This window comes from Microcoleus sp. LAD1_D3 (assembly GCF_036702135.1).
GTDB lineage: Bacteria > Cyanobacteriota > Cyanobacteriia > Cyanobacteriales > Microcoleaceae > Microcoleus.
In genome coordinates this window covers 31,016-88,686 of record NZ_JAUBSB010000024.1, presented here as the reverse complement: position 1 = coordinate 88,686, position 57,671 = coordinate 31,016, and the positions used below count along the sequence as shown (strand labels likewise).

The 57,671-nt window shown below is 45.1% G+C and carries 46 protein-coding genes (1 of these 46 cut by a window edge); 24 read left to right on the top strand and 22 right to left on the bottom strand.

Annotation, left to right across the window (positions count from 1 at the left end):
* The 3 genes from QUA74_RS15790 to QUA74_RS15780 all read right to left on the bottom strand — a co-directional run.
* Nucleotides 1-1,103, bottom strand: the 5' end (the start) of a protein-coding gene (locus tag QUA74_RS15790; RefSeq protein ID WP_333330583.1) for a PAS domain S-box protein. Its footprint begins 2,359 nt before the window's first position; 1,103 of the gene's 3,462 nt are visible here — the first part of the coding sequence; the start codon lies at nt 1,101-1,103; the stop codon falls past the left edge of the window.
* Nucleotides 1,104-1,382: 279 nt separating this feature from the next.
* Nucleotides 1,383-3,305, bottom strand: a complete 1,923-nt coding sequence (locus QUA74_RS15785) for a response regulator (protein WP_333330580.1) — start codon at nt 3,303-3,305, stop codon at nt 1,383-1,385.
* 202 nt (nt 3,306-3,507) lie between these two features.
* Nucleotides 3,508-4,794, bottom strand: a complete 1,287-nt coding sequence (locus tag QUA74_RS15780) for a chemotaxis protein (protein ID WP_333330577.1) — start codon at nt 4,792-4,794, stop codon at nt 3,508-3,510.
* A gap of 631 nt (nt 4,795-5,425) precedes the next feature.
* Here QUA74_RS15780 and QUA74_RS15775 point away from each other — a divergent pair.
* Together QUA74_RS15775 and QUA74_RS15770 are read left to right on the top strand one after the other, a co-directional pair.
* On the top strand, nt 5,426-7,975 hold the full coding sequence (locus QUA74_RS15775) for an ATP-binding protein (RefSeq protein ID WP_333330574.1): 2,550 nt from the start codon (nt 5,426-5,428) through the stop codon (nt 7,973-7,975).
* 86 nt (nt 7,976-8,061) lie between these two features.
* On the top strand, nt 8,062-8,739 hold the full coding sequence (locus tag QUA74_RS15770) for an N-acetylmannosamine-6-phosphate 2-epimerase (protein WP_333330571.1): 678 nt from the start codon (nt 8,062-8,064) through the stop codon (nt 8,737-8,739).
* A 317-nt stretch (nt 8,740-9,056) separates the two neighbouring features.
* Here the strand turns inward: QUA74_RS15770 and QUA74_RS15765 are convergent, their stop codons facing one another.
* Nucleotides 9,057-9,416 (bottom strand): phage holin family protein, encoded by a 360-nt coding sequence (locus tag QUA74_RS15765; protein ID WP_333330568.1) that lies wholly within the window; start codon nt 9,414-9,416, stop codon nt 9,057-9,059.
* Nucleotides 9,417-9,640: 224 nt separating this feature from the next.
* Between QUA74_RS15765 and mrdA the strand changes: the two genes are divergently transcribed.
* A complete protein-coding gene (mrdA, locus tag QUA74_RS15760) occupies nt 9,641-11,455 on the top strand; it encodes a penicillin-binding protein 2 (RefSeq protein WP_333330565.1) in 1,815 nt (604 codons plus the stop codon).
* A gap of 89 nt (nt 11,456-11,544) precedes the next feature.
* On the opposite strand, the gene QUA74_RS15755 is transcribed toward mrdA, so the two are convergent.
* The gene (locus tag QUA74_RS15755) at nt 11,545-12,285 is read right to left on the bottom strand and encodes a Uma2 family endonuclease (protein WP_333330562.1); all 741 of its coding nucleotides are present in this window, start codon (nt 12,283-12,285) and stop codon (nt 11,545-11,547) included.
* A gap of 182 nt (nt 12,286-12,467) precedes the next feature.
* Entirely contained in the window at nt 12,468-13,502 is a 1,035-nt protein-coding gene (locus QUA74_RS15750) for a hypothetical protein (RefSeq protein ID WP_333330559.1), read from the bottom strand.
* A 102-nt stretch (nt 13,503-13,604) separates the two neighbouring features.
* Here QUA74_RS15750 and QUA74_RS15745 point away from each other — a divergent pair, with 102 nt between their 5' ends.
* Genes QUA74_RS15745 through QUA74_RS15735 form a run of 3 tightly spaced genes read left to right on the top strand, consistent with a single transcriptional unit; the run spans nt 13,605 to nt 15,049 of the window.
* Nucleotides 13,605-14,540: a metallophosphoesterase gene (locus QUA74_RS15745; protein WP_333330556.1), complete on the top strand. Its 936-nt coding sequence runs from the start codon at nt 13,605-13,607 to the stop codon at nt 14,538-14,540.
* Nucleotides 14,541-14,567: 27 nt separating this feature from the next.
* A complete protein-coding gene (locus tag QUA74_RS15740; RefSeq protein WP_333330554.1) occupies nt 14,568-14,942 on the top strand; it encodes a PD-(D/E)XK nuclease superfamily protein in 375 nt (124 codons plus the stop codon).
* Complete coding sequence (locus QUA74_RS15735) at nt 14,939-15,049, top strand: PD-(D/E)XK nuclease superfamily protein (RefSeq protein ID WP_333330551.1); 111 nt, start codon at nt 14,939-14,941, stop codon at nt 15,047-15,049. Before QUA74_RS15740 ends, QUA74_RS15735 begins: the two co-directional genes overlap by 4 nt.
* 92 nt (nt 15,050-15,141) lie before the next feature.
* Here QUA74_RS15735 and QUA74_RS15730 read toward each other — a convergent pair whose 3' ends face one another.
* On the bottom strand, nt 15,142-16,017 hold the full coding sequence (locus QUA74_RS15730; protein WP_333330548.1) for a DNA adenine methylase: 876 nt from the start codon (nt 16,015-16,017) through the stop codon (nt 15,142-15,144).
* 274 nt (nt 16,018-16,291) lie between these two features.
* Here QUA74_RS15730 and QUA74_RS15725 point away from each other — a divergent pair, with 274 nt between their 5' ends.
* The 4 genes from QUA74_RS15725 (at nt 16,292) to QUA74_RS15710 (ending at nt 18,146) form a co-directional block, all read left to right on the top strand.
* Entirely contained in the window at nt 16,292-16,495 is a 204-nt protein-coding gene (locus QUA74_RS15725) for a DUF751 family protein (protein WP_333330546.1), read from the top strand.
* A gap of 137 nt (nt 16,496-16,632) precedes the next feature.
* Entirely contained in the window at nt 16,633-16,821 is a 189-nt protein-coding gene (locus QUA74_RS15720; protein ID WP_333330544.1) for a hypothetical protein, read from the top strand.
* Between the two features lie 83 nt (nt 16,822-16,904).
* Nucleotides 16,905-17,297: a PadR family transcriptional regulator gene (locus QUA74_RS15715; protein WP_333249507.1), complete on the top strand. Its 393-nt coding sequence runs from the start codon at nt 16,905-16,907 to the stop codon at nt 17,295-17,297.
* Nucleotides 17,298-17,612: 315 nt separating this feature from the next.
* Nucleotides 17,613-18,146 (top strand): cofactor assembly of complex C subunit B, encoded by a 534-nt coding sequence (locus tag QUA74_RS15710; RefSeq protein ID WP_333330541.1) that lies wholly within the window; start codon nt 17,613-17,615, stop codon nt 18,144-18,146.
* 352 nt (nt 18,147-18,498) lie between these two features.
* Here QUA74_RS15710 and QUA74_RS15705 read toward each other — a convergent pair whose 3' ends face one another.
* Both QUA74_RS15705 and QUA74_RS15700 read right to left on the bottom strand, forming a co-directional pair.
* Entirely contained in the window at nt 18,499-18,822 is a 324-nt protein-coding gene (locus QUA74_RS15705) for a DUF3155 domain-containing protein (RefSeq protein ID WP_333066452.1), read from the bottom strand.
* A gap of 106 nt (nt 18,823-18,928) precedes the next feature.
* Nucleotides 18,929-19,096: a hypothetical protein gene (locus QUA74_RS15700; RefSeq protein WP_333330538.1), complete on the bottom strand. Its 168-nt coding sequence runs from the start codon at nt 19,094-19,096 to the stop codon at nt 18,929-18,931.
* A gap of 121 nt (nt 19,097-19,217) precedes the next feature.
* Between QUA74_RS15700 and QUA74_RS15695 the strand changes: the two genes are divergently transcribed.
* Together QUA74_RS15695 and QUA74_RS15690 are read left to right on the top strand one after the other, a co-directional pair.
* On the top strand, nt 19,218-20,606 hold the full coding sequence (locus tag QUA74_RS15695) for an ATP-binding protein (RefSeq protein WP_333330535.1): 1,389 nt from the start codon (nt 19,218-19,220) through the stop codon (nt 20,604-20,606).
* A 28-nt stretch (nt 20,607-20,634) separates the two neighbouring features.
* Entirely contained in the window at nt 20,635-21,327 is a 693-nt protein-coding gene (locus tag QUA74_RS15690; protein ID WP_333330532.1) for a hypothetical protein, read from the top strand.
* Nucleotides 21,328-22,159: 832 nt separating this feature from the next.
* Here the strand turns inward: QUA74_RS15690 and QUA74_RS15685 are convergent.
* From QUA74_RS15685 to QUA74_RS15675, 3 genes are all read right to left on the bottom strand, one after another.
* Nucleotides 22,160-23,692 carry an ATP-binding protein gene (locus QUA74_RS15685; RefSeq protein ID WP_333330529.1) on the bottom strand — a complete coding sequence of 511 codons (1,533 nt, stop codon included), beginning with the start codon at nt 23,690-23,692 and terminating at the stop codon, nt 22,160-22,162.
* Between the two features lie 170 nt (nt 23,693-23,862).
* Nucleotides 23,863-29,172, bottom strand: coding sequence for an ATP-binding sensor histidine kinase (locus QUA74_RS15680; protein ID WP_333330526.1), 5,310 nt, complete (start codon nt 29,170-29,172; stop codon nt 23,863-23,865).
* A 528-nt stretch (nt 29,173-29,700) separates the two neighbouring features.
* Nucleotides 29,701-34,554 (bottom strand): CHAT domain-containing protein, encoded by a 4,854-nt coding sequence (locus tag QUA74_RS15675; protein ID WP_333330523.1) that lies wholly within the window; start codon nt 34,552-34,554, stop codon nt 29,701-29,703.
* Nucleotides 34,555-34,953: 399 nt separating this feature from the next.
* Between QUA74_RS15675 and QUA74_RS15670 the strand changes: the two genes are divergently transcribed.
* The gene (locus QUA74_RS15670; protein WP_333171260.1) at nt 34,954-35,148 is read left to right on the top strand and encodes a hypothetical protein; all 195 of its coding nucleotides are present in this window, start codon (nt 34,954-34,956) and stop codon (nt 35,146-35,148) included.
* A gap of 97 nt (nt 35,149-35,245) precedes the next feature.
* Here the strand turns inward: QUA74_RS15670 and QUA74_RS15665 are convergent, their stop codons facing one another.
* Nucleotides 35,246-35,524 (bottom strand): hypothetical protein, encoded by a 279-nt coding sequence (locus QUA74_RS15665; protein WP_333330520.1) that lies wholly within the window; start codon nt 35,522-35,524, stop codon nt 35,246-35,248.
* Nucleotides 35,525-35,744: 220 nt separating this feature from the next.
* On the opposite strand from QUA74_RS15665, the gene QUA74_RS15660 reads away from it, so the two are divergent.
* The 4 genes from QUA74_RS15660 (at nt 35,745) to QUA74_RS15645 (ending at nt 38,901) form a co-directional block, all read left to right on the top strand.
* Complete coding sequence (locus tag QUA74_RS15660; RefSeq protein ID WP_333330517.1) at nt 35,745-37,319, top strand: nucleoside transporter C-terminal domain-containing protein; 1,575 nt, start codon at nt 35,745-35,747, stop codon at nt 37,317-37,319.
* A 201-nt stretch (nt 37,320-37,520) separates the two neighbouring features.
* Nucleotides 37,521-38,126 (top strand): DUF3318 domain-containing protein, encoded by a 606-nt coding sequence (locus QUA74_RS15655; protein WP_333330514.1) that lies wholly within the window; start codon nt 37,521-37,523, stop codon nt 38,124-38,126.
* A gap of 47 nt (nt 38,127-38,173) precedes the next feature.
* The gene (locus QUA74_RS15650; protein WP_333330511.1) at nt 38,174-38,446 is read left to right on the top strand and encodes a hypothetical protein; all 273 of its coding nucleotides are present in this window, start codon (nt 38,174-38,176) and stop codon (nt 38,444-38,446) included.
* 2 nt (nt 38,447-38,448) lie between these two features.
* The gene (locus tag QUA74_RS15645; RefSeq protein WP_333330508.1) at nt 38,449-38,901 is read left to right on the top strand and encodes an HNH endonuclease; all 453 of its coding nucleotides are present in this window, start codon (nt 38,449-38,451) and stop codon (nt 38,899-38,901) included.
* A gap of 145 nt (nt 38,902-39,046) precedes the next feature.
* Here QUA74_RS15645 and QUA74_RS15640 read toward each other — a convergent pair whose 3' ends face one another.
* Entirely contained in the window at nt 39,047-39,304 is a 258-nt protein-coding gene (locus QUA74_RS15640; RefSeq protein ID WP_333292128.1) for a helix-turn-helix transcriptional regulator, read from the bottom strand.
* Nucleotides 39,305-39,455: 151 nt separating this feature from the next.
* Between QUA74_RS15640 and QUA74_RS15635 the strand changes: the two genes are divergently transcribed.
* Entirely contained in the window at nt 39,456-39,866 is a 411-nt protein-coding gene (locus tag QUA74_RS15635; RefSeq protein ID WP_333330505.1) for a hypothetical protein, read from the top strand.
* A 180-nt stretch (nt 39,867-40,046) separates the two neighbouring features.
* Here QUA74_RS15635 and QUA74_RS15630 read toward each other — a convergent pair whose 3' ends face one another.
* A complete protein-coding gene (locus QUA74_RS15630) occupies nt 40,047-41,831 on the bottom strand; it encodes a glycosyltransferase family 39 protein (protein WP_333330502.1) in 1,785 nt (594 codons plus the stop codon).
* 84 nt (nt 41,832-41,915) lie between these two features.
* Nucleotides 41,916-43,130, bottom strand: coding sequence for a glycosyltransferase (locus QUA74_RS15625; RefSeq protein ID WP_333330499.1), 1,215 nt, complete (start codon nt 43,128-43,130; stop codon nt 41,916-41,918).
* 140 nt (nt 43,131-43,270) lie between these two features.
* Here QUA74_RS15625 and cofH point away from each other — a divergent pair, with 140 nt between their 5' ends.
* Together cofH and QUA74_RS15615 are read left to right on the top strand one after the other, a co-directional pair.
* Nucleotides 43,271-44,428, top strand: coding sequence for a 7,8-didemethyl-8-hydroxy-5-deazariboflavin synthase subunit CofH (gene cofH, locus QUA74_RS15620; RefSeq protein ID WP_333330497.1), 1,158 nt, complete (start codon nt 43,271-43,273; stop codon nt 44,426-44,428).
* Between the two features lie 3 nt (nt 44,429-44,431).
* Nucleotides 44,432-45,037 (top strand): hypothetical protein, encoded by a 606-nt coding sequence (locus tag QUA74_RS15615; RefSeq protein ID WP_333156224.1) that lies wholly within the window; start codon nt 44,432-44,434, stop codon nt 45,035-45,037.
* Nucleotides 45,038-45,104: 67 nt separating this feature from the next.
* Here the strand turns inward: QUA74_RS15615 and QUA74_RS15610 are convergent, their stop codons facing one another.
* Together QUA74_RS15610 and QUA74_RS15605 are read right to left on the bottom strand one after the other, a co-directional pair.
* The gene (locus QUA74_RS15610; RefSeq protein ID WP_333330494.1) at nt 45,105-45,746 is read right to left on the bottom strand and encodes a Uma2 family endonuclease; all 642 of its coding nucleotides are present in this window, start codon (nt 45,744-45,746) and stop codon (nt 45,105-45,107) included.
* Nucleotides 45,747-45,911: 165 nt separating this feature from the next.
* Nucleotides 45,912-46,175: a hypothetical protein gene (locus QUA74_RS15605; RefSeq protein ID WP_190731698.1), complete on the bottom strand. Its 264-nt coding sequence runs from the start codon at nt 46,173-46,175 to the stop codon at nt 45,912-45,914.
* 215 nt (nt 46,176-46,390) lie between these two features.
* On the opposite strand from QUA74_RS15605, the gene QUA74_RS15600 reads away from it, so the two are divergent.
* Nucleotides 46,391-46,633, top strand: coding sequence for a helix-turn-helix domain-containing protein (locus QUA74_RS15600; protein ID WP_190745066.1), 243 nt, complete (start codon nt 46,391-46,393; stop codon nt 46,631-46,633).
* A gap of 11 nt (nt 46,634-46,644) precedes the next feature.
* Here the strand turns inward: QUA74_RS15600 and QUA74_RS15595 are convergent, their stop codons facing one another.
* The 4 genes from QUA74_RS15595 to QUA74_RS15580 form a co-directional block, all read right to left on the bottom strand.
* On the bottom strand, nt 46,645-47,490 hold the full coding sequence (locus QUA74_RS15595; protein WP_333330491.1) for a hypothetical protein: 846 nt from the start codon (nt 47,488-47,490) through the stop codon (nt 46,645-46,647).
* A 130-nt stretch (nt 47,491-47,620) separates the two neighbouring features.
* Nucleotides 47,621-49,138 carry an AAA family ATPase gene (locus QUA74_RS15590; RefSeq protein WP_333330488.1) on the bottom strand — a complete coding sequence of 506 codons (1,518 nt, stop codon included), beginning with the start codon at nt 49,136-49,138 and terminating at the stop codon, nt 47,621-47,623.
* 246 nt (nt 49,139-49,384) lie between these two features.
* On the bottom strand, nt 49,385-50,623 hold the full coding sequence (locus QUA74_RS15585; RefSeq protein WP_333330486.1) for an LL-diaminopimelate aminotransferase: 1,239 nt from the start codon (nt 50,621-50,623) through the stop codon (nt 49,385-49,387).
* 31 nt (nt 50,624-50,654) lie between these two features.
* Nucleotides 50,655-50,828: a hypothetical protein gene (locus QUA74_RS15580; RefSeq protein ID WP_333330483.1), complete on the bottom strand. Its 174-nt coding sequence runs from the start codon at nt 50,826-50,828 to the stop codon at nt 50,655-50,657.
* Nucleotides 50,829-50,886: 58 nt separating this feature from the next.
* On the opposite strand from QUA74_RS15580, the gene QUA74_RS15575 reads away from it, so the two are divergent.
* The 3 genes from QUA74_RS15575 to QUA74_RS15565 form a co-directional block, all read left to right on the top strand.
* Nucleotides 50,887-51,978 (top strand): hypothetical protein, encoded by a 1,092-nt coding sequence (locus tag QUA74_RS15575; protein WP_333330480.1) that lies wholly within the window; start codon nt 50,887-50,889, stop codon nt 51,976-51,978.
* A gap of 328 nt (nt 51,979-52,306) precedes the next feature.
* Nucleotides 52,307-54,076 (top strand): DUF3352 domain-containing protein, encoded by a 1,770-nt coding sequence (locus tag QUA74_RS15570; RefSeq protein ID WP_333330477.1) that lies wholly within the window; start codon nt 52,307-52,309, stop codon nt 54,074-54,076.
* Between the two features lie 1,016 nt (nt 54,077-55,092).
* A partial coding sequence (locus QUA74_RS15565) for a two-partner secretion domain-containing protein (protein WP_333330474.1) occupies nt 55,093-57,671 on the top strand: 2,579 nt, incomplete at its 3' end.

The window sequence follows — 57,671 nt, the reverse complement described above, 5'->3', positions numbered from 1 at the left end:
TTGGCACACACAACTCCACCGGTAGCGCCCACTAAGGTCAGCAATTCATCTCCGGATTTAAGTATACCTTCTACAAACCAGGGTGATTGAGAAATTTTGGTGACAAATTTATGGCAATTTTCTTTTAAATAAATTGCATATTCCCAATTTTCGCTATCTTGTTTGTAGCTAAGTTCTAGATTCACAAACTTGGCTAGCAGTTCGCAAGCCTTTCTTGTTTCGTAGCTGACATACTTTCGTGTTGGGTGGTGACAGGCGATCAATCCCCAGAGTTTTTGATCTTTGATTAATGTCAGGGTCATGCTAGCACCAATGTTCATGTTCTTGAGATATTGAACATGGCAAGGGGAAACTGCTCTCAACAAAGAGAAGCCCAGATTCAAGGGGCGACCGGTCAGCGGATTGCAGTGAGGAATTAGTTCTACAGGCTGACAGTTAATATCGGGAATAAACCGAATTGAATTCATGTTGAACAGGTTTCTTGCCTGGGGGGGAATATCGCCCGCCGGATAGTGCAGTCCCAATAAAGGAGCCAAACTTTCTACTTTGTCTTCGGCGACAACTTCCCCCGCACCTGTGGCATCAAATTGATAGACGATCGCTCGATCGAAACCGATCATCCTCCGCACTTCTTCAACTGCTGTCTGATACAGCACTTGCAGGTTTGGTGTTCTGTGGATTTTGTCGATCGGCTCTTGGACTAAATGATAAAAATTGAAAGAATCGCTAGGTTTTGGGGAAAAAGCCGACTCGAGTTCAAGAATTAATGCTGAACTAGATTGATGCAGCGTCCCCTGAAAAAAAGACTGGCGGTTTTGACTCTTGAATGATAATCTGATACCGTTAGATTGATGGCAGTTTTCAAATAAAGCTTTTTCTATAGCCTCAATTTCCTCAGTTTCGACAAATTCCTGTAAAAATTTGCCCAAAAGTTCTTCGGGATAAATGCCGAGATCCTCAAAAATATTGTTACTAACTTGCAAAATTTTCAAATCAGGAGATTTCAGCACTAAAAGGATGCCATGAGGTTGGATCGCAGCCGGGGCGTAAATTAGTTCGCCGTTGCTGCCATTGAGATTGTCTGTGTCTGAGGGCAATACCATTGCTTTCATCTGATTAATACTTCTCTAAATTAGTCTGTGTTCTTGATCGGCGGGCAAGCATCAATCAACAGCACCGCGTCGAAATCACACAATCTAACAATCCCAAGTCTTGGCTAAGGCTTCCTGATTTGTTTCGGACACGCACTGCATATTTGCTCCTAGTTATCTCATTAAAAAAAAAGAATACAACTGTAGGTACGTGATCGAAACCCATATCTCATCATTCATTCCCAGTTCTTCAATTATTTAATTCTTTAATTTTTTAAATCTAAAATGGGATTAGCGCTGTGCCTGAGCCAGTCTGTTTCTGAGTTGAGTCCGCTCCAAACGATTGAGGAGGCGAGCAATTAATTCCGGTTTCACGATCGGCTTGTTCACGTAGTCGTCAGCACCTGCGACAAACATTTGGCGCACTATTTCCGATTCGGAATGAGCTGTCAAAAATAGCACGGGGAGCTTGCTCCAGCGCAAATCGTTGCGAACTGCCAAACACAGCTCGATACCGCTGTAACCGGGCATCTCGACATCTAAAATTAGCAAATCCGGACAAGTTGTTTCGAGTACCTCCCAGAACTTTTCGGGATCGTCCAATGTTGTTACTTGAAATCCCCAAGGTTTGAGAATCACTTCCAGTGCAGCCAATAGATGCACGTCATCGTCTACCACCATAACTTTAGCTTCAGCCGGACCAGTCTGGTCGAGTAGTTGGGCGACTGCTTTGAGTATATCTGCTGGGGGCATAGATTTGTGTAAAAAGCCCGAAGCTCCCAAACGAGCAACTTCTATTCGATCGCTCAATTGATTGTGTCCGCTAAAAACCATCACCGGAATTTCGGGCTTTTCACTGCGGAGTTCGGCTAAGAGAGAAAGTCCGTTTTCCTGAGATCTGGAAAATGTTAAATCCAGCAAAATCGCGTCGGGAGGCTGTTGAGAAATCGCATTTCTTGCCGCTTGCGGAGAGTTGGCAACTTCTATCTGGAAGCCGGAACCGGATGCTACTGTTTTCAGTTGATCGCTCCCAAAAGTATCTTCATCAACAATCAGCATTCGGCGCTTTTGGGAAACCGCAGGAACCAAATCGCCTTCTGGTTCGGGCGACGGGCGATCGAATATCTGTTTGAGCTTATGCAGAAATCCCTCAATCTGCTGAGCAGTCCCCGGTTTTAAGATGTTTTCAGCCTTGAACAAATGTTCTATCTGGCGCGCAACTTCCGAACCTTTCGGCAGCCCTAACGTTCCCAAAGAACCGACTAATTTGTGAGCTTGAGCCTGGGCTTCTTGGCGCAGTTCGCCCTCCAAGGCTCCGTTTTTGAGTTGAGCGATCGCGCGATCGAATATCGCCACCTTTTCTATAAAATTAGCTTTGAAATTTTCCCGAATTTCAGCAACCACAGTCAGGACTTTGAGGCGGCGGTCGTCTTTGTTTAATTCCTGGCTCAACCCGCTGGATTCAGTAGATAAAGTCTCTTGAGTTTTAGCAATTTCTGCCCTTTCCTGCCCAACCTGTTGGCTCTCAATCTCCTCCGGCAGACTTTTGAGCCGATAGCCCAATCCGTACACGGTTTCCACTAAATCTACAGTCATCCCGGTTGCTTTCAGCTTCTGCCGCAGCCCCTTGATGTGAGCGGTAACGGCTTCTTCTTGAGGAAATTCGCCGGCCGACCAAATGCGATCGAGGATAGCGCTGCGACTGAAAATCCGCCGGGGATGTCTCAGGAAAAGTTCTAGCAAATTGTACTCTTTAGGAGTTAAGTGCAGCACTTTTTCGGCATAAGTTACTTCCGTAGTGTCCGGGTTGACTTGCAGTTTTTCCCAGGTCAAATTTGTACTCGACAAAGTTGCCTTACCCCGGCGCAGCAAAGCCCGAATTCGAGCGATTAATTCTTCGAGATTAAAGGGTTTGACCACATAATCGTCTGCACCCGCCTCTAAACCTTGGACTCGATCGTTGCTGCTATCTAGCGCTGTCAGCAGTAAAATCGGCATTTGGCAGCCGGACGATCGCAATTTTCGACACAAACTAATGCCGTCTAGTTTAGGAATCAGCACATCCAAGACAATCAGGTCGTAATCGTATGCCTGCACCAACTGCAACGCTGTTTCACCGTCGGCTGCCGCATTCACATTGTAATTGTGAGAGTTCAGCGCTTGAGTTAGTAAACTGACTGTAACTGTGTCATCTTCTACCAGCAGGATTTTCATAAACATCACCTGTCCTTCCAACTCTTCTTGGAACTTTTTATCGGTTTTTGGGGCTAATTAAATAGCCTTTTTACAACTGAATTTAAAAATTCCCCACCTTCAGTATAACAAATATTATTCTTGAAATAGTATAAAGGTCAATTATTATTGTGATTTTATTTGTTGTCCTCTCGTAATATTTCATTAGATCCTGGCTGGAATTTTATGGCTTTTTGGACTTCAGCGCCTGCTGAATTTTTTGAATCAAATATTGCGAGGAATCTTGCTGTTTAACTAAGTTTTCCAACTCGAAAACCGCGACTTCGGCGTGTTCTATCTCTTTAACTAAAGAATCAGCGGTAACACTTTTTATGACTCCCAAAGGTTCTTGGATAGCGGTCAATGAATTAAAATTTTTTTCCGCTATTAATTCTTCCAACTCTAACAAAGCCATTTCTGCGCGATCGATCTTGATAGTCACGGATTTAGCCACATTAGCACCCGCTCTTGCTGCCTCCGTGAGTTCGTGAACTCGAAGTTTAAACCGACTGGCAATTTGCTCCATTTGAGTCCCCAATTCAAACGTTTTACTTGCCAGTCTGCCAATTTCTAGACTCACTTTGCTCAGACCGCTGGGCTGACTTCCCATTTGATTGGTAACTACAGCCACCTGTACTGCTAAATGCCTGACTTGTTCGATCGCCTCCCGGATGGTTCGGGAAGTGCGGTTAACCGTTTCTAAATCATTAGCTATTGCTTTGCCAACGCCCAAAATTTTATCTGTATTGTTGCAAATAGAGTTAGCTCCTTGAAAAGTAGCTTGAAATGCTTGGCGACCTTCCGAGGAAATCAGTTTCGCAATCCTCACAAATCGCTGATTCATTTGAGCAATCTCTTCAGCTTGTTTGACCAGTGCCACTTGCTGGGAACTGGGATTGGTATGCAACTTTTCTGTTTGACGTTGTTGGATTTTCAAAAGCTCATTACATTCGTGAACCTTAGCCTGTTCTTGTTGAAGTAGTGCCAAATAGTTATGTCTTTCTATTCGATATTTTTGGATAAGTTTGTTAGCTTGAGATAAAAGTTTAGACTGGGCAATCACCAAAGTATGAACATCCAAAAGGCGGTGGCTCTGGTTTTCCATCACCACAATAATCGGTTCATAAATCAAGTCTTTGTGCCTGTTGAAAGACGCTTGCACGGCATCGTCAACTTTCCAGTTTTCCGAAAGCAGCAAAGGCGGAATTCTAATAAAATCTAACAAGGCTCGAATCGGGTGTGACCCGTAAAGCTCTACGCGATCGGGAAAACTCATTTGCTCTCGAAATTTGACGCGAGAAATCATGCCCAATACCTGTGATTCATGAGTAATAATGACTCCCGGCAGGTGGGGTTCTTGCTCAAATCTTTCAGCCACTACCTGTCCTAGAGTTGCAGCGCTCACTTGGAAGTCGTGACACGGCAGATGTCCGATCGTGAAATCGGGGGTGAGTTGAGTTGGATTGCTCATTTACCCGGATAGTGTTAAGTACAAGTTAACAAATTATATATTAATATTATACTGGAATAAGATTGTTGAAAGTAGTCAACGACCCAGCACGGAAGTGACTGGGCTTGGGGCCTAAAACTTCATTTTCAGTTGACCAGCCGGAGACCTTTGATGTCTAGGTTTTGTGAGTAATGACACCAAGCGGATGCGTAGCTAGTCCCCTGTTCTGTCGTTAAGGGTTAAACATTTTTATTTGGGTTAAGGACGTGCCATTAGCCGAATCAGCTCAGAAAACAAAGGCGCGTGCTAACTTCACCCCAGCAATGGGAGTGGAATTGCTGAGTTTCGATCAACAACCCGGTTCACAAACACGACCAGAAGCGATCGATTATATAGCCGTATCCCTTCCCCCCGTTTCCTCCTACTGCTTTCGCGCTCGTAAAGCGCTGGAGCGCGGGTCACTCGCGGGGAAGAAAGAGGACAACTATAGGGAGAAATTAGCTCTCTGGCTCCGGGGCCTTCTATTACCTACTTTCTGACTACTGTCATCTCATGTCTGTTGGATCGGCCGCGCCTGCTATGCCCCAGGTTCTCTCCTCAAAACAGAGGCATTCATATTTTGTTCTTTAAAACAACCGGGAAAATATCTAGATTGAAACCAAAAACCTTAAATCGGACTTTGCCGCTAGCAACCTTTGAGGCTGCTTACCAGTTGTTACAGCAAATGGCTGAAATCCCAGGGGCGATTTGGCTGACCGACGAGGTGATCGCTGATTGTCAAAATCTGGAACATTCGTCGGAAAGGTTTGCAGCAGTGGTATCAGAGCATTTTAGTGCGCTGCTGCGGGGCAATCTATTAGATGAGTTCGCAGCAAACGGACACAAGCACAGCGAAAAAAATCTCCATTCGCAATTGAATGTACAGTTGACTTTCGATCCCGGGGCGATCGCCAATTTCCTGTCTCCCCTCGCAGACAAACTCGCAAAAATAACGCCCGCACCCTCGTGGAAAATTGACATTCGCGCCCTCAAACAAGCAATTAAAAATATACAGCCAAACTCGGCAGTTGTTCAAAGCGAATTCACCCTAAATTTGCTGGATATTCTCGCTTCAGATGCCACAAAAAACTGTCACCCGCCCCTACACAACCAAACAGAAATAGAACCCAATTCCGCGCCCAAAGTGATAGCTCCAGAAACGCTACAGATCCAGATTGCTGAAGCCGTCAATCAATTACAAATTGCCAGTCCTTGCATTTCATTTTGTCAGCCAGTGGAAGATGCTTTGCAGCAGCAGCTCGAACAAGAGCGACTTTTGAATCAAGTGACAACTCAAATCCGCCAGAGTTTGGAATTGCCTGTAATTTTGTCAAAAGCAGTCGAGCGAGTGCGAGAGTTTTTGGAGGTCGATCGCCTGTTAATTTATCAATTTGAAAAAGTGCCAGTATCGCATAATGGCGAGTTAGCTAAAGAAATACCTGCGGCGGTTTCGGGGTCGGGCAAAATCAAAGACAATTCCGGTTCTTACTTGTATTTAGGTCGTGTCACCTACGAAGCTTTAGCTAACGATACTATCTCGTCTGTACTGAATTTTAGTGAAGGCGCGCAGTGTTTTACCAATGGAGTAATTGACAGAGAGAAATATCGCAAAGGTTTGGCTTTGGGCGTGGCGGATGTGGAAATAACTTACTCTTCGCAGCCCTGTTTTTTAGACTTGATGCGACGGGCGAAGGTGCGGGCGAAGTTGCTAGTGCCGATCGTAGTTCAAGACGAGTTGTGGGGACTGCTAATTGCCCACCAGTGTACTTTTCGGGAGTGGGAAGAAAGCAAAAAAACATTTTTGCGACAAATAGCAGAACATTTGGCGATCGCCATTTACCAAGCCGAACTTTATGCACAAGTCCAGCAGCAAAAGCGCACCTCAGAACAGCGCGTAATAGAGCGCACGCGAGAACTGCGCGATGCACTGGTTGCCGCCCAGTCTGCCAGCCTCGCCAAGAGCGAATTTTTGGCAGCTATGAGCCACGAATTGCGGACTCCTCTCACCTGCGTCATCGGCATTTCCGATACGCTGCTGCGGTGGTCTTACGGCAAAGTTGGCAGCAAAGAAGTGCCAGTGCAAAAGCAGCGGCAGTACCTGCAAACGATCCGAGACAGCGGCGACCACTTATTAGAATTAATTAACGATATTTTAGATTTATCGCAAGTAGAAGCGGGAAAAGCAGTATTGAAAATTAGTGAATTTTCACTTTCTAAATTAGCTTCTCAGAGCCTGCACGCGCTCAAAGAAAAAGCTGTGGCTAAAGGCGTGGAACTGGTGCAAGAACAGCGGATCAAACAAGAGTGCGATCGCTTCATCGCTGACCCGCGCCGCTTGAGACAAATTCTCTTCAATCTTTTAGGAAATGCTATTAAGTTTACTCCCAAAGGCGGGCGAGTCATCCTGCGAGTTTGGGTGACAGAAGATAAAAATCGAACGCCGGCAGTGCGGCAGCCCGGTACTGCACCTGCTGGCAGTACCGCTGTTTTTCAAATCAAAGATACCGGCATTGGAATTCCCGAAAATCAGCGATCGCTTTTGTTTCAAAAATTCCAGCAGTTGGATTCCCCCTACCGCCGCGAATACGGTGGCACCGGTCTGGGATTGGCTTTAACTAAACAGTTAGTAGAGCTTCACGGCGGCGCGATCGAAGTCAACTCTACAGTTGATGTCGGCTCTACTTTTACCGTTTTTATACCAATCCAAACTCAAAGCAAAGATGAATCCACAAAATTCACATATGAAAAATCAAATTCATCTTTACCGCTGCATTCTTCCTCCTTGCGGGGCAGCCTCGTGCTCGTCGAAGAAGATGAAGAAACTGCCATGCTGATTTGCGATATCCTGACAGTCGCAGGACTGCAAGTGGTGTGGATGATTGAAGGTTCGGCGGCGGTGGAACAAATTGAACTTTTGCAGCCGAATGCTGTGATTGTCGATATGCGTTTGCCCGGTATGAATGGCTGCGAAATAATTCACCAACTGCGTCAAAAACCCGCGACTGAAAATATCAAAATTCTGGCTTTAAGCGCTAAGGAGATTCCCGCAGATGAGATATCTTCTGTGACGGCTGGAGCTAACGATTGTTTGGCTAAACCGATTCACCCTGAGCAATTGCTGGACAAAATTATTTCTTTAATGGCCGGGATTGGTAATGGGTAATAACAAAGCAAAAAAATCGCCAATTGCCAATTCCCAATTGCCAATTCCCAATCCCCCAATTACCAATTATTAATTACCAATTCCCCATGATTAATTGTCAAATTCCTACAGGATTAATTGTTTCTTGTCAAGCACCTGCTGATTCGCCGCTGCACGATCCGATCGTAATTGCGGCAATGGCTCGAACCGCCATCAATCGAGGTGCATCGGGCGTGCGGATTGACACTCCGCCTCACATTGCAGCGGTGCGAAAACAGATATCCGCTCCCATAATTGGGATTTGGAAGCAGCAATTGCCGGGATGCGAGATTTACATTACTCCTCGGTTTGAAGACGCGCGGGCGATCGCCGCTTCTGGAGCCGATATTATCGCCGTTGATGCTACTCTGAGAAACCGTCCTGCTGGCAGCGAAGACTTAAAGACATTAATCGCGCGAATTCACAGTGAATTGGGCAAATTAGTGATGGCGGATGTAGATACAATAGAATCTGCGATCGCGGCAGCCGAAGCTGGTGCAGATACTGTAGCAACTACTCTTTTTGGCTACACTCCCCAGACGGAGAAATTCTCGCCGCCAGGATTTGATTTGCTTGCGGAAATGGTAGAAAAGCTTAAGGTTCCCGTTATCTGTGAAGGCGGGATATCGGGGCCGGAAATGGCTAAAAAAGCCTTGGATTTAGGAGCGGCGGCTGTTGTTGTGGGGACAGATATTACTGGGATTGATATTAAGGTGACAGCCTATAAGTCGGTGATTGGGAAGTAAGAAGGAAGTTCGGTCACGGATTGTTTAACGGATTTAATGGATGTAACGGATTGAAGGAAGTTCGGCAACGGATTTTTTAACGGATGTAACGGATTGAAGGAAGTTTGGCCACGGATTGTTTAACGGATTTAACGGATGTAACGGATTGAAGGAAGTTCGGCAACGGATTTTTTAACGGATGTAACGGATGTAACGGATTGAAGGAAGAAGGGAGAAGAAATATTCGGCGATTTCAATCGCTTGTAGGCACAGGAAACGCGACAGCTAAGGGTGGGAAATATCGGGCGATTTCAATCGCCCTTTATCAGGGGAAGTTGCTAAATCAGTGCGCCGTTGATAAAGCTGCTAACTACAGCCAAGGCGATCGCCCCCAGTACCGCGCTCCAAAGACCCATCCGCAAACTAAATCCTTCAACTAACTTCGCAGCCGAGGCAAAAATAATCACGTTCATTACAAAAGCAAACAGGCCCGAAAGCAATCCCAGCGTCAGTAGGTTCGGTACGAAAAAAACTGCTTTCAGAATTGGCAAAATTAAAACATTCAACATTCCCAAAACCGCAGCGGAAATTACTGCTTTCGGTGTGCTGTCAATTTCTACGCCGATCGGGAGTTGAGAAATTAGCAGCAAGCTGCTGCCCGTCACCAGCCAAGCAATCAAAAAATCGATCGGTTCCACAGCGCCCCTACCTCCTTAACAGTTGAATTGTCAGAAAAACCTGATATTTAACATATATCTTATATACCTTAATTAAACAATCCGGCTGATTCGTCTGCCAATCGACAGAATTTATGTCTGTTACTAAAGAGTTAGAAGTTATAATCCCTGTAATCATCTGCCCAATCATCCGGATGGGGCCCGTATGAACCTGTTAGTTGAATAAAAAGAGCAGATTAATTAATATGGCTGGCGATTTTTCTTTTAACTCTAAAATCCGATTCGACAAAAATGGCTTGGACAATGCTTCACGGCAACGCAGCCGATCGCTCCAAGTTATGATTTTTATGCTGCTCGTCACTACCTTGATGGCGCTACCAATATTTCGTCTAGCCGAACTGCAACTGATACAGGGAGCCTACAACCGACAACGGGCGGAAAATAACCGCATTCGCCCTGTTTCAGTCCCAGCGAATCGGGGTCAAATTTTAGACCGCAACGGCAAAATTTTTGCTGCCAACCGCGTATCTCGATCGGTCTATGTGTGGCCAAAAGAGCGATCTGCCCAGGAGTGGCAAGAGATCGCCGCTACACTGGGCCCGATCGTCAAACTTCCGGCAGCCGAAATTATCAAAAAAATCGATGTAGCTGGCTACAGATCAGCCCTGCCAGTGCGAATTAGTAAAGATATCGATGTCGGTACTTTCGTCGCTTTGGGAGAACAAGCTAATACTTTGCGGGGAGTTGAAATTCGCGTAGAATCGAGCCGAGACAATCCCCACCAGCAACTAGCAGCTCACCTTTTGGGATACGTCGGCGAAGCTAGTTTAGAGCAATTAAAAGCTAACCCTGTATATCCGATGGGGATGCTTGTGGGTCAAATGGGAGTTGAAAAATTAGCCAATTCAACTTTAGAGGGCGTTTGGGGAAACCGTTTAATCGAGGTGAATGCTAAGGGCGAGGAAATCCAAGATTTAGGTGTAAAAGACCCGATTCCCGGCAAACCGGTGCAGCTAACTTTAGATTTAGATATGCAGAAAACTGCGGAAAAAGCTTTGGGCGATCGCCTGGGTGCAGTTGTGGCGATCGACGTAAAAACCGGAGCTCTTTTAACAATGGCTAGTTGGCCGACATTTGACCCCAATATTTTCACCCGCAAGGTGACTCAAACAGAATGGGATCGACTGCAAGGGCCAGAAAAACCGTTTTTAAATCGAGCCGTTCAAGGTTATCCAGTCGGTAGCACTTTTAAAATTGTCACTGCTATAGCGGGGATGGAGTCAGGCAAGTTTTCTCCTGACTCGACTTTGGGCACTTCTTCTTCAATTACGATCGGCGGAATTTCTTTTAACGAACACAGCGGCGGTTACGGCGTTATCGGTTTCCGCGATGCTTTAGCCTACAGCAGCAATACGTTTTTCTATCAAGTAGGTATGGCTGCCGGCCCAGAACAAATGGCTAAAGCGGCTAAAGCGATGGGCATTGGCGGTACTATTAATTTAGATCTTTTGGGGTTGGAATCCGCCAATCACGGTCAAGTTCCCGTACCAGCAGAGAAACAGAAAATGTATGGGGAAGATTGGTATGTGGGCGATACAGTAACAATGGCGATCGGTCAAGGTTTGGTACTTTGTACTCCCCTAGAATTGGCTGTGATGGTGTCAACTGTTGCTAATGGCGGTTATCGAGTTCAGCCGCATTTATTGGCTTCTCAAACCAACACTCCTATTACCAAAAAAGTTCCCACAGGTATTAAGCCTGCAACTTTGAATGTTGTTCGCCAGGGATTGATTGACGTGGTGAAAAAAGGTACTGGCAAACGCATGAATGATGGTACTATTCCTTTAAGTGCTGGTAAGACTGGGACGGTGGAAATGCCCGGTCATCCTGACAATTCTATGTTTGTGGGTTTTGCTCCTGCTGACAAACCGGAAGTTGCGATCGCAGTTATAGTTGAAGGCGGCGGATTTGGTTCTGTATCGGCGGCACCAATTGCTCAAGAGGTATTCCGAACTTATTTCCAAAAGCAGGGTTTTAAACCTACTAATAAGCCTCTCTAGTCATGACTTCATTGTTGACTGTTGACTGGTGACATTTTGTCCAATACTTCGATCGCACTATCCTGGATATCTGGGAAAAGTGCGATCAATCAAAAGTTTTCCCCTACCAATCGTCTCACTTCCACGGTCGATAAATTCATCATTTGCGCTACCTGTTCCCGACTCATCCCAGAATTTAAAAGTTGAGTTAAGAGCGATCGCAAAGCTGACTCCGCTGCCAGTCGTCCCAGGTTTTCTTCCTTGTGAGTCTTCAAAAACTCACCCGTTTGAGGAACTCTAAACCTCAATTCTCCTGAAATTATATGCAATTCCAGTCCCAGCACTTCACTGAACAACCACAGCGTATCGAAAGCGATATTGTTGGCTGCAATCGGCTCGTACTGATTGTTTATTAGACGTACTCCCTGTAAAATCGGATTTAGGTAATCTCCCGACGGATCGTACTGAAAATATTCCCTAACTCCCAAATCCAGATAAATTTCTGGTTTAGTTTCTTGGTCTTTCGTCTGAGTTGTTTCCGAAGTAATTTCTAGGACAAAATCGGGAGTAATTCCCCCTTCTTCCCAAACTTTATAATTATCCCTTTTGCGGTTGGCAACTCCAAACACCACATAAACATCCGGGGCCACAACTGCCTGGGTGTTCCCTTCTTCATAATATATGAAAGAATTGGCTGACACATAAACATCAGAACGTTCTTGAAAGTAAAGCTTGACAGCTTCTACGCTGTAAGTCATGTAATCCCGCGTGATGTCGCTTTCAGCCATCGGCTCTCCGTCGCTGCTGGGATATTCAATTTCTACTTGTTCGACTTGAGTTAAAATTGTCATTTTTCAATTTTCCTCAAAGTTATTAATTTAATGGGAGCATTCTGTCCGAGTTTGGAAAAGTTCGCTCTTCCTCAAAAAAATCAACAGCCATAAGTTACGCAGGGAACACCCTACATAATTATGTTCTGCGTCCTGGACTGTAACGCTGGTCTGACGTTTGACAGATACAGACTATTTAAATTCTAATTAATCCCTCTATCTAAAATAATCATTTCCGAACCAACAACGGGACTTCTAGCTATTAACTTCCCTTCCATATTCGCAATTTCTAACTTACTAAAATCGAGTAAATTAGCCTCCTTCCACATTTTAGTTGCTAGTTGATTTTGCTCGATTTCGCTGAGTTTGTACCAATCTTCAGCGACTTTCACAGTCAAAATGCTGCTGGAAAAATTAGCTTGAACAGACTCCACTAAACCGCCACCCAGTCGATTCTTAATGTCAGTAACTTGAGTTTGAATCGCAGCAATCAGAGACTGTTCCGGCGTCAGCGGCGGCGGTGGGATAATTTCTACTGGTTGCGGTTTTTCCGGCGCCACTAAATCGGGCAACTTGCTTTTGAATTTAGCAGAGATTGGCTCAGACGGTACGATCGCCTCTGGCGATTGTGGCGTTCCCGACGCCATAAAATCACCAAACGTTGCCGGCGACTGCTGCGCTGCTGGCAAAGGCACTTTTGCTACTTTCTCCGGCGGTTTTGCTGAGAAACTGTTGAAAGTTAAACCGACTACAACGATCAGAATTGCTGCTATGGCGGCGTTTAAAATTGGATCGGAAAGCTTCTGGTTCGTAGATGGTGGCAGTAGCGATCGCACTAGCCGCACAATACTTTGCCAAAGTACACCTACTTTCTCTAAAAAACTCCCTTCCGTGCGTTGGGATACAGGCTTTTTATCAAATTTTACAGCAACTTTTGGTGGGGGTACGCTGTTAACTTCCGCAGCAACAGCGGGAGGAGTTACTGTTGCTGAGTCAGCAGCGGTGGGCGCGATCGGCTTTTGGGCCTGCAACGGCGGTTCGGCTGGTAATTTTTTGCCTTTTTTTCCCAAATTCCCAATCGATGCAATCAAAGCTTTGATTCTCTGATTTTTGGGAACCGCGCTGCTGGCATTTTGAGTTTTGCTGCCAGTGGGGGCAGACTTTGCAGCCGAATCAACCTCCGGTGTCGGAGATTGAGAGGCTTCTGGAGTTGACTGGTTTAGTTGTTCTTCTGACATTTTCTCTGCCTTGGGGCGTTGCAAATATATGTAAACGAGATAAATTTTAATTGAGCCATCTCAACCTTAATTTATCATTTAATTAGTTGTAACCGAATCAAAATGAGCATCAAACGTCGTCACTTTCTAATTTTAGCCAGTCTCAGCAGCTTAGGTTTTGCCGGAGTCTCGAAAATGATTCAGCTTCGGACTTCCTCCGGTAGAGACACCAATGCTGCTGTGCCTTCTAACGTTGAGGCAGAAAGGGCGATCGTCCCTTTGCCGGCCTCACCGCCTATTTTACGCTTTATTTCGGTAGCCGACACCGGTACCGGCGCAGAAGGTCAGTATGCTGTGGCTGAGGCGATGGCGCAATATCACCGCGAAAACCCTTTTAATGTTGCTGTTCTCGCCGGGGACAATATCTACAATAACGGCGAAATTGAAAAAATTAATGCTGTTTTCGAGCGGCCTTATCAGCCATTATTACAGCAAGGTGTAAAATTTTATGCTTGTCTGGGAAATCACGACATCCGCACTGCTAACGGCGATCCGCAAGTTAAATATGCGGGTTTTAATATGCAAGGTCGCTACTATACTTTTCGGCGCGATCCGGTACAGTTTTTTGCTTTAGATACCAATCACAATGCGGATTGGAAAAATCAGCTTGTTTGGCTGGAAAAAGAGTTGAGTCAGAGCATTGCACCTTGGAAAGTTGTGTTCGGTCACCACCCGATTTATTCCTCTGGCGTCTACGGAGTGAGTCAATCTTTTATTAAGACTTTGACGCCTTTGTTTCAAAAGTACGGCGTGCAGCTTTATATTAACGGACACGAGCACAGTTACGAACGCACTCGCTCGATTAACGGTACGACTTATTTAATTTGCGGTGCCGGCGGGGGCACTCGTCCGGTGGGGCGTTCTGAGTGGACGGAGTATTCTGCTAGCCGCCTGAGTTTTGCGACGTTTGATGTCTATGAAGACCGGATGTTTGTCAGTTCTATCGGTACTGACAAACGGGTTTTTGACCGAGGGGTGATTCAAGTGCGATCGGCTTAATTTAGATTATATTCAGGAGCCAACAAAATGAATAGGGGTTGTAGAGCCAATAAAACTGGTTTTGTTTTAGAAACAACTGTAGAAGGTACGTTGAGAGGTCACGGATATCTCGAAATATGTCCCCAGTTGCCGAAAAAGCGCAAGCGAGATTGGCTCTTAATCTCTACTGAAAATCCCAAGCGATATGCTAAACAGGTTTATATCGGGTCTAGCATTTATGAAACTGAAATAAATGTCGATTTTTACATTGTTAATTCCGGTTTGTTTCCTTTGGGTCTAATTGTTGAGTGCAAGTGGCAAGAAGACAAAGGTTCAGTAGACGAGAAGTATCCTTACCTCAATTTAAATATTAAAAATTGTTATGGGGTTCCAACTATTGTTATAGTGGGCGGTGACGTATGAGGCAAGGTTCGATCGACTGGTTTAAAAAACAAATTCCTGACAATCAAAATCTGTTGGCAGTTCACAAGCTCGAAGGTTTCATTACCTGGGCTAACAAACATCTGTAACAACACTTACGCAACTTTACTTTGCCGCCTGCGGGGGAACCACGTATTACCCTACCAAATATTCTTAGGTATAGATTGTGCGTAAGTTGAATTTAAAATGAACATATTAATAATTCTTTGACTTTTCCGCGCTTGCCACTATTAGAATTAATTCCCCTAGCTGCTGATATTTCAATGAGTTGGGGGATACGATGTCTTTGAAAAACTTGATTATCGCTGTAGATTTTATCGATGAAATCGCAGTTAGAATTAGACAGCATAACTGTGACGCCCCGTTCGGCAAGTTCTGCAAAAATATCTCTCAATTTAACTTGTTCGGATTCTTTGAAATTATCCCGGCTGTAAGCCGTGAAGTTACTGGTGGCACTGATTGGATAATACGGGGGGTCAAAATAAACAAAGTCTTGGCTGCTTGTAGCAAAATCCAAAATTTCATCGAATTTTCTCACTTCAATTTGAGCGCGCGCGAGTAAAGATGAGACCGATCGCAATAAATCGGCTTGACAAATGTTAGGATTTTTGTATCGACCTATGGGAACGTTAAATTCACCTTTTGAGTTTTCTCTGTAGAGGCCGTTGTAACAAGTTTTATTTAGGTAAATCAGGCGTGCTGCTTTTTCTGTATCTGTTTTGTAGGAGCGCGATCGCACCCAGTAATAATAATCTTTATTGTCCTTGGTATGTTCTAACTGATGCTCTTCTAAAAGTAGAATTAGCTCCTCAACTTTATCCCTGACACAGCGATAAGCATTAATCAACTCAGGATTAATATCTGTTAAAACAGCTTGCAAAGCAGGGTGTTGTTGTGCCAAGTAAAAAAATACGGCTCCGCCACCCAAAAAAGGCTCGTAGTAAGTTGTGAACTTTTCAGGAAAATAAGGTTGATATTGTCCAATCAACCTAGTTTTGCCTCCGGCCCATTTCAGAAAGGGACGTGGCAAGACGAAAGAAGGTGCGGAAGCAGACATTTATCTAGAAATAACGGCCCTATAATATTTATCACAACTAGAACTCAATAGAAATACTTCTGAAGTTCTTACCGGAGGTCGCGTGGCATTAAACAGACAGTGCCGAAGCCATCGGCAAAAAGTTTTCGTTAGAATTATATATGTCAGCCTCGCCGGCAAAAATGCCCGATCGCCCGATTGGCAGATTTAGCTCCGGCTGTGCCAAAATTGTCTAACTCGCTCACAAGTGTTACCAGTCAAAGATCGAACTGTGACACTTTACCCCACCAAGCTCATGCAAGATTTTATTAATAACGTCTCTCGCTACCCCCGCTTTTTGATTACGATATGTCTGGGAATTTTCTTTTTCCTGTTCGAGCGACTCAAACCCCTGCTCGATCGACCGGCAACTGCGATCGCCCTGATTAGTTCGATTGTAGCGACTTTTGTCTTTCTAACTTTTACATTGCGCGCCATGTTAGGCCTGAGTTTGGTTTAAAGGCAAGCTAGGACGCAAACATCAACAGTAAATCAGACAAGCTAGAGCGCAGAGACGAGGCCGACAAAGGGCTCCGGGAGGTTGCGAATTTTTAATTTTTAGTTAAAACACCAACTCCGGAAGTAACTGCCAACTTTATGCCTGCGATCGCACACTTGACAATAGTCGCTGCGATAGATTGGAAGAGGAAGTTAGTAAGCGGCGTTACGTCAGCGCTGCTCAACCAAGGCGCAGGCAAACATTACCGAAGTGCAGGACAAGCGTTTGGGGCTATCAACATTCACTGGGGAAATACTGCACCTCTGTTTCCCCAGTGTCCCACTTAATCATTAGGAAGCGGCACACCCCGCCCCGCTTTCCTCTCCCGTTAACCTGACGGTACCACGAGAGTTTCCAGCGGACAAGACAGATGAAGTTTGAACATATCTATCAATTTTTTCAAGACCCCCCTCCTGTTTATCTAAACAAGGAATTAGCTGTGTGTTACATTCTCTCCGTGTTATTGCGGGGAGATTCCTACGGTACAGAACTGATTGGCCAACTAGAGAGGGAATTCCCCATCTACCGACTTTCTGATACCGTTCTCTACAGCGCTCTGAAATTCCTCGAAGATGAAGGCGTAATCACTGGTTACTGGAAAAAAGTAGAAGGACGAGGCCGCCCCCGCCGGATGTATCAAATCCTCGCTGAGTGGCGGCACCAAGCTCAAGACCTCGCTCGTCTCTGGCACGATTACATTGGTCAGGGAAACGGCGCTTCAGAGCGTCGCTCCCGCGCCTTAGAAACTGGTCACACAGGTTAGCCGAGTTGGAATCGGATGCCTAAACCCTGGAGATGCTGGCGCTACTTGCAAAGCGATTTGCCCGATTGCCTTCGCTTTGCTCGATCGCCGCATAGCGATTAAAGCATCTACACTACGTCAGGACTTACGCATGGTCACTTGAGAATTAGCGACGATGGGGAGATATGAGAATTTGGTGATGGGGAGAAAAACGCCTTGCTACAAAGCTTTCTGCGAATTTTGGTAAAAAAGTGTCTGCGTAAGTCCTCGATCGCTTTCGTATGTAAAGTTCTGTAAAGTAATAGTAGATAATTTCAATTACACAAACTTCTACCGATGAATACTGCTGTTCTTCCTTCAACATTTGTGCTAACGCTGCTGCTGGCTGTTGGCTTGTTTTTCTTCATCAAAGCCTCAGTCAAAGATCGAATCGAACAAGTCAAGCTTGCTTCCGAGAGCGCCCAAGAGTCACTGTTAACCCAGCTACAAGAGTATTTTGCTTCTAGGGCTTACCGAGTTGCAGCCGTCGATGCCCCCAACTATAAAGTCACCTTTGAGGGTTTTGTGCGACCGAGTTGGTTTTTGGCTATTTTTTTAACCATGCTAAGTGCAGGCGGCGCTCTGTGCTTGGGGCTGGTTTTGGGAATGCTAGTTCCTCAGCAGGGTCAAATTTTCCTAGCTTTGGTACTGCTGTCCCCGCTGGCGGGGGTATTTTACTGGAAAAAAGCTGGACGCTCTGAGCAAGTCTCGCTCAAACTCGAATCAGTTGCTGAGTCGGGAAGCCAAACCAAGAGCTTTGTTACTGTCCGAGCTCACCGCGATGAACTAGCAGCCATGCAAAAAGCTTTAGATTTGAAACCGATCGATTAAAAGTTTGACGCGGAACGTTTTTTGATATGCTAGATGCCGTAGTTAGACTTCGAGCAGACAAACCGATGACTAAAGAGCAGCTCTCTCGTTGGCTGTTTTTTTGATCCACTTGTTCGATCGACAAATTGATCGACAAAACAGTCAAAAAAAAACCATTATCGTGAAAGTGCCAATTGTGGCGATCGCCCTTGGGCTGCGATCAAGCCTGTTGCGATGGCTCCTTATACCCTAATTCCTAAGGACTTTTCGCAGAAAATTCAGTTGGCACTCTCCAGACAATGAGAACTCTCGCGCTTTTGTTAAAAGACTTAGAAAAACATTGCTGTCAATGTTTTGAGCTAAACATTTTGAGCTATGCGCGGGCCGCTGACACCACAGGAATTTTTTCTGTGGTAGCTTCCAACATCACCTTTAAGCTGGGAAACAAGAAATGGTTCTCTTCTACGTATTGGGCTCCAAATAAACCTTTTTCAGCCCAGAAGTATCTGTCAGTGGTATGCTCGTTACGCTTGACTAACAGCAATGCTGGGGGAGCAATGCCTTCTGCATGGATGAACTTGCGAGCCGCTGTTACGGGTTTATCTTCGCCGCTCTCGATGCTATATTGAGGCACACACTCTAAAATTCTGCGTCCTTCTTGTCGGCGGCGACTCTTGCGTTTGCGTCTCCTGGCCAATTTCTTTACCTCCTCTGTGAGCAGACAGTATGAGCAGACAGGTTGTAATGATAGCTACCAAATCCGAGGCCAGTATATCCGTTCTAGCTCAAAAAATCAACTGTTTTTAATATATCGACATAATCTTCACATTCGTGCCGATCGACAAAAGTGTAGCTGTTGTGGTATGGTTGGCCGCAAGTTCCGCCAAAAGCCAAGCTTGGGGATCGGTGGAAGCTGCGCGGACGGCGATGCGGGGCAATTTGGGTTCATAAAAACCCCATGCCTTCAACATAGCTGCCTTCTATCAAAGGGAAGAAACCTAAAATCTAGAAGTCTCTCATCAGTAATCGGTGGCAGATCATTTGTAATTTACTTAGAATTCCGTTAGATATCTTAATGTGGCGCTCATGTTAATGCCAGCCAGTTCAGAATTTGTCAAGCTTTGCCACTCGCAGGTGGCCATCGCCGTCAGTTTGGGAGCGAAATTCAGCGCGGTATACCTGACACAAGAGTTGGTAGAAGGCAGCGAAGCAAAGTTGGTGCCGATCGCGGTTTACCCAGAAACCTCAGCCGAATCGGAAGAAAATCAGGGGTTGAGGTTGCAATCTCCCGAAAGCTCGACAGTCAAACCGGTGCCGCGACTGCTGGCGCCGCGGGTTCTTTCTGTGGAAGAATCAACCGTAGAGGCGATCGCACCCGAACCGCTTCCGGGTAATGAGCGCAGTTCCCATCAGTGCCAAGGCCCGGAGAATGTGTGGCAGCAGCGGAGGCAAATTGTGACGCCTCTGATACACGAGGGAGCTGTAATGGGACTTCTAGTCAGCGGTCGGCAAGACAGGCCTTGGAACGAGCCAGAGGAGGCTCAGATACAACAAATTGCTCGCACCTTAGCCCTAGCCTGCATTTTAGACCAGCGATCGCAGTGGATGCACCAGGAATTGGGCGCAACTCGGCAAATCCAGGCTCAGGTTTACGACACGATGCACAATTTGCTCCACCAGTTCAAAAGTCCGCTGACAGCGTTGCGAACTTTTGGCAAGTTGTTAGCGCGGCGGCTGGTACCGGAAGACAAAAACCGCAATGTGGCTTTTAGTATTGTCCGAGAGAGCGATCGGCTGCAAGAGTTGCTCGGCCAGTTCGATCGAACTGTTGACACCGGCGAAGCACATCTAAAACTGCCATCGGGCACTTCAGAAAAAGCAATGTCCAATGTGGAATCAATCCGGCATTCTCCTCTGTCGCTGTCACCTGCGGCCCATTTGCAGGAATCCTGTTTTGTGGCAGAAGTCTTAAAACCGCTGTTAACTTCCGCCGAGGCGATCGCCTCTGAAAGGCATCTGAAATTGGTAGCTGACCTAGAGGCGGATTTGCCGCCAGTCTCAGCGAACGATCGAGCTTTGCGCGAGGTTTTGAGCAATTTAATTGACAATGCTTTGAAATATACCCCTGTCGGTCGCCAAATTTATATTAAAGTAAGGTACAAAGCAGCGGATGGCGATCGGGCAGGATACAGCCAATTGCCTGCCATAGCAGTTGCAGTCAGCGACACAGGTTCCGGCGTTCCCCCCCAGGATTTAGAGCATTTATTTGAGCGGCACTACCGGGGAGAAAAAGCGCAGACCGCAATTCCCGGCACAGGATTGGGTTTGGCGATCGCCCGCGATTTAGTTCGCCAAATGCAAGGAGAAATAGAAGTATTTTCCCCAGTCAATCCTGAATGGCTGCCCTCTGCAGAAACTAATTTATTATATCCAGCGGAGCGTGGCACTACATTTGTGGTTTGGCTACCCGTGAATAAGTAACGATCCGTATTGATTAGAGACATTTTTTATGAAGCATCTGCATTTATTCGATAAAATTCCCAAGTTTTCACATTCTTTAGAAATTTTCAAAAAACACTTTTTTCGTGTACGGTTTTTAGCTGCTTTTAACATTCTGACTGTTCTGATTTTGGGCGGGCTGAGCGTATACGCAAAACTCAACAACCAGGGAGACGGAGTTGAACGCCTGTTTAGCGATCCTTTTAATTTCTGGTTCCCTTACGAAGGCATTCTCACCGGAGTTTCCGAAGTCCTCTGGTGCATCCCAGTAGCAATTTGTGCCTTTACTTTCGGAGTGTTGCGCCAAAAAGAGCCGCGGAGTCGATCGGGGATATTCTTATTTTTTAGTGCATTACTACTGGGAGTCTTTTTCCTGGATGACAGGTTTCGGATGACTTTGATTCTTTCTCGGTTGGGCATATCTCTCAAATTTATTTATTTGTGTTATGGTACGGCGGTTTTCCTTTACGGAGTTAAGTTTTGGCTATACATCAAAACCACTCCTTACCTGCCATTAGTCGTAGCATTCCTCTTGTTTGCTATCTCACGGTTTGAGGATATTTTTGAGTCTCAAAGTCTAGGAGTACACGCGATGTTAGAAGACGGCACTAAATTATTAGCTCTTCTGAATTTATCACTGTATTTTTGGCACATATGTCATCAAGAAATCGGGCGGCATTTACGGCAAAGCGAAAAGCGTTGATTGCCTTGATGATATTACTATAAAAAAAGGCGTTGCTGAATTAGGGTATCACTAAGCAACGCCGGCGATCGCATAAAACCAAAATAATTTCTTTGATTTTGATATGGAATTGGAATATCGGCAAATTTGGGAAGGGTGAATTAATAATCGATCCAACGGAGTGTCTGAGCCTTTGTTCAGATTTAGAGTAGCCAATATTTTTTTATTCAAGTGAGGAAAATAATGTCTTCATATTGTATTTTTTCCGTCAAGTCTTTTCCTATAGTTTTTGCTAATAATTTTACCTGAATCATATCGTTTCCGGTTGCATCGGAATAATAAAATCGAGTCAACAGTTAACACTCAACCATTCAGTTTTTCGACCCGCCCGTCAACAGTCAATCGATTGCGCGATTTTAGATTTTAGATTAAAGAATTGAAGCATTGACCCCACGGATAAATTCGGGGGGCAAGTTTCATCGGATACAGGTTTTTTATTTCTGGACGGATGAATCCGGCGGCTTGTATCCTGGATGCTTTCGGTCAACAGTCAACAGTCAACAGTCAACAATAATTCCGGTGCAACCGGAATTGATATCAGCACTAAAACTTCGGTCAACTTTCCAGCAATCTGTCACATAAAATAGCACTTCCCTTGATTAAGAATAATCCAAAGTGGTTCAAAGGTTTTAGCACTAACTGAACCGTATTGCATCAAGTCCCCACCCCAGAAAAGGGGGGACTTGATGCGGGAAAAATTTCTGTCAGAATTCCGATTAATGAGGAATTAGCAATTACCCTATTCTCATGCAACTGAAACCCGGTATATGATCAATTCAGCCAGATAAGTTTTCTAGGCATTAGCTACGGCGATATTAGTGGCTCTACAGATAGTCGGCAGATCAATAATAAACTGCGTTCCCTGCTCTGGCGTAGAAATACACTCCAATTGACCGCAGTGTTTTTCTATCAGAATTTTTCGGCTGATGGACAATCCCATGCCTGTACCTTTTCCTATGGGTTTAGTAGTAAAAAAGGGAGTAAAAAGTTTAGCACGAACTGTTTCTGTCATGCCCACACCATTATCAGCAATTGTTACCAGGATGTGGGAAGCCGAGCTAATGTTGTCATGCGAATTGCCGGGTACAACTTCAGTCCGAATCAAAATCTGGGGGTGACAACCTGCACCATCTTCTCTACTTAGCCGCTCTTCTAAAGCATCTATAGCATTCGCTAAAAGGTTCATAAACACCTGATTGAGCTGACCCGCATAACAGTTCACAAGTGGCAATGCACCATAGTCTTTTATCACATTAATAGCAGGTCGATCAGACTTAGCCTTTAGTCGGTGCTGTAAGATCATCAAAGTGCTATTAATGCCTTCGTGGATATCTACTGATTTAATTTCAGTTTCATCCAACCGCGAAAAATTGCGTAGAGAGTGAACAATATTGCGAATGCGTTCGATCCCTAACTGCATGGAAGAAAGCAATTTTGGTAAATCATCTATGATAAATGGTAACTCTGCATCTTCTATTTCATGGACAATTTCTGCTTCTGGTTGCGGGTAATACCTTTGGTAAAGATTCAACATATTAATGAGTTCTTTAATATAGTCGTTGGCGTGGGAGAGATTACCGTAAATAAAGTTAACCGGATTGTTGATTTCATGAGCAACACCGGCAACTAATTGACCGAGACTAGACATTTTTTCACTTTGAACTAACTGTAGTTGTGTTTCTTGCAGTTCTTTGACAAAATGTTCTAAAGCAAGAGATTTTTGGTACTCTTTTTCTTGACTGATACGGAGTGCTTTCTCTACTTGTTCGCGCCGCTCTATTTCAGACTGTAATTTATGACTTAGAGAAAAACTTCTCAAAGCTGTTAGCATCGTAGTGTATAGCTTTGATGTCGTTAATTCAGTTTTAGTTTTATAGTCATTAATATCGTAATTGATAATAATGCTTTTTTCAGGTACTTGTCCGGGTTGACCCGTGCGTAAAATAATTCGCACTAACTGGTTGCCTAAGACTTCGCGGACATATTTAACAAAGTTTAAGCCAGCATCATCTGTTTCCATAATTACATCAAGTAAGATAATGGCAACATCAGGATTTTCTTGGATTAGCTGTTTAGCTTCACGAGCCGAGTAAGCCTTAATGAAGGTTAAAGATTTGTTTTCAAAGACAAACTTCCTTAGTGAAATTTCGGTAGCGGTGTGAACTTGAGACTCATCATCTACAACTAAAATTTTCCAGCTTTCACTCAGTTTTTCTTCTGTGGTTTCATCGGCAAACAATATCTCGTCATCCGAGTCGATTACTTCGGCAAAGAATACTGTTTCTGGAGATGGTTTAGTTAACAAATCGTCAACATCACTTTTCATTGCTGTACACCTTTATTTTTTACTAATGTTTAGGTTTGAAGTTAGAAAACCTGTTAAGAAAAAGGCAGAAGGAAGAAGAGTTACACAGCAACATTTTCACTCATGCTTATTTTACTTTTAATGAGGTGGACTTACTTAGTTATATTTGCCCAGAAATCGGAATTGGAACTCTACATTTGTGAATCAATTTGCATGGGTAATTTAATAATAAACTTTGTTCCTCTTCCCACCTCACTTAGACATTCAATTTCACCTTTGAGTTTTTGGGTGACTAAATTGTACACAATATGTAACCCTAACCCACTGCCACCTTGACCACGCTTAGTGGTAAAGAATGGCTCAAAAATTTTACTTAAGTTTTCTGGAGGAATTCCTTTACCTTCATCGGCGTATTCAAACCTTAGCCGATTACCTTCTTGCTCCCAAGCAAAGATTATTTCCCCAGAAATCCCTGGTTCGTAGGCATGAATCAGAGAATTGATCAGCAAGTTCGTCACAACTTGGGATAACGCTCCTGGATAAGAATCTATGGCGATCTTGCTATCTCCCTTAATTTTAAGCGAATGTTGGCTATTTTTCAACTTGGGTTTTAATTGTAATAAAATTTCATCAAGATAAGGTCTGATCTGGAAAGTACGTCGTTCTTCGCTAGAGCGATCGACTGCTACTTGCTTAAAGCTTTGAATCAATGCTGCCGCCCGATCTAGGTTAATTAGAAGCGCCTTACTGCTTTGACTAGCAATATCGACAAACTCTTCTAAATCTGAGCGCTTCATTTTGCCACTTTTATAAATAGATGCAAATTCTGTGGTATTTTCTGCCAAAGCTGAAGCAACAGTGACGCCCACTCCGATCGGAGTATTAATTTCATGGGCAACACCAGCAACTAATCCTCCCAGAGATGCCATTTTTTCCGATTCGACGAGCTGAGTTTGGGTGGCTTTTAAAGCCTCTAGGGTGTTGGATAATTGTTGAGTACGATCGCTCACTAATTGCTCTAAGTTTTGATTAAACTCCTGTAAATTTTTGTAAAGTTGAGCATTCTCAATAGAAATAGCAATTTGGGCAGATAACAGTTTTAACAGCTCAAGCCGATCGGTAGTAAAAGCCCCTTCAGTCAGGTTATTTTCCAAATAAAGAAGGCCTGTCAACTTACCTTGGTGCAGCAGAGGAGTGCAAAGAATAGATTTCGGTTGAGTGGCTGCAATATAAGGATCGCGGGTAAATTGTCCTTCTTGAGCAGCATTATTTAACACCACATTTTCCTGAGTGCGAATCACATAATTGGCGATCGCACTTGCCAGCAAAGGAGTGTCGCCAGAAGCTGCTGTTGGATTGAGAGGAAGCGATCGCAGCACACTAACTTCATCCTCCTTCACCGAACCTTCCGCCTCAATCGCCCAGTTTCCCGCTTTTTCTAAAATCAAAAAACCTTTTTGGGCCCCCGCATTTTCGATCGCAATTTTCATCAATCTTTCCAGCAGCCGACTCAAAACTATTTCACCCGAAATCGCTTGGGAAGCTTTCATCACAGTAGTTAAATCTAACGTATCTGCCAAATTGTTGCTAGTAGTCGCCGTCGTAGTTCGATTAACTTTAGTTTGAGTGGTTGTCTTCCCTGAAGTTCTCGCTATTAATTGGGGATATTTTTCCTCCAAACTCTCCACTTTACGTTTAGCACCCCAGTATTGGTAGCCATAGTGGGCTTTAGTCAAGTAGATTTGGGCAAATTCTTCTTTGTCTTTCGCCAACCAGAACTTAGCAGCCAGTTCCGCCGCCAGCGCTTCATTCTGAATAAAATCATGCTCTCTAGCCTCGGCTATCGCGCGATCGTACAAATCCATCGCCTCCAAATCTCGACCTGAAATTCTCGCCATTTCAGCCGCCACTAGCCAGAATTTATGTGCGAAACTTTCCGAGCAGTTGTCCGCCCAAATTTTGATTTGTTTCTGATTAGCTTCTAATTGCTGCCAATAATCTTTTTGCTCCGATTCAGAAACTTCTGAATACAGAGCCGTTAAAATCATACAACGGTAAAAATTATGGTGAGCACTAGAAATGTGACCCATCAAATAATCGATCAGTTCTGCCGCGCGATCCGATGATTCTAGCGCCTCACTATACAGTCCGTAAAGATAGAAAGTCTGCGCTTTTAAAACATAAAACTCGCACAGAGCCGCCATACTTTTACGATTGTGGAAATTTTCTAAATGCTGTCTTTCGCTAATTTCATCCTCTTCGCCCATCAAATTTAAAATTGCTAATTTATTAGCCAGAATTATATCAATTGCCCACAAATTTTTAGTTTGCTCGCAAAAATGGAGCGACTTGCCAATATCTTCCAAGAGATTATTCAAATTCATGCCTTGGAAGAAATAGGTAATAGTTTGAAACATCCGGTTATAACCTGTCCATTGCAAGTTACCAGATTGCAAGCCAACTTTATACCCTTCATTATTAATTTCAGCAGTAGTTTTGAGCGGTCTCACCCAGCAGTTTAAGTAATTGGCAAAAATCACACTATCTTGGCAGTTTTGAGACAAGTTATTTGAATTTTCGCTGAGATTCAGAGCGAGTCTGCCAAACTCATAAGCCGATTGGTAATCCCCTAAAATTGAATTCAGGATAATTCCATAACACGAATAGCAGTAAGATCCTCCCGCCACAAAACCGTACTTAAGAGAAAGGTTAATCCCTTTGATCACAGTCAACTTCCACAGTTCTTGAGATGAAAAGAACGTTAGTGGCCCCATGTTGCCCAATAATTTCATGGCAATTTGTTGAGCCGGATATTTCATCTTTTCTGCATTAATTAATGAAGCAATTTCTTGGTTTGCCAAGTTGGCTTTAGCTGCCGCCAGTTCACCATTCACCGCCTCGCTTAAATTATCTTCAGCCAAGTCTATTCCCAGCAATTGAAGGGCTTTTAATCCAGATTGAACTGCTAATTCATATTTAGTCAGCAGAGTATACTGCACGATCAAAATGTTGTAAACTTCGGCTTTTTCTATGTCAGATTTTGCCCGGGCAAAGGCCAGTTCTATTAAAGCTTCTGATGCTTCAAAATTCCCGTTTAAATATTCTGCTTCTGCCAGCTCCTTATGAAAGGTAAAAGCTAGTTCGTAGGATTCTTGCCAAATATCGCCCGGTAAAATTTCTCGACCGATTTTTAAGTAGTCTCTGGCAGCAGCATAAGCCGTTGCATCTTTGGCTTTGCGAGCGGCTGTTAAATTTAAAATAGCTAGTTCAGTTTTCTCGTTATCATCAATGATTAAATTCCGACCCGAATTTAAATGATCGGCAATTTCAAAAATTCTTTCGGCTCGTCGCTCAGGAGAAATATTCGCTAGTAATAGGCGACCAATTTGTAGGTGAATTGCGGTTTGCAGTTTTGAGTCAATCAAAGCGTAACCTGACTGCTGCACGCGGTCATGCAAAAATTTATAAGTAGTAATTACCAGGTCTGAATTAATTATTTCGGATTCGGTAGCACCTAACTCAGAAGTAGTTAGAATCAATCCCTCTTGAATGGCTGGCAATAGTTCTTGAAACGTGGCTCCCCAAGATTTCTCATTAATAATTGAGAGAGTGTGTAAGTCAAAACTATTACCCACGCAAGCAGCCAAACGCAAAACTTGCTGAGTTGATACGGGCAGTTTTTTCAATTTGCCAAGCATCAATTCAATGACGTTATCAGTAATACCTACTGATTCAATTTCTGAAATGTTCCAATCCCAGTTTCTTTTGAGGAAATTGAATTTTAGCAGGTTTTCTTGATAGAGAGTTTTGAGGAACTGATTGACAAAAAAAGGATTACCTTGAGTTTTATTGATAACTAACTCTGCTAGGGGGAGGGCTGATTCTGTGTCTTTACGCACGGTATCAGCAATTAAGTTGCCTATCTGGTGAAGGTGTAAGGGAGTTAAAGTAATTCGCTCGATTCTTGCACCTTGATTTTGCAGCTCATCCAAAGTCATTATTAAAGGATGAGATGGGTTAACTTCGTTGTCTCGATAAGCACCAATTAGAAATAGATAATTGGTTTGCTCATCTGCTATCATTACTTGTAGCAATTTCAATGTGGCGGAATCAGCCCATTGTAAATCGTCGAGAAAGATGACTAAGGGATAGTCAAATGAACAAAACACGCGGATGAATTTTTGAAATACTAAATTAAATCGGTTTTGTGCTTCTGTAGCGCTTAATTCTTGTACTGTAGGCTGTTTGCCAATGATTAATTCTACTTCAGGAATGACATCTATAATGATTTGACTATTAGCGCCAATAGCTGCTAAAAGTTTTTCTTTCCAGGTATTGAGTTGCTTTTCGCTTTCACTTAAGAGTTGCTTGACTAATGATTGAAAGGCTTTGACAACAGCCGCATAAGGGATATTTCTTTGAAATTGGTCGAATTTTCCGGCAATAAAATAACCTCTCGCTTTAGTAATTGGTTTATAAACTTCTTGTACTAAGGCGGATTTACCAATGCCAGAGTAACCGGATACTAGCATCATTTCGGTGCTGCCCCTGCTGACTCGCTCAAAGGCTGCTAATAAGGTTTCAACTTCTGTTTCTCTGCCGTAGAGTTTTTGAGGGATTTGAAACTTATCTGTAATATCTTTTTGGGCGATCGCAAAATCTGCAATTCCTCCCGTAGTTTTTAATTGTTCTAGGCATTCTTCTAAGTCAGCGATAATTCCCCAAGGGCTTTGATATCTGGCTTCAGCGGTTTTCGCTAATAGCTTCATCACAATATCAGAAACAACTTTAGGAATTTCTCGATTGATTTGATGGGGCGGTACTGCTTGTTTAGCAATGTGACAGTGGATTAATTCCATTGCATCGCTGTAATCCCATGGCAATTGCCCTGTTAGGAGTTCGTAAAAAGTGACTCCTAATGAGTAAAAATCAGTGCGATAGTCGATCGAGCGGTTCATTCTGCCTGTTTGTTCCGGCGATATATAACTAAGAGTGCCTTCTAAAACATTAGGATTTTTTAGGGTAGGATTTTCGCGCTTTAAAACAGTAGAGATGCCAAAATCTATAATTTGAACTCGCCCTGTGGTTGAGTTAATGATAATATTGCTGGGATTGATATCTTTATGAATAATTTTATGTTGATGAATTTCACCTAAAGCCCTGGTTATTTTAATAGCTGTTAAGAAAAATTCTTCTAATTTAAGTTGGTGAGAAGCCAACAAGAGCTTTAATGATTCTCCACCACAATCCTCGAAAATGATAGCCAAACTGTTCTGGTATCTTTCTAAGCTGTAGGTTTGCGGTACACTTTCTAGGTTGAGATTGCGTGTAATTTCGTATTCCTGCTTGTATCTGACTAACGAAGCTGGCATCGGATAATCTTGTTTGAGAAATTTGAGAATTATCGGTTGGTTGTCTTGCTTTCTCAGTCCTCGGTAAACTAAAGAATTGTTACTTTCATGAATTTGGTTGGTAATCTCGTAGCCAGCTAAGTTAATCATTCTTACAGCCTCTTCTCAGTATTAATACTCAATTTTTTTTTAGAAAGTGTCAATGTATTAACTAGATGTATCTTCTAATACATAACTATACCCGAAATTTTAAGAAAAGCTTAAGGTTTAAAGGAAAAGTTATTTTTTGTTAACATTTCTTAAAAATAAGACGGCTAAACATTCGCCTCAGCAGTCCGATCGCTCTAGAGTTTCCTGCAAAAGCAAGCAAAACAGAGTGAAGTGCGATCGCGGTTGAGCTTCCTAGGAGATTTGGGCGCTGCATAATTAGAGTATAAATAGGGGGAATTACCATGTAATGAAAGCGAGTGCAAATCACTCCATATAGCAATCCTTGCAGGAGTCGTAAATTTTTCCCCCACTCCAACCATCCCCTTATCAAGAGGGGAGAGAGTAAGAAATTCACCAATGGTTTAGGATTGCTATACATTAGCTAAAATTTCAGGATATTCCACTTCCTGCACTATTGATACCTTGATTCAGCAACGCCTCTTTTTCCTTCTTTATTCAACATCCCCCTTACCAAGGATTGCCAATCATTGTAAAGGCGGCCCAATAATAAGGATGCAAAAGCACTCGATCGCCCCGCGCCACAATTTCCGGAGGCAAAATTAAACTCATAGAAAGCCCCTCGACTCGCAGCATCCCGTCTTGAATCCGCACACGCCCCTGCAGCATCTCCAATTGCGCGCGCCGCAAAGCCTCCGCTTTGATCATCAAATTGCCACCGCGTCTGGGGGCCCGCAACTGCCGATAAAACTCAGTCATCAGCCCCAAAGTCCCCTCATCGCTGACTTCCCACAAACTCGCCAAAGCCGATTTAGCACCGCTAGCTACCGCCAAACCCGCAAACCCCAACTCCGCCTCTGCATCGCCCAAAGCGGTACTGCACGCGCTTAAAACTAATAGATTCACCGGCGGTTCATTCCATCGCAACTGCCGCATTTGATCGATACGCAATTTAGTATCCCACAACTGAATGTAAGAATTTTTCGGTTCTCCGGGCTGGAATTCACTGTGAGTTGCTAAGTGAATGATACCAAAAGGCCGATTTGCCCGCTGAGCTTGCAAATTGGCGAGAGTAAAATCTTGATTCAAAAATGATTTTCCGCGATCGGGCGGCGCGATCGACTCTAACTCTACCGGTACCGCCGGTAATGGCGCTTTATCTTCAAATACCGACGCCCCCATCGCCAAAACTTCATCATCCGCAATATTGTCGTAGCCGATATCCGTTAAACTCAGACTCGGCATCACGCTAATGCTATATTTTTCAACTAAAAAGCCTTTGCCGTCGTGAAGGGCCGCAAACGGCACACTCCGCAAACCGGCTGCCGGAATTACAATTAAATTGTCAATCTTTAAAGCTGCCAAGTCGGCAGCAACTGGCGCAATTAACCACCGATAAAGTTTTTGCGCCGTATCCAAATAACTAATGCTGCTTCTTTTGCGGGGATTAGTGATTTCGCTTTGCAGGGCGTCAGCCAATTGCAACACCTGCCAGCGCGTTGTCGCTGGAATTAAAACGCGCCTCGGTTCAGCATTAGCTGTTACTAACACTAATTCTAAATGCTCCCCGTTAGGAACATCGGAAACTTCTTTGCCATCCGGCGGCAACCTCTGGGCTAACTTATCTTCTAAGACGCGAGGAGGCCCGGAGGTGCGGTTTTTTCTCACAGGCGATAGATTAGATAAATCCTGACTTGCCACCAGCACTGAACCATTTTCTTTGGCGGTGGTGGCAGCCAAGCCGCTGACCCAATTCATATAAATAATGGCCGATTTTATCCCGGTAATTTTTTCGTTTTTGCGAAGAGTTTCGTAAATTACCGACATATTACTAATCGGCGTTCTTGCGGGCAAGTCTAGATATTTTTCGTACTCGCGAGTAAAGGTTTGCTCAAACTCTAAAACTCCCGATCCGGCCGAATCGAATCTGCGAGAAGGAACCAAAATCTCCTGGCGATTTGGGGAAATTTTCTCTCGGTTTGGCGATCGCAATTCTACTTGCAAAGACGCAGGAAGTGACGGGGGAGGCTCAGGATTTACGGAAACTAGAGGCGGTGCGGGAATTGGTGTGGGAATTGGTGCGGGAATTGGTGCGGGAATTGGTGCGGGAATTGGTGCAGGAGTAGAGGGCGGGCCCGGCGTAACTAGGGAAATCTGATTTGGTAAACTTCCTTGGGTGTAAGTTTGTCCAAAAGAAAAAGTGGGCAAAATGGCGTTTCCCCCGCCAGCATTAATGCTTCCCTGGGTTCCATTATCGATCGCGCCGCCAACTACAAACGGTCGATCGATACCGCCTCCGTGGCCAATTGCGACTGCCCCCGCCCCCGCACCTCCGGCAGTAGAAATACTCGAAGAATTGCCCGATATATCGTTGAAAACACTGTTCGATCGAAACAAACCGAGGGTTGTCACATCAACGCTGCCCCCAGTGCCACCAGGGCCACCTTGAGCATTGATAAAGCCCAACTGAATGTTATCAGTCGCGCTCAAGGAAACGCCTCCGCCGTTGCCGTTTGAAGTGCTGCTGGAGTTGATATCTAGAGCCGAAATGCCCGATGAAGAGGTGACAACAATATTTCCGCCGATCGCCCCCGAAGCGTTCAAAGCTCCCGCAGTTAAAGGCCCAGCATTGGTTTGGAGAGAGATCGCGCCTCCTGTTCCCGTTGCCGATGACGAGTCGATCACGCCTGCAGCAACAGTATTTCCCTCAACCCGAATCCTCCCGCCGTTCGAGGTAATATTGCCAGTCCGAACCTCGCGGCTTCCTTGCAGGTTCACGTTGCCGCCATCCGTCCTTAAATTACCCTCTAAGAGGACATTTGCTGCCTTGATATCGGCTCCCAAAGCGGCCGTGCTCTCCCCCCCGAAGGTAACAGAATCGCGGGCGTTAACGCTCAAACTGCGTGCTGTAATTGTGGAAGCAGCCGTCACGCTAGCAGCGTCAGCCGAGAGCCGGCCCAACCGCTGAGTTTGACCGACTAGGCCGTCAAAAGTAATGTTGCCGCCAGCGCGCAGCGTCAAATTATTTGCTCTGCCCAGCGTGCTGTCGAGGGTATTGGCAAAAGCGATATTGCCGGTAGTGGTGGCTAGGGCGGTACTGCGATCGACTGTGACGGCACTGTTGAAAGTCATGTCGCCAGATGTCGCAATATTGCCCGAAACCTGGGTACTGCCGGCGTTTACAGTCAAACTCGCCAGCGGTGCAGCTTGACCGACTGTAGCGCCGAACAGCACTCGCCCAGCGTCTAGTCTCAGGGCACGAGATCCGTCTAGGCTACCGGAGAACAGAATGTTGCCCCTAGCTTCTGTGCTCAAAGCCACGTCAGCATTGAGGGATGCGTTTCCTGTAAAAGTGAGATCGCCGCCGGATGTCGCAATGTTGGCCTTGAGATCAGTTTGGGGCGCGTCGAGAGTCAAGCCAGCGCTGCCGCTTGTATTCAGGGGATTGTCGATCGCGATCGACCTGCCTTGAAGTGTCAGCGGGCTGTTGAAGGTAATGGGTGCGACGATCGCGATCGAGCTGCTACCGTTTTCGCGCCCGATCGCGATCGAACTGAAACCCCCCGCCAAAGCGCCGAGATCCGTTGCCGTCAAGTCCAAAATGCCCAAAATATCGCCGGTGCCACCGATCCGAATCGCTCGGCTATCGTTGGGTTGCAAGCGAATTGTTCCCCCCGCACTGCTGACGGAATTGCTGCCGCCTCTGAAGTCAATGCCGTTAGCAGTGAGAGCGATATTACCGCCGTTAGCATTGAGTCCGCCCAGAGAGATGCTGCTGGCGAAAATGTTGATGTTGCCACCTTGAGTCTCGATTGCGTCCTTGGAGTCATTGACAACAAACACTCCGCCGGATCTAAATGTTACGGTGTCTCCCGTTCTCGCTTGCAGGGAAAGTTTGTTATCGGACAAGTCTTGGAGGGTGATGTAGCCGGGGGTTTCTAGAATCACGTTGCTGCCGGCCGCCATCTGTTCCAACTGCACTTCTGAGATCGATGTTTCATTGGGTTCTGGTGTCGATTGGAGTTCCCCGCCAGTTGATGGTGCGCTGCTGTCGCCGTTACCGCTGACGATCGTAATATTTGCCGGATCTAGCAACAAATTGCCCATCGCACCGTTAGTCGCGCGGGTATCGACCTCTCCTTGGAAAGTTAAAGCATTTTTGCCCGAAACTTCTACTCTTCCGCCGTTACCTGCGGCGATGCCCCCGCGAGCACTAATATTGCCGAAGAAGCGAGTTATATTGTCTGACCAAATTACCGCAGTGCCGCCATTGCCACGGTCGATCGCGTTTGTTGCGATCGTAGAATCAGGACTAACATAAGTTACCTGGGCATTTGGCACTGGTTCCATCCCCCGGAAACCGCCTCCGACGCGCACCGTACCTCCGCCATCTGTCCCGGAAGCATTGATATTTGCGCCGAACAGTCCAACTTTTTCCCCTAAAATATTGACTGTGCCGCCAGCATTCCCAGAAGGGCCAAATACATTTATAGAACCGGAGACGATCGCACTTCCTGCAACTGTCGGCACTGTTTGGCCGCCAGTGAGTACCAATTGACCTTGTTCGTTAGTCGTTAAACCTGTGGCTGACGCTACGCCGGGGCCCGTCAGCAACTGAGGCAAAGCTTGTGGGGCGAGCGCAGATGTTTCTGACTGCAAAGACGGAGTAATTTCTAAACTCAATAAATTGCCTATTTGACTGATGCGGACTGCATTTTGTCCCTGAACAGCAGCCACAGTAATTTGACCGTTGGGAGCGGATAATTGTCCTGTATTAATAACTGTGCCACCGAGCAAAGTTAAACTTTGCCCGCTGCCCACTGCCAAGTTTCCCGCATTGACAATTGTACCAATTTGTAAGTTATTAAAATTAAATTGATTAGGATTTCCCAGTAAAGCTTTGTAATCATTAATTCCGCTCGAATTAAACGAGCGGTCGCCGAAACCAATACCTGTAGCCGTTGTCGCGAAAAACGACCCCGGCACGTTTAATCTAGCATTTTGACCGAAGACAATTCCCGCCGGATTCATTAAGAATAAATTCGAGTTGCCACCGGTTACAGAAATCAGACCGTTAATTATAGAAACATTGTCGCCGGAAATCCGCCCTAAAATATTTTGAATATTTGGATTAGTTAGAAAATTAGCTATTTGACCTTCGCTGAGATTAAATTGGCTGAAGCTGTGAAACAGATTGGCGCCATTTCCCGACAGTTGTCCGCCACTAATGTCTGTGCGGTTTTGCTCGGACTTAACAACAGTATTCGTGCCGTCAGTAGCAGGAACTACAGGTTGTGATCGCACTGCTAGCGGTAGCAGCCAAAAACCTAATGTCAAAATTAGAGCAGAACGAAAATAGGTCATTGGAGGAAGCCATTAGTCATTAGTCATTAGTCATTAGTCATTAGTCATTAGCCGGAAGGATGAGGGAATTCAGAAAAGCCAATTCCCGATTACCAATTCAAATCTATTGTAGTTTTGATTTTTTTTGAGCTGTAATGTTCCGCCCCAGTGCCAATAAACTTAAAAAGGTCGATCGAACACCGGCACTGCCGGGGGTCGATCGCACTTCAAAACCACCCGTTGCCAGAATATTGGAAATTTAATGCAGATTTTATATTTATCTGTCGCAGGTGTCTTGACAAAATGCCCTCAAAGCCTTATGATTGCAGCAATGATTGGGTGGGACGGCAAAAACCCCCAAAATAACTGGCTGCTCTAATGAAGTTAAAAACAAAATATTGATGCTTTTAGAGGCCAATCATGCAAACTCCAACTTTCCCATTTCTAACGGAACAAATAGTTGAGCAGATATTTTCGTCAGGCGAACTGACTCGCAATGACAGACAGAGAATTCAGTCAATGCTGTTGAATGAGTCGATCGGCGAAAATGAATTGAGCTTAATTGAAAGAGTAATGGAAGGCGTAGTCAAGGGAATACTTGACGTGCTCAATTAGTTAAGAACGAGCGATAACCTCTCTGAGTTTAGGGTGCGCCATCTACAACTTACCCTAATTTTAAATAAAATCGAAAATCGAAAATTCTGTCACCTTTCTAAAAATCATCAGCCGAGTCATCATCCGAGTTCTCATCGCGACGCACAAGTTCAGAAGGAGGCCTATCGTTACTCCAGGCCCACCACACGCCGCTACACTGGCAGCGGTAAAATTCTTGCCACTTGCGGCGGTTGAACTCGGTGTATACTGGCGATCGGCGATTAATCCAGACCTCAGCGGCATCCGTACAGCTAGCGCCGCACTTGGGGCAGCAAAACTCATTAGCGTGAACCGCCGTCGCAGTCCATTCAGGAGGATGTGGAGCAAAAGCTTCCATGTGTTAGAGTTTCTATCTAAACTGCTGGTAATTACGGCAAATCAAGGGTTGCTAAAGATCCGCAGAGTTCGGAATGACCTAAGCAATGACATAAGTACGCTGTTGAGTGCGTAATTCATCTGCCCGTTATTTTTTTTAGTATTTGCCGTCAGATGAATAGTATAACTGATGTGGTGCAAACCGTCGATCGGCATTCTCAACTATTTCAAGGACTAGGCTCATGTCTATCTACAATCTTATCTCGTTTCTGGGCATTTTTGGCTTATGTGCGATCGCCTGGATTTTTTCAGAAAACCGACAGTCCAAGTATATTCCCTGGCGCGTCATCATCTGGGGTATTGGGCTGCAATTAGTCTTGGGATTTTTAGTATTCCTGTTCCCCCCAACTCGCATCGCCCTAGAGTGGTTTACTGGCTTACTGGATGGAGTATTCACCGCTGCTGATGCTGGAGCGAGATTTGTCTTCGGGACTAATGTTGTACCAATACCTGGTAAAGAGCCGGCAGTTAATTTAGGATATATTTTTGCCTTTCGAGCTTTACCGACAGTCATCTTTTTTTCTGGCCTCATGGCCTTGCTATACAACATCGGCGTGATTCAAATTATCACCGAAGTTTTTGCCAAAATCTTTTATATGACAATGCGGTTGAGTGGCGCGGAAGCACTTAGTGGCGCTGCTAATATTTTCGTAGGAATTGAAGCTGCAATTGTCGTCAAGCCTTATTTGCCGAAAATGACTCGTTCGGAACTTTGTGCAATCCTCTCTTGCTGTTTTGGGACGGCCGCTTCTTCAACTTTAGCAATTTACGTTAGTTTTCTCAAGCCTGTTTTTCCAAATATTTTAGGGCATTTAGTTTCAGCTTCAATTATCGCCATTCCCGCTTGCTTTGTCCTCTCCAAAATCTTAGTACCGGAAACGGGAGTGCCCCTGACAATGGGCGGCATTCCCAAGGAAGAACGGAAGCCTAAAGGCCGCGAGTTTGTGGGCGAAGAAATTGACGAAGTGGACGGCGAGATTCCTAAACAAGAGACAGTTGGGGGAGAACCCATCGAACGAGTCAGCCCTTTGGATGCAGCGATAATTGGCGCATTGGATGGTGTAAAAATGGCGGTAGCTATTGCCGCTGTTTTGATTTTAATATTGGGCTTAGTTTCCTTAATTAATCAATTCTTTGGCTGGCTGGCAATTTTGCCCGGCCCAATTGGTGGCTTTTTCAAAGTTGTCACCTTAGCCAACATTATGGGGGTCTTATTTTATCCCCTGACGCTATTAACAGGAGTTCCCTTTGAAGATTCTTGGGAAGCCTCAGTAATTATTGGTCGCCGACTATTAGAAACAGCAATTCCCCCTTATCAAAGCTTAGCAGAAGCATCGGCCAAAAAACTGGTGAGCGATCGTACAGTTTTAATTGTCAGTTACGCGCTTTCCGGCTTCGCCCACCTCGCATCTGTCGGCATATTTGTCGGCGGTACGATCGCCCTAATTCCATCCCGCCGCAAAGACATTTCCGAACTCGGTTGGAAAGCATTATTTGTCGGCACCTTAGCTACAATGATGATCGCTTGCATCGCCGGCACCTTGGACACCGGAGACGCCAGCATTTTAGGCGCTAAGACAGCCCCTGCGGTCCCGTTAACAGCCCCTGATTCTGCCAAACCACTGGCATCCCCAACCGCGAATTCAAAGCCGTCAGTTGCCCCAGCAATTGGCAGTCCGAAGCCTTCGCCCAATACCGAAAAAGCGGCTCCGAGAGCTCAAGAATCTCCTTCTTCCGCCTCCAAGAAAAACCCTTAAATGACCTACGCGAAAAGGACACGGCAATGCCGTGTCCCTACAGATTAGACTCAAATTGCAAGCATTCCCAAACTATCTGGAAATTATCGGCGTTTATCTGCCTTAAATCTGCGGTTGACATATTAATCAAAAAAAATATGCAATAGGTCTAATTACCAATAATCAATAACCAATAATCAATAACCAAATCCCCAAAAGATTATGAACCCCGAACCCGAAATTCGCCGCCTGTTAGATGTTATGCCAGCTTCCGGCCGCATGATGTGTAAAATTATTAATAAGCCACAACAATCAACGGTAATTGACTGCGATTTTCCTTTGCCTTGGAATAGCGCCCGCCCGATTTATATTAATTTTGATTTGTGGAGGCTGCTATCTAAGCCGCAGCGGGATTTACTGCTATTGCGGAATGTAAGTTTTCTGGGCAATGTTAAGTGGTTTAAACCGGATATTTATCAAGGTGCGGCTCTGGCGGGAATTGTCGGGACTGTTGTAGAATTGTTGCAGGGAGATGCGATCGGCACTGCGATCGCGGGCGGTTTGACGGGACTCGCCATGACTCGAATTTGGCGGGACAACCGCAGTTCCCAAGTAGAGTTAGATGCTGATGAAGGGGCGATTAGAGTAGCGGGAAGGCGTGGTTACAACGAAGGGGAAGCGGCCGGACATTTGCTTGGGGCGATCGAGGCTGTGGCGCAGATAGAAAAGCGCAGTTTGGATTTTAACGAGTTGATTCGGTGTCAGAATTTAAGGGCGATATCGGGTATTTCTGCGGTGGGCGTACCCGATAGTGTCAGGCAAGATTGAAAAAAACGTAGATATAATCAAGAGGGAAACCCATAAAATCCACAACTATGCTCATCCTGCCCAAACTGGAAAACCTGCGCGATACTCTACCTATAGAAGGAGCTGTCCGCATTGAATTAGTGGAAGGCATACCCATTTTTAAAGCCTCCACCGCTGTCAAAAATCGAATTCAAGAACTCTTGGACAAACAACAAACTTTGCCCCTCAATCCTGACGAAGAACAAGAACTCAATCTTTACGAAGAAATCGACGATTACCTCAGTTTTGTCAATCGGACTGTCCGCAATCTTTTCTTGGGCCAGATTCAGCCTACTCTGTAGAAATGTCACCTCGCCGTCAAATCCCTGAAAATATCCAAAATCAAGTTCGTCAGAGAGGAAACTGTCTGTGCGAATATTGTCATGCCTCCGAACAATGGCAGTACGTAGAGTTTACTATCGAGCACATCATTCCCTTAACTAAAAGTGGGACTAACGATATTGACAATTTGGCACTAGCTTGCTTTCACTGCAACCGCAAGAAATCTGATAAAACTACAGCGATAGATGCTCAGTCAGACGTAGAAGTACCGTTGTTTAACCCCAGACAAGATAGTTGGAGCGAACATTTTATTTGGTCTGCGGATGGATTATCAATAGTTGGTTTGACTCCAATTGGACGAGCTACAGTTACAGCATTAGTCTTAAATCGAGAGAGAGTCATTAATATTCGGGCCGCTGACAAAGCCATAAAACGACATCCACCTGCCGACGATTTAATTCAATCAGAAAGTTGAGCAGACTGAGAGTTACTCAAACTTTGAGCGACTACCTCTGCCGCAAAATTTGTACTGAAATGAAAGCTCGATTTCTGCAGAAAGCTTGGCTAACGAACTTTTTTTAATTATTTTAATCGAAAGTGCGATCAACCAATCTATCCCCCTATGATTCCTCCTCATCTACTCGCCGACTGAGATAATCCGGCAACTCATCAAAACATACCCCCACCAAACGGCAAAAATCCCTCATTTGCCGAACAGTCATCGTAGGTTCGTCTCCCTTTTCCCATCGCCGCACCGACGAAGCCGACACCCCCATCCGCACAGCCAACTCTTCTTGGCTCAAGTTAGCGTCCTCTCGCAGTCTCCGAAAAGGCAACTCATTTTCTGGTTGCCGTTGACGTTGCCTTTTTTTTACCATATTATTATAACAGATTAATTTAATCGCCTAATTTAAGCGCTTAACTAGCTTGTGATAGGCACAGCCATAGCCAGAACAGACTGCACTAAAAATAAAAGGTGCAATTCTGTCACATTGCTATGGGCAAACATACCCAATTTAGAATACAGCCATGAACACCCCAGAAACTGCGAATGCCTGGATTATTTACCGACTCCTGCCCAACTTTCAGCGCTTACCCGTCGCGCAATTTCGCAGCCGCAGCGAAGCAGAATCTTCCCTGAAAGTCATCCGGCAAATGCTACCCAATACCGAATTAATACTTGCTTTCGAGGTTGGGCCAGAAAATCCAACTACCGAACTCAATCAGCCCCCTGCTAAAGAACCAAACTTGCAAACTTCAGTTAACCGAGAACTCTTGAAACTTTTCATTATCAGTTCTCGTCCTGTTGTTTCCCGCGTCATTCATTCTTTTCACCGCGATAATTTTGCCTGCGTTTCTGACTGGAGTCCGCTTGTCCCAACTCAAAATCCCGGTGAAGTGATGAGCGTCTTAATTAAACATTTGGCCGCTGACTCTTAGCGTTTGATTGAACAGTCCCGATCGTATTGATAGCGGTAAGGTGCGCCCAGCGCACCCTACATCTACATCAGCGGGGTGATGCTTATTGGTAATAGCTTTAGCAATGTCAGTTTATTGAGTCATAAATTTATTGATCGCTCTTTCTAGTCGATCAGACTGTCGTTGTGGGCGATCGCCAAATCAGGAACAATGATAAACTTGATATTCATACCCATCCACCGCAGGCAAATCGCGCGATTCAACCTGACATTTTTGTGCTGCTAAATTAACAGGTGCGCGAAAATTAACCAACCACAGATCAAGCGGACGTTCTAATTGACTGAGTGTTTTATAAAGTGTCCCTGCCGCTATTTCCGGCGCATCCCTTCTCTGATTAGCCAAAAGAAACAGCGGAGAATCAAAGGCTTTAACTTCTTCTTTCTTCCTAACATCCGTTACCTCCGTTACATCCGCTACAAAATCCGTTGCCGAACTTCTTTCCCATTCCCACCCTATCCCCATCAACTCTCCTATTTCTACATGAGTCTTTTGAGTAGTAGCAATTAAAACGGGAACTTTCGATACTTCGCGCATTATCGGAATTAAAAGGTCTGGTTTGTAATATTTGCGATAGCCGAGATTGGAATTTACGGTCACACCGCTTGCAAAACCCATTACTAAAATTAGCAGAACTGCTTTTTTGCCAGCAATTTCCACAGCAGGTAAATTAAACAATTGACTTTTTGCTGTAGGTGTGTTAAAAATAACTGCCAAGGTTGCTCCTATCAGCAATATCACCCCCGGAAAGTAGACGAAATTGTATCGTGCGCCGCGAGTTAGGTCAATTCCTAGAATATATGCAAAGCTGAAAAATAGGAAAATTGCTCCTAGCACAAATCCGCCGAAAATAACAGCAGCTAAACGAGTATCGGGCATTGTTAAGGAATTTTTAAAAGCGCTAAACAGGATGGGAAGCACCAATATAAAAAATATTGTCATTGCGATCGCCGATGCAACTACTACTGCCAAATTGGGCGATTCCACCGGCAACAGAGACATGACAGTGATCCATCCAGCTAAAGCTTGAAAAATCGGATTGATCCAATTTAAAAATGTGCGATCGCCACTGACTATCCAATTAGTTAGTTCGCTGCCGTATTTATTTGACAAAAATATCGGCAGCCAAACTAAACCGCCAGCTAAAGTGCCGAGCGCTACTGCTAAAAGTCGCCCCAGGATTTGAAATTGCCAAATATTAGGCTGCTGACTGTTTGAAATTGGCAACTTCCCATTAAACTGCTGCCACATTACAGCAATTAATGCTATTGCTTCTGCACACAAAGTCAGTGCAAAAAAGTAGTGAACCGCAATCCCTAAACAGTTAAAAACTACCCAAAGCAGTACCGTCCAAATAGGCAGGGGAGCGCCCTGTTGCAGCTTTTTTGCAGCTAAGGCGAGGCAAAAAAGAGAGGCAATAACTAATAAAATTCCTAAAGTGTAATGGCGAGCTTCTTGAGCGAGATAAATGCCGTAGGGAGAAACTGCCATCATCGCGGCTGCACATTGACCGACTAAACGCGAACTAAAAGCAAATTTGCCCAAAAAGTAAATAGCTGGAACTGAAATCACGCCCAATAATGCAGGAAGAGCTCGCCCTATCCAAACTAAACTATCCTCAGAAACCCCAAACAGTCGCATCCACCAGTGGGCGAGCATAAAATACATTGGTGGATGGTTGCTTTCTAGCAGCAAATTGCGGAACACGTCGGCGGTGTCAGCCTCGGGGCGCAATTGTAGGGGTTGTAATAATGTAGAAAGCTCGATCGCGCGATCGAGCGGCACACCGCGAAAACTGTTGCCCAAACTAAACACTAGAGTCGAAAACTCGTCTGTCCACAGCGGTTTCGAGTTCAAATTGGCAAAGCGCAAAATAAAGGCGATCGCCGTCCACAGAAATAGCAACAACAGTTGTTTGTTATTAATCATTAATTCAGTCAGCAGTCAGTTGTCAGTTGTCATTTGTCATCACTCAACGCCGTCAACAGTCAACAGTCAACAATTCCCCATTACCTACTTCACGTCCGTCACCCGCCAACTCAGCTTCATATTGATCCAGAAATTCCACAGCGTCACAGTAGCGATCGCAATCAACTTAGCCAAATATTCGTTTACCTTAAAAACATTAAACAGCACATTCACCAGCAGCACATTCATAATCAAGCCCATCAAACAAATCACATTAAATTTCAACAGCCGTTTCAAGCGCTGGCGCTTTCCAGGCTGCCGCTTAGAAATATCACCAAAAGTCCACAAATCGTTCCACAAAAAATTATTGATAATTGCCACTTCAGCAGAAAAGATTGCACTGCGAGTCAGCCCCAAACCGAGGACAGTCCGCAGCAGGTAAAAAACTCCCATATCCACAAACACCCCGCTGAAACCAACCACGCCAAACCGCAGGAATCGGCCCATCGGCCAGCGGGCAAACCGCAACCGAAGCAAATGTCGCAAATACTCAATATACTGTTTCCAGGTAACTTTGCTCTCCCCTTCTTGTCGCTCCTGAAACACGTAACCAACTTCTCCAATCCAGCGGATGTCCCCCCTGCCGAGCACTTCAATCAATATTTTGTAACCAGCAGGATTCATGGTTTTGCCGGCTATGCAACTGCGGCGCACCATAAAATAGCCACTCATCGGATCGGAAACTCGGCCCACCACTCCCGGCAGGATCACCAACCCCAGGGTTTGAGCGCCCCGCGATAAAAATCGCCTGACAACGCTCCAGTCGCTCACCCCGCCCTCGCCAACGTGGCGGCTCGCAGCGGCCAAATCTGCTCCCCGCTGAATTTCTGCTAAAAGCTGCAATAGCGTCTCCGGCGGATGCTGCAAGTCGGCATCAATGACGCCCAAAACCTCGCCCCGAGCCACCTGCCACCCGCGAATTACCGCTGTGGAAAGTCCCCGCTCCTCTTGCCGGCGCATCACCCGCAATTGCGGATATTCCGGTGTCAGGGACAGGGCGACTTCCCAGGTGCGATCGGGGCTGTCGTCATCGACTACAATTAATTCGTAGTTGCCGGCAAGGATACCATCGAGCAATTGGCTCAATTTTTCCACAATATTCTGGATATTCCTGCACTCGTTGTAGGTGGGAATTACCAGGGAAAAATAAATTGGCGATGTGCCTGCGTGTACAAAAGTTGAACCGAAAGTCTGTATAGCAGGAATTTGCAAAGGCCCCGACGGCACTGGCAAGACCTGATTTGGTTGGTAGCTGCCCATAATTTCCGTGTTCAGAAAGTCAAGAATAGTTTGGTAGCACTTGAGATTGTAAAATATCGTTCCTCCATAATTGATTAGTTAAAATATAAAAACGCCTTAATTCTAGTCAGTAATTCTGTAGCTGAGTTAAAAAGAAAACTGTGGATGCAATTCTCGATCGAGCTTTACAAGGTTATAACATCTCTTCTGCAGAGGCAGTGGTACTTTTGCAGCAAACAGAGCCAGACGCACGAGCTTCTATTCAAAAAACCGCTGACTTGCTCCGCCGCCGACAATCAGGGGATACTGTCACCTACGTTATCAATCGGAATATTAACTTTACTAACATTTGCGAGCAGCATTGCAGTTTTTGTGCATTCCGTCGCGACGAAGGAGATGAGGGCGCTTTTTGGTTAGATGCAGCTCAAATTCAGGAAAAGGCAACTGATGCAGTGCAGCGGGGTGCAACGGAAATTTGTATGCAGGGCGGCTTAAATCTTCAAGCTAAACTCAACGGCGCATCTTTGCCTTATTATCTGCAATTGGTGAAAACCATTAAGGATAAGTTTCCTCAGTTGCACTTGCACGCTTTTTCGCCGCAAGAAATAGAATTTATTGCCAGAGGAGATAATCTTAGTTTCAGCTATGTAATTTCGGCTTTGCAGGATGCGGGAGTCGATTCGATGCCGGGAACGGCGGCGGAAGTTCTTGACGATTCTGTGCGACGGGTGATTTGCCCGGAAAAACTAAATTCGGCAACTTGGCTGGAAATTGTGGGAACTGCTCACCGTCTGGGTTTGCCGACAACGAGTACGATGCTTTGCGGGCATATTGAGACGGCAGGGCAGCAGGTTTTGCATTTAGAAAAAGTGCGATCGCTCCAACAAACTGCGATCGACCAAAACTATCGGGCACGCATTACAGAATTTATTTTACTACCATTTGTCGGAAAGGAAGCACCAGCACCTTTGCGGAGTCGAGTCGGCCGCGACCAACCAATTTTAGCAGATACATTGTTACTCACCGCAGTATCGAGAATCTTCTTGGGAAATTTGATTTCCAATCACCAACCGAGTTGGGTAAAATTAGGTTTAGATGGAGCTACAGAAGCGCTGAAATGGGGCTGCAACGACATCGGCGGCACTTTGATGGAAGAGCACATTACAACGATGGCCGGTGCGGTTGGTGGCAGTTGTCAATCTGTCGAAGATTTGCAAAATGCGATTCGTTCTTTGGGGCGGGATTATCAGCAAAGAGATACAATTTATCGACCTTTAGGGGTTGACAATTTGGCAGTCATAAGTAGTAGGATAAATTGAGCGATGTCTTATAGCGAGTTCACCTCAATTATCAAAGTTAAACAAGCCTTTGGATTAACAACTGTAGAAGGCCCGCGATTTCTACCGCAAATAACTCCGATCGCTCCGAGTGCAACCCTGACAGATTTTTTGGCGAATAGTTTACCCGTAGCTGTGGCGACAGGTAGCGAAAAAGCTCGCTCGGAAATGATTATTACTCCGGTACTGCTGGAAGTCAGGAAGATTTTGCAGCAGAATATTAGCTTGTTTTCGGGGGAAGACTTTACAGTTGATTATGAAACTGGACTAAACGGGATTTGTGATTATTTGATTAGTCGTTCTCCTGAAATGTTGGAGATTGAAGCACCCGCAGTGGCGGTTGTTGAGGCTAAAAAAGCTGATTTGAAGACAGGAATTGGACAGTGCGTTGCAGAAATGGTGGCAATGCAGAAGTTTAATGAAGCGAAGGGGAAACCAATTTCAGTTATTTATGGCAGTGTCAGTAACGGCACGCAGTGGCGATTTCTCAAACTAGAGGAAAAAATTGTATCGATCGATCTTAATGACTATGCCTTGCCTCCGGTGGACGAAATTTTGGGTATGCTGGTTTGGATGGTACGAGATGGCTAATTGAAACCTCTCAGTTGGTAAAGCTTGTCAGATGCGAAGCGCGAAGCGCGTAACGCATCCTAAGAGTTTAGCCGATCGCACTTTCAAATTCTTCTAGCGCTTGACAACTTCCAACCTGCAAAGCACGTTCCACTGTAGCCGGAATCAGTTGGGCGATCGCGATTTCTGGAAAATTCGGACTAATATCCGATTCTACATACTCTCCATCTTGCAGCAAATAAATGCGAAGTCGGCCGCCGTCATAAACCCATACTTCTGGAACCCCAATAATTTTATAGGCATCGATCTTAGTTTTAGAAGTAACATCCGTCTCAATTGCCAAATCGGGCGGCGGATCGTCCGGTAAAAGTCGGCGGCGATTAATCATCCGCTGATAATTTAGAATATAAAAGCAAGCATCAGGTTCAACTCCTGCTGCACCTTCCCGTTTGAAAGTAGTAGAACCAAAGGGTTCATATCTTCTGCCCGCTGACTTAAGTAAAATTTTTACAATATCGGAAATTAAATCTTTCGGCCTTTCGTGTTCGGGTAAGGGAACCATGATTTCTAAGGTACTCTGGCTGTAGGCAATTCTGGTTCTTCGCTTTTCTCCTAATTCCTGCAAAATCGACTCGAATTCCAGCCAACTTATATTGGGAATAGTTACGATACTACCGGGAGAAAGCGTTATTTGGCTAACAGGTTTGAGCACGGGGGTGATAACAATCATAAGCTGAATTGCGAGCTAGTTGTTAAGTTTGTGCCAAGGGCAGGCAGGATGCCTACCCCACAAGGGTTTTTGGATATATCTGTTGAGTTTAGCACGGGCAACGAGAAGAGATTCGCGATCGCACTTTTGACTCAATTCTAGAAAGAGCGATCGCACATTTAGACTTCATTGCAACCGGATTAATTTGACTAACAGACTCATAATTTCTCCCTGATCGGGTGTAATAATGATGCGATTGTCGGGAATCGCGATCGGATGAGTCCAACGAACAGCTTCCTCGTAGCGCAATGCGTGCAGTTGGTGGATAGTTCGGCGTACCCCCAGCGGCGAACCGATGATGACGTGACGGACTGCTTCGCGATCGGCCTCAAAGGTTTGGTTGGTTAAAACATTGGGCGATGTTTGGTTCGATGATGAATCTTGCAACATAGCTTTGACCAATAATTTTGGATAGGTTTGATGCTTTGTAACGGTAAAACCGCGTACAATAACGAATTGAAGAAAAGACAGCAATTCCCCTACAGCACAAGTGGCTTAGCTGGTGCTGTCTAATCTCTATTGGGTTAAATCTAAATTAATTTAGGGTAGATGTCAATCATTTTAGGCAAAGCCCAAATAAATTAATATAACTTAACAAATAGCCTATGGAAACCTCAGAAAGAGCCGATCGATCGCCCCTCATGCGACTGAGAGTTCAGCGGTTTATGACTCAAAAGCAGCTAGCAGAAGCACTTGGCGTTACGGAAGCGACGGTAAGCAACTGGGAAGCTGGGCGATCTGTACCGAAGCTAACGCCTGTTCAATACAAGAAGTTGCTAGAGATTCTGCAAATTACCTCTGCTGAATTACCAGACCAATTTGGTTTTCCTAGCGATGCTGATGGATAGAAAACGGAATATTATAATTGAGGCGTTTTATTTAAATAAACGAAATCATACACTGTTTTGAAAAAAAAAGGAATATGAGACTTAACATCGCTACTTTGCTTTGAGTAAAATCTCCCAATTTCTAACGAGAGTTGCTCTCTAAATACTTTCTTATTCCCACTCCAGTCAACGGGTGGCTTAATTTTTTCCCAATAATCATGCTCAGGTTGTTTCTCATTCTTAACTTTTTTAATTGTGAGCAAAGCCCTAATTAACTGATGCTTCCGTGTTTCATCAGACGTATTTTTAAACTCAGTTTTCCATGAATCTTGTAATTTATCTAAATCTGTACAATTTAAACAATGATTTATGCGATCGAGCGCTCTCTGTATGTTAAGGTTATTCTTCAAGTCTGGATCGCTACTAATTTTATCAGCCATATCCATATAAATACTATTCAGTTGAACAGGATTATCCTGATACATGGGATAATTAGGATAATCATCAAATATTGATTGAAGCTCAGGTGTGATAAAATATGCTTCTTTATGAATCAAACCTGTAATCCATATCCGGTGTAGTGCTGCATTTTGCGATCGCACCTCCGATTTTTCGTAAAGATCGCAAAAAATTGCTTCTGTATCGGGAAAAGGGTAATCATCAATCTTTTGCAGGTGCAAGTCCAAATCTATCATTGCAAAAAGTCGAGCGGGATCTAAATGTGAATTAGTGGTATCCTGTTCGTGTAATGTTAAAAGCTTGAAATAAGTATTTATTACACTTGCGCGATCGCCACAGTTGAAAAATTGTGGCAGCTTTTCTCTCCACCATCTCGGAACGCAAGCCTTATAAAAGTTGGCATCCGGCATTTCCTCCATTTTTTTATAAGCTTGAGGCGATCGCCTACCCTCGATATCGGAAATAGGGCCTTCGCATAGCACCACAATTCTGTTGTTAATTCTGGGAGATTGAAGAATTGCCTCACAATGTTGTTTTAGCTGTTCTGGATTAAGACTCATTTGTAATATTAGATTGTTGTTTGAGCAGTTTTGGCTCGATTTCTTTAACGTGAGCTGGTGTCAAAGCTTCACACAATGCGTAGGAGTGAGTTGCCAAAATATATTGATTGCTGGGCCCCCACTCTTGGAGGTCTGATATAATTTGATCTTGCCAATCTGGATGAAAAGCAATTTCAACTTCATCCATCAAAACAATAGCATCTTCTATGTTGCGAGACTTGATCCATATATAAATGCTGAGTCTTTTGAGCTCGCCGTGACTTAAATCTCCTGGATATAGTTCTATAGTTTCACCATTTTTCTCTAATTTTAAAGTTACTGCCGAAAGGTCTTTGTCAATATTTATTGTTTTACAGCTTAATAAAAATCTTAATTCATTTACTAAGGTTTGATAGCTGTTACCATATTTACCTGTTTCTATAGCTTCTTTAAAATCTTTATCTCGAGCAGCTTTAAAGGCTTCAATGAGTAAATCTACAACCATAAAGTCATAAGTAAAAAATCCTTTTAGTTGAGATTTTGCTTTGTGAATTTTATCGAAATAATGCTCATTTGTTTGACTGTGACTTTTAAATAATAGTTCTCTAGTATATCTATCGAGAAATAGAAAAACTTGTGTGGAGGGAGCTGCTAAAAATATTTTATCTGAAAGTATGTTTAAAAAATCGTTGGTTTCTTTCCTATCTATATTATTTAAATGACAGAGTAAAGCTTCATTTTGCTGATCATTTGAGATTTTTTCACTTGAATAGTTACATATATATGTCATATTTTTTTCTGTTAAATATTCAACGATTTTTTCCCAAACTTCCTCATAGCTTCCATAGGTGGTTTTCAAATTCTTTAGGTTACTTTCAACTTCTTCTAGTCTGTGTTTTATTTCGTCTTGAAAAGTTTGAATTTCTTTAATAGAAACATTTTTTGTTGAGTTTACAACAGATATTAATGCTGAAACTCTTGAATTTGATACCAATTGTTGAATAAACCTAAATTCTCTTTGAGCCGTGGCAAACCTTTGTTGATTGTCTTCAATGTTTTTGATTTGATCTAATCTATCACTACTGAGTGTTAAACTGTTATTTACTGATTCTAAATCTGAAATTTGCTTTTCCATTACTTTAAATTGTGTTACAGGATAAAAAGTGATATCTTCTGTATTTTTGATTTTAACATTTAAAGAGTCGGACTTTTTTAGAAAAGAATCTTTGCACACAAAGAAAATAATTTGAACTATTTTTTCTCCATTCCAAATATCAATAATTGCTAAATTTTTTTTATCTTCTCCCTCACCCACTTTAAATCCTTGAATAAAGTTTTGTAAAAATAGTTTTTTATCGTCATCCACAGAACAGTGCAGCAATACAAAAATCAACTGCAACAGCGTACTTTTACCGCCACCATTTTGACTACCCAGCGGAAAAATATTAGGAACAAAATCCTTTTCAAAAGTGATGTCAATGTCCTTTAAACCGCGAAAATCAGGAACTTGAACTCGTAGCAAGTGCATAATAAACTCCTGGTGTTAGCTTGCATTTTTTATTGAAAGGCTGAGCCACAATTATTTTAGATTATAACTCACATCTTTTACTATTTTCATGAACAGGCAAGATGCCTGTTCCACAACATATCAATTTCTTGTGGGGTGGGCATCTTGCCCGCCCACTTGAACAGGCAAGATGCCTGTTCCACAACATATCAATTTCTTGTGGGGTGGGCATCTTGCCCGCCCCAAAGAGACTTATCTCTCGCGCTTTTACACCTTAAACTTCTCCACAATCCGTCTCATCGCTTCTTCCACATTCTCCCGACTATTAAACGCCGAAATGCGGAAATAACCCTCACCCGCCGCACCAAAACCAGAACCCGGAGTTCCCACCACATTGCAAGTTTCCAGCAACTTCTGAAAGAAATCCCAACTCGACAAACCGTGAGGCGTTTTCACCCACACATAAGGTGCATTTTGGCCACCAAAAACCTCGATTCCCGCCGCTGTCAATTTCTCGCGAATAATCGCAGCATTTTCCCTGTAAAAATTGACTAAAGCCTGAATTTGTGCCTTGCCTGCCTCAGAATAAACCGCCTCAGCACCGCGCTGCACGATGTAAGAAACACCGTTAAACTTAGTAGATTGGCGGCGGTTCCACAACTTCCAAATTTCGACATCTGAACCATCTGCTGCTTTTCCAGTCAGAGTCTTCGGTACAACTGTTAGCGCACAGCGAGTACCCGTGAAACCAGCATTTTTGGAAAAAGAACGAAATTCGATCGCACAATCCCGCGCCCCTTCAATTTCGTAGATAGAATGCGGTAAACTCGGATCGGTAATATACGCTTCGTAAGCCGCATCGAAGAAAATAATCGAACCGTTAGCTTTAGCATAATTTACCCAAGCTTGCAAGTGTTCCTTAGTTGCAGTTGCCCCGGTCGGGTTATTCGGAAAACACAAGTAAATTAAATCGACTTTTTTGTCAGTGGGAATTTCCGCAGTAAAATTGTTTTCTGCTGTAATTGGCAGGTAAACTAAGCCGCCGTATTCGCCATTTTCGTTGGCATCTCCCGTGTGTCCAGCCATCACGTTAGTGTCTACATACACCGGATAAACTGGATCTGTAACTGCGATCGTGTTATTGTTGCCAAAGATATCGAGAATATTGCCACAATCGCACTTAGAACCATCAGAAATAAAGATTTCCGAAGCATCAACATCGCATCCCCGCGACTTGAAATCGTGCTCGGCAATTTTCTCCCGCAGCCACTCATAACCTTGTTCCGGGCCGTATCCTTTAAAGGTATCCCGCGAGCCCATGTCTTCCACCGCCTTCACCATCGCCTCCCGACAAGCAGCCGGTAGCGGTTCAGTTACGTCGCCAATCCCCAGCCGAATGATGGGCGCTTCGGGATTCGCCTCTGCATAGGCTTTCACCCTGCGCCCAATTTCGGGAAACAGGTAGCCGGCTTTGAGTTTGAGGTAGTTGTCGTTGATAGTTGCCATAGTTCGATCGCTACAAATGTCGTAGAATAGCTTACTCCCAATTGTCTCTCTCAAGCAGCAGCAAGTTCGGCAACCAGCAGTGTACGGGATTTAACGGATGTAACGGATGAATGTTCAGCCAAGACAAAGATTTTCCCCAATCGAACACTCGAACACTCGGCCAATTCGCCATTACAGGCAATCTGGGTAGTTGCTCAACAGCCATTGACCAAAAAATCAAATCTGCTTGTATAATCAGAATAGTAGGCAGCGCAGAAACAATTATGGACGAGATCGAGTACGCCAAACTCTATCAAGAACTGGCGGCAATTCTGGATGAGTTTAATTTGGGTTGGGTAGTTCAACAAGTAGCGGATACTGTAGAGATAGGCAAAGTAATTGAAGAGCGATCGCTCAAAAGAAAAACACCTCTGCTCAAGATAGAAGATTATACCGCAAAAGAACAACTTTTGCTGTTAATTAATGCTGTCGAACAAGCGACGGTCAACACTTCCGAAATGGAAGACGAAATTGCTTATTTCTTGAAAGTAGAATCAGAAACCTCTCCCCTCGGCACAAAAATTACCTTTGCCAATTCAGGTGCCGAAACTGCCAAAACAATCGAGTTTACCTCCAGCGTCACAGCCCCCCGCCACAAACAGGCGATCGGCCTCAAGCACTTGCTCGAGAAACTGCCCTCCGGGCCCAGCAACTACGCCATCAATTCCGACATTAAAAGCAAATTAAAAAGCTCGATCGATCCCGAATTTAACACAGCGGCAGAACAAGCCAGAATTTTTGACACTTACCTATTCACTATTCTGCTAAAAGCAGTGGCTAATGAAGGCGGTACTATTTATTACAACAATGTTTTAGACGACGAAACACCGAAATATTTAACATTTAGAAAAACGGCGGGAAAAATCCACGGAACTGCACATCCATACACTCATGCTGTTGTGGAATTTCCCGACAAACCAGCCCTGGAAGTTCACCTAGGAGTAAAAGTCCAAGGTAGAGCCGGAGTTTTGCACAACTGCAACGTTTTAATTTTGTACCAAAAAGAAGCGACTATCTGTCGCTTGCTCAACCGCGAACCCCGACATTCGCAGGTAATTTTAGCAGTAAAGTCGGAACACAGCACCTCGGAACTAAAACTAGAAATGGCGGGTGCTTTTATCGGATTAGCGTCAGATATTCGCTACGAAGGTGGCAGCTATTTCATTTCTAACAGTTACTCCCAACCCGTAGCAAAACTGCTAACTACCGCTCGCAAAAAATGGGAGCTCAACATTTTTCCTAGAGCCACAAACGATGTCCATCGGCTGATGTACTCGTTTCAAACTATCTTTAAAGACTTTAAGGCAAGAAACTGATTCAGTTAATACGATTTCACAAAAGTCTTGCTACATTTTTTGTGTGGGGTTTCGTTCCACGGGCTTATATCAAATCCGGTAGGATCGTTCAGGTAAAGTCTCCTTCAATCTGCCAGCAAATATAAGCACAATTTTCTGTTTTTCGGCACACAGTCAACAGTCAACAGTCAACCATCATTTGTTTTTCGGCACACAGTCAACAGTCAACAGTCAACAGTCAACAGTCAACTTTCCTAGATTTGCCCGATTAAATGTATCTGCTAATGTATCTGCTACATTAGCCAAGAAAATAATCTATCATGTTGCGAGCACCCGAACCTTACGAATAATGTTTAAGAAAGATAAATCTTCCCTGCTGTTTACCATCGGAGCCGCCACACTTCTGATCGGTTTAGGCTTTGTCACCTACTACCTCGTCATCTCCCGTGGGCCCGCCAAAGATTTGCCGGCGGGGGCAACCGTTGTCCCGCAAGATACGATGATGGCCCTATCCATCAGCACCGATGAATCCCAGTGGGATAGACTGCGAGAGTTTGGCACGCCGGAGTCAAAAGCTTCGTTTGAGAGGTTTTTAACGGAAATGCGCGATCGCCTCCTCACCAGCAACGGCTACGCCTACCAGCAAGACATTCAACCCTGGGTGGGTAACACGGCAATGGTGGCTTTTCTCCGCAACAAAATAGCTATACCAGCCCCCGCGCCCGCACCCAATGCCCCCCCATCTCCGCCAATTCAACAGTCAGTGGCAATTATCCTGCCAATTGCCAACCCGCTCAAAGCCAAAGAATTATTAGCAAAACCCAGACCTCTCAGCCAAGGAAAAATAGTTGAGCGTAATTACAAAGGCGTCCAAGTCACAGAAACTCAAGGCGTACCCGATCGCAATTTCTCCGTCGCGGTATTGGGCACCAACTATCTAGCAGTCACCACAGATCCTAGCGCTACAGACAGAATAATCGACACCTACAAAGGCGAACCTTCCCTAGCAAAAACCCCTGGCTATGCAGACGCCATAGACAAAATAAAAAGTCCGGGCGCCTTCGGTCAAATCTACGTCAATATGCCCGTTGCCACCGCCTATGCCGCCGCCAACTCAACCCGCGAAATTTCGCCAGAAAGCCTCGAAAAACTGCAACAAAATCAAGGATTTGCCACAACAGCGACGCTGGATGTAGAAGGAATTGCCTTCAAATCAGTCTCTTGGCTAAAACCAGATTCTACCAGAAGGATAGCAGTAGAAAATAATGCTCTAAAAATGGTTAACCGCCTGCCAAACAATACAATAATGATGGTATCCGGCGGCAACTTGCAGCGTTTGTGGCAAGACTACGTATTGGGAGCCGAGGCAAACCCGATTTCCCCGATTAATCCCCAAGTTTTACGCACAGGTTTAAAATCCACTACCGGCATGGATTTAGATAAAGACTTCATGAACTGGATGGCGGGAGAATTTTCTCTATCATTAATACCAGCGCCCGCCCAGAATCCCAGAGACAAATTTGCTGCCGGATTTGTATTTATGGTGGAAACAAACAACCAGGGCGCCGCCAACAAATCCCTGAAACAGCTTGATGAAACGATGAAAACTAAAGGGTTTAGAGTGGAGGAAATTCAAGTCGGCGGCAAACCGGCGATTAAATGGACATCGCCGTTTGGAGGGATTACGGTAACTCGCGGTTGGATGAACGATGTAGCGTTTATCACAGTAGGAGCTCCCGTGGTTGATGCGATCGTTCCGGCACCGAAAAGTCCGCTTTTAAGCAGCGAACTGTTCCAAAAAACTGTACGATCGCAACTTCAACCCCACAACGGCAATTTCTTCATCGACACCGAGAGTGCGTTTAATCCGAAAAACCTAGCTTTGCCGGAGTTTCCTCCCAACCAAAAAATGTGGATAGACGCCACGCGGTCGATCGGCGTTACAGCGGCCGTCATTGGCGATCGTACCACCCGTTATGACGCTTTTGTCGGTCTCAAAAAATCCACCCAATCCACTCCTTCTGCAAATCCTTCACGCAGTCTTGCTTCACCGAGCCCTGCTTCACCGCGCCCTGCTTCACCCAGTCCCTCGCCCACTGTCCAAACTTCACCCAATTAACTCTTAAATCCTTCCACAAATCCGCCTGCACAGCCCCTTAAATACCAACAGGGCGATCGATTAAAACCGAAAAGCAGCCGATCGAAATCAGCAATAGTGGACTGGAATACAAGAGGGCAATAGAGCCGGATTTAAGTAGTTTTACTTCACAAAACCTCACACAAAGAAACCCAAAAACCCGGTTTATTTTAAAAGCCGGGTTTCTGAACACCCTAACAATTTGACTTACTTATTACTGTCAGAATTTTAATTGCCTGCCATTAAAATATTTTGTTTACCAAAAATGCTCTTGGCCTCTTTTCCCGTCAGTTTTGGACGCAGAACCGGGTTTTTCCTCCCCCATAATTAGTTCATACTCTCAATAATAGTTAAAAAACTCGGTTGCTCGGCATCGGAGTGCCTCTAAGAAGGCAGTTTTTTTTTTATATGTCATGCGGAAGATACAGTTCCTAGGCATTTAGAGTTATATTTAGATTGTGGAGAAGATACGCTAAAAAAATTGCCCAGGCCGAGGCAAATTATACTCATTGACTCCTGAATGCACTTGCAGTCAGAAACCGGGGTGCTTCATAAATATAGCGTCTTCAACCGTTCCGAAAAACCTATGGAGAGCTTGGCATCCCTAGTCAGCACCTGTACAACGTCGGAACCTGCACTTAAGCGTGTTAACTGACGACGTTCATCTGGTCATGACACCGTGATGTAAACGCCTGCATTCTGCACTGTCGAAGGCGATTAACGAACGAGTCGACAGGTTTATAGCTAAGCGTATCGCTTTCCTAACCAGGGAACGTGAACATTTACCAGGCAAACCTTACTTAGTAATAAGACTGACAGAATAGCTCACAAATACCCCCTCGCAAAATGAGGGGTAGATTTCCAATCTTCTACGCAAATTGACCAGACACAGCACAGATGTGCAGATATTTAGTGACACAGCCGTCAACCAAGTTTTTTCTATAAATCCGGTTTCTTTACCTAATTTATGTTTTATATATTTTACCCATTAAAAACCCATGAAAACCGCCAAAAATATTCAAATAAAGTCTAAATTTCTCTCAAAAGCCAGAATAAGCAAACTGACACTTGCTCTGCAAATAGTCTTAATAAATATTTACTTTTTGCAAGCAAAAGCCGAAGGTCAAACAATTGTTCCAGCGACGGACGGAACGGGCACTACCGTCACTCCCGCAGCGCAAAACGGAACTCCTGGGCAGCCAAGTCGCTTCGATATTCAAGGCGGACAATTATCGAGCGATGGAGCAAATCTTTTCCACAGTTTTACAGAATTCGGCTTGTCGCAAAATCAGATTGCCAACTTTATATCAAACCCCAACATTCGCAACATTTTAGCGGGCATAGGCGGCGGCAACCCCTCGATCATTAACGGCTTAATTCAAGTAACCGGCGGCAATTCTAACTTGTTTCTGATAAATCCATCCGGCATCATATTTGGCAACAGTGCTAGTTTAAACGTGCCGGCTTCTTTCACAGCAACCACCGCCACCGCTATTGGATTTGGTTCAAACTCGTTTAACGCCAACGGTAGTAGCACATACACATCTCTGACAGGCGCGCCCAATTCCTTTGCTTTTGGAGCCGATCAAGCAGGGGCAATTATCAGCACGGCAGACTTAGCCGTTAAGTCAGGGCAGAACTTAACCTTGGTGGGCGGCACCGTTGTCAGCACCGGCAGCGTTTCGGCCCCAGGCGGTCAAATTACCGTAGCATCAGTCTCCGGGACAAATTTAGTGCGCGTCAGCCAGCGAGGCAATTTGCTGAGTTTGGAAATCGAGCCGCCCTCAGCGACGAGCAGCATTGGAACAACGGTAACAGCTTCGGCATTGCCGATCGCCTTGCCCGAACTGCTCACAGGCATTGGTGAAACAAACGCTACAGGCATCAGCGTCAATGCCAGCGGTGAAGTGGTACTCACGGCGTCTAACCGAGCCGTAGCTGCGGGGGACGTTGCAGTAAAAAATGCAAACGCTCAGGCGATCGCCATTCAAGCCGCTAACAACATTGCAGTCAGCGGAAACCTGACAAGTTCCCAAGGCGGTGCGATCGCCCTAGAAGCTAGGGGCGACATTCGCACTGTCGATATCGACTCCCACTCCGACACCACTGCGGGCGGCAACATCACCGTCACCAGCCGTACAGGAAAAGTAGAAACAGGCAATATCAACGCAGAGTCGATCGACAAAAACAGCAACGCGGGAAACGTTAGTATTGCAGCACCCTCAAGCAGCATTCAAACAGGGTTCATAGACGCCAACTCCGAAGAAAAACAAGGTGGCGAAGTCACCCTCAACGCCCGCAACGATATCGAAGTAACCCATATCAACACCGAAGGCCGAACAGGCGGAGGGGATATTGACATTACAGCCGGCGGTAATTTCCGAGCTACAGGCACTTTCACAAACGATAACCACTGCTTGTCGCAAGCTTGCAGCATTTCCGCATCCACGACTGGTAGCGCTAATGGTGGAGATATCACCATTCGCCACGGCGGAGAAGCCTCGAACACTCTTTTCAGCGTCGGGCCAGACTATAACAGAGTCAACGGTACTGCTGGCAGCATTGCCACTGGGGGTCCAAAGAAGGAAAATGTTATTACACAGGGAGGTTATTTCAGCCCCAGCCCTCAGATAGTACAGCCGACCCAAATTAACATTACGGCTTCTTCAGTATCGCCAGCACCAACACCAGCACCAACACCAGCACCGACACCAGCGCCAACACCAGCACCAACACCAGCACCAACACCAGCACCAACACCAGCACCAACACCAGCACCAACACCAGCACCAACACCAGCACCAGCGCCAGCGCCAGCACCAGCGCCGACACCAGCACCAACACCAGCACCAACACCAGCAGCGACACCAGCAGCGACACCAGCAGCGACACCAGCAGCGACACCAGCGCCCGCACCTATATTTGCACCTGTACCACCGCCCGCACCAGCACCAGCACCCACACCCGCACCAGCACCAGCACCCACACCCGCACCCGCACCCGCACCAGCACCAGCACCTATATTTGCACCTGTACCCCCGCCGACACCGGCACCAGCGCCCGCACCAGCGCCGACACCGGCACCAGCGCCCGCACCCGCACCTTTACAAACACTAACGCCGGCACCAGCGCCCGCACCAGCACCCGCACCCGCGCCGGCACCTGCACCCGCACCCGCACCCGCACCCGCACCCGCACCCGCACCCGCGCCCGCACCCGCACCCGCGCCCGCACCAGCACCGGCACCAGCACCCGCGCCCGCACCAGCACCCGCGCCCGCACCAGCACCCGCACCAGCACCCGCACCAGCACCCGCACCCGCACCAGCACCAGCACCCGCGCCAGCGCCCGCACCAGCGCCCGCACCAGCGCCGATATCAAATAATTTGCCGCCGATCGCACCGACATTTACTCAAAATCCAGCACCAGTATCAAATAATTTGCCGCCGATCGCACCGACATTTACTCAAAATCCAGCACCAGTATCAAATAATTTGCCACCGATCGCACCGACATTTACTCAAAATCCAGCACCAGTATCAAATAATTTGCCACCGATCGCACCGACATTTACTCA

Bases quoted from the DNA above. Each gene is read 5' to 3' on its own strand.
- QUA74_RS15615 (WP_333156224.1), top strand. From the start codon at position 44,432: ATGTCTTATAGCGAGTTCACCTCAATTATCAAAGTTAAACAAGCCTTT.
- QUA74_RS15630 (WP_333330502.1), bottom strand. From the start codon at position 41,831: ATGATTAATAACAAACAACTGTTGTTGCTATTTCTGTGGACGGCGATC.
- QUA74_RS15780 (WP_333330577.1), bottom strand. From the start codon at position 4,794: ATGAGCAATCCAACTCAACTCACCCCCGATTTCACGATCGGACATCTG.
- QUA74_RS15655 (WP_333330514.1), top strand. From the start codon at position 37,521: ATGAACCCCGAACCCGAAATTCGCCGCCTGTTAGATGTTATGCCAGCT.
- QUA74_RS15570 (WP_333330477.1), top strand. From the start codon at position 52,307: ATGTTTAAGAAAGATAAATCTTCCCTGCTGTTTACCATCGGAGCCGCC.
- QUA74_RS15690 (WP_333330532.1), top strand. From the start codon at position 20,635: ATGAAGCATCTGCATTTATTCGATAAAATTCCCAAGTTTTCACATTCT.
- QUA74_RS15680 (WP_333330526.1), bottom strand. From the start codon at position 29,172: ATGATTAACTTAGCTGGCTACGAGATTACCAACCAAATTCATGAAAGT.
- QUA74_RS15745 (WP_333330556.1), top strand. From the start codon at position 13,605: ATGAGCATCAAACGTCGTCACTTTCTAATTTTAGCCAGTCTCAGCAGC.
- mrdA (WP_333330565.1), top strand. From the start codon at position 9,641: ATGGCTGGCGATTTTTCTTTTAACTCTAAAATCCGATTCGACAAAAAT.
- QUA74_RS15650 (WP_333330511.1), top strand. From the start codon at position 38,174: ATGCTCATCCTGCCCAAACTGGAAAACCTGCGCGATACTCTACCTATA.
- QUA74_RS15645 (WP_333330508.1), top strand. From the start codon at position 38,449: ATGTCACCTCGCCGTCAAATCCCTGAAAATATCCAAAATCAAGTTCGT.
- QUA74_RS15675 (WP_333330523.1), bottom strand. From the start codon at position 34,554: ATGACCTATTTTCGTTCTGCTCTAATTTTGACATTAGGTTTTTGGCTG.
- QUA74_RS15785 (WP_333330580.1), bottom strand. From the start codon at position 3,305: ATGAAAATCCTGCTGGTAGAAGATGACACAGTTACAGTCAGTTTACTA.
- QUA74_RS15740 (WP_333330554.1), top strand. From the start codon at position 14,568: ATGAATAGGGGTTGTAGAGCCAATAAAACTGGTTTTGTTTTAGAAACA.
- QUA74_RS15595 (WP_333330491.1), bottom strand. From the start codon at position 47,490: ATGGAGGAAATGCCGGATGCCAACTTTTATAAGGCTTGCGTTCCGAGA.
- QUA74_RS15625 (WP_333330499.1), bottom strand. From the start codon at position 43,130: ATGGGCAGCTACCAACCAAATCAGGTCTTGCCAGTGCCGTCGGGGCCT.
- QUA74_RS15665 (WP_333330520.1), bottom strand. From the start codon at position 35,524: ATGGAAGCTTTTGCTCCACATCCTCCTGAATGGACTGCGACGGCGGTT.
- QUA74_RS15710 (WP_333330541.1), top strand. From the start codon at position 17,613: ATGAATACTGCTGTTCTTCCTTCAACATTTGTGCTAACGCTGCTGCTG.
- QUA74_RS15685 (WP_333330529.1), bottom strand. From the start codon at position 23,692: ATGAAAAGTGATGTTGACGATTTGTTAACTAAACCATCTCCAGAAACA.
- QUA74_RS15770 (WP_333330571.1), top strand. From the start codon at position 8,062: ATGATTAATTGTCAAATTCCTACAGGATTAATTGTTTCTTGTCAAGCA.
- QUA74_RS15700 (WP_333330538.1), bottom strand. From the start codon at position 19,096: ATGTTGAAGGCATGGGGTTTTTATGAACCCAAATTGCCCCGCATCGCC.
- QUA74_RS15590 (WP_333330488.1), bottom strand. From the start codon at position 49,138: ATGCACTTGCTACGAGTTCAAGTTCCTGATTTTCGCGGTTTAAAGGAC.
- QUA74_RS15755 (WP_333330562.1), bottom strand. From the start codon at position 12,285: ATGACAATTTTAACTCAAGTCGAACAAGTAGAAATTGAATATCCCAGC.
- QUA74_RS15610 (WP_333330494.1), bottom strand. From the start codon at position 45,746: ATGATTGTTATCACCCCCGTGCTCAAACCTGTTAGCCAAATAACGCTT.
- QUA74_RS15735 (WP_333330551.1), top strand. From the start codon at position 14,939: ATGAGGCAAGGTTCGATCGACTGGTTTAAAAAACAAATTCCTGACAAT.
- QUA74_RS15750 (WP_333330559.1), bottom strand. From the start codon at position 13,502: ATGTCAGAAGAACAACTAAACCAGTCAACTCCAGAAGCCTCTCAATCT.
- QUA74_RS15585 (WP_333330486.1), bottom strand. From the start codon at position 50,623: ATGGCAACTATCAACGACAACTACCTCAAACTCAAAGCCGGCTACCTG.
- QUA74_RS15725 (WP_333330546.1), top strand. From the start codon at position 16,292: ATGCAAGATTTTATTAATAACGTCTCTCGCTACCCCCGCTTTTTGATT.
- QUA74_RS15635 (WP_333330505.1), top strand. From the start codon at position 39,456: ATGAACACCCCAGAAACTGCGAATGCCTGGATTATTTACCGACTCCTG.
- QUA74_RS15640 (WP_333292128.1), bottom strand. From the start codon at position 39,304: ATGGTAAAAAAAAGGCAACGTCAACGGCAACCAGAAAATGAGTTGCCT.
- QUA74_RS15720 (WP_333330544.1), top strand. From the start codon at position 16,633: ATGCCTGCGATCGCACACTTGACAATAGTCGCTGCGATAGATTGGAAG.
- QUA74_RS15695 (WP_333330535.1), top strand. From the start codon at position 19,218: ATGCCAGCCAGTTCAGAATTTGTCAAGCTTTGCCACTCGCAGGTGGCC.
- QUA74_RS15575 (WP_333330480.1), top strand. From the start codon at position 50,887: ATGGACGAGATCGAGTACGCCAAACTCTATCAAGAACTGGCGGCAATT.
- QUA74_RS15580 (WP_333330483.1), bottom strand. From the start codon at position 50,828: ATGGCTGTTGAGCAACTACCCAGATTGCCTGTAATGGCGAATTGGCCG.
- QUA74_RS15605 (WP_190731698.1), bottom strand. From the start codon at position 46,175: ATGTTGCAAGATTCATCATCGAACCAAACATCGCCCAATGTTTTAACC.
- QUA74_RS15715 (WP_333249507.1), top strand. From the start codon at position 16,905: ATGAAGTTTGAACATATCTATCAATTTTTTCAAGACCCCCCTCCTGTT.
- QUA74_RS15600 (WP_190745066.1), top strand. From the start codon at position 46,391: ATGGAAACCTCAGAAAGAGCCGATCGATCGCCCCTCATGCGACTGAGA.
- QUA74_RS15670 (WP_333171260.1), top strand. From the start codon at position 34,954: ATGCAAACTCCAACTTTCCCATTTCTAACGGAACAAATAGTTGAGCAG.
- QUA74_RS15660 (WP_333330517.1), top strand. From the start codon at position 35,745: ATGTCTATCTACAATCTTATCTCGTTTCTGGGCATTTTTGGCTTATGT.
- QUA74_RS15730 (WP_333330548.1), bottom strand. From the start codon at position 16,017: ATGTCTGCTTCCGCACCTTCTTTCGTCTTGCCACGTCCCTTTCTGAAA.